The sequence below is a fragment of the Streptomyces amritsarensis genome, from assembly GCF_001953875.1.
GTDB lineage: Bacteria > Actinomycetota > Actinomycetes > Streptomycetales > Streptomycetaceae > Streptomyces > Streptomyces amritsarensis.
The window spans coordinates 1-55,552 of sequence record NZ_MQUR01000035.1 but is presented as its reverse complement, the minus strand read 5'-3'; the positions used below and the strand labels follow the sequence as shown (position 1 = coordinate 55,552).

Below are 55,552 nucleotides of genomic sequence, written 5' to 3'. Positions count from 1 at the left end.
CTCAAAAGCAACTGCATTGGTCTTCGTTGGCCCCCGGACCACTGGGCAGGGCCCGGCGCGGTCAGGTCGTGGGTGCTGCCTGCCGTTCACCCGAGTGCCCTGGCTAGTTACCGGTCAGAATGTGTTGTTCTGTGTGGTGTTATTGCCGATCTGTACACCCTTTGTGCCACGTAGGTGTATCTCGTAGCCGGATGGAGTTGTGGAGCTGCTATCGGCCTCAGGTTGCGGTGGCGCGGGGGTGGGAGGTGGACTGTCAGGAGCGATCCCCGGCGGGTACGCGGGCGGCTTCGGGGTTGCCGGGCGTGTGAGGGCACGGGCCCGGGTGTAGTCGAGGCAGCGGCGTTCGAAGAGGTCACCGGTGCCCAGGGCCTGGTCGGCTCGGCGGGCGAACTCTTCGGTGGGGGCGAGGCGGCCGGCCTCGATGTGGCTGATGTAGGACGGGTCGAAGGCCATGGTCTTGGCAAGCGCCCGGATCGACAGCCCGCGGTCCGCACGCTGGTAGGTCAGCTCGGCGGCGAACGCCGCCGCAGCTACCCCAAGCAGATCTCTTCCCTCGGCGGGCACCCTGCTCAGGTCGCCGACCGATGTCTCTTGCCCTCTGTCCGGCCCGTAGTCGAGGGCGATGTCCGGCTCACGACACCAGGGGGCACCAGGACTCTCGTTGCCCTGCTTACGACCTCTGCTGCTGTGCTCGTCCACGCAAGTTCCCCCCTGCCCGGCCTGAAGCTGAGTCATGAGTGAACCATGAGTGAGGAAAGATCACCCTGTTGTCACGGGATTGCTCAGCGATGCGCTTACCCGGCGGTCGCGAAAACAGCGCGGCCAACGTCGGGAGGACAACCGGTATGACGATCACTCAGGCCTTCCCCCAGGATGGTGGGGGCTGGTTCAAGAGCAGCTTCTGCAACCAGAGCCAGACGTGCGTGGAGGTGCGGTTCGCGGAGAGCATCGCGCTGCTGCGCCATAGCCGCAAGACAGATGGCCCGGTGCTGGCCTTCACCCGTGCCGAGTGGGAGGCGTTCGAGCTGGGCGTGTTCAACGGCGAGTTCTCGATGCCCCAGTAGGCAGCAGGCCGCCGTGTTGCGATTGCATGGCCCGCCTCTCGGACCTGGGAGGCGGGCCATGCCGTGCCCGGCACGAGCACGGGGACGGTCAGGGAGGTGGGGGGTGGAGGCTCGTACGCAGGGCGTCGGCTCGGGGGTCTGCGTAGGGGGTCAGGAGCGTTTCGGCCTCGGCGCGGGCGGCATCGGCTGGTTCGCTCTGTCCGGTGCGGTCGAGGGCGGGGGCCAGGTGGGTCAGGGTGGTGGCGAGGGTGAAGGCGTTGGCATGGCGGCGGGCGAGGCTGACTGCGGTCCGGTGAAAGTCGGCGGCCTCATCCGCCCGGTCGAGGTGTTGGAGGGCCTGTCCGATGCCGTCGTAGATCATGGCTTCGAACCGTTTGTCGCCCATGGCCTGGGTGAGGCTGATGCACTGCTGGTAGGTGTCCAGCGCCTGCTCGCTATGGCCGCTGGCCAGGGCCAGGGCCGCCTGTTCGAGGAGGAAGCCGAGTTCCACCGGGCGGAAGGCGACGCCGCCCGCGAGGATGCCGGCTGCTGTGTTCAGATGTTCCTCGGCCCGTGTGAGGTGGCCGGTCTCCCGGGAGGCTCTGGCGAGGCTGAGGAGGGGGTTGACGAGCTGTTGCGAGTCGATTCCGGCGCTGCGGCACAGTTCCAGAGACTGCTGGGCGAGCTCGGTGGCCTGTTCGGGGCGGCCCATCTCGTTGTAGGCGTAGGCCAGGTTGTCCAGGGCGGTAGCCGACCAGCCAGGGTGTCCTTCGTCTTGGGCGAGGGCGAGGGTCTGGCTGAAGTAGTCGATGGCCCGGTCCAATTGCCGCTGCCCCACATACGCCTGGCCCAGGCCGTTGGTGGCCTCCAGCATGCCGAGTCGTCCGCCGACCTCGCGTTGAAGGTCGAAGGCGGCTCGGAAGGACTCGGCGGCGGGCTGCAGCCGACCCCCCTTGCGGTGGGCGTACCCCATGATCTGCTGCATCGCCGCCTCGGCCCGCCGATCGCCCAGACGCCTGGCTGCCGCGAGCCCGAGCCGCGCGGTCTCCAGTTCGTCGTCCAGGGCGCTGTGCGCATCGTGCAGCGGGTCCAGAGTGGCGGGCAGCTGCCAGGTCACCTCGTCCAGCCCGGCCACAGCTGTGGCCCGCACGAGGGCCAGCAGGTTCGCCCGCTCGGCCGTGTACCAAGCCGACGCCTCACCGTACGCACAAAAGGCGAGCGGTTCGATCCCGGGAGCCGGCTGCCCGGCCAGGTGCGAGGGCCTGAGCGCTTGGGCGCTACGGGTTGCGGCGTCCGCTGTGTACAGGTACCAGTCGGCGACACGCGCCAGCGCAGCCCGCTGCTCCTCCAAGCTGTCCTCACAGTGGGCCTGGTCGGCGGCGTAGGCGCGCAGCAGGTCGTGGAACTGGTAGCGGGCGGGACCGGTCTGCTCCAGGAGGTGAGCGCCGGCCAGCAGGTCCAGGAATCCCCGCACCTGCTGGACGCTGTACCCGGTAAGTGCTGCGGCCGCCCCGGCACCGAACTCTGGCCCGGGATGCAGGCCCAGGAGACGGAAGACCCGAGCAGCCGGCCCGGGCAACGCGCGGTAGGACCAGGCGAACACGGTGCGTACCGCGTCGGCCTCGACGTCGTCGTCCGTGGACAGCGCGTCCCACAGCGACGACTCTCCACGCAGGTCTGCGATCAGGTCGGTCAACGGCATGTGGGGTCGAGCGGCCGCGCGTTCGGCGGCGATCCGCAACGCCAACGGCAACCTGGCGCACAACTGGGCCAGCTCGGCAAGGTCCGTCGGCTCGTCCCGGTCTCGGTAGCCGGCCGTGACCGCGGTAAGCAGACTGATCGCTTCGGCCTTGGTGAGCAGCCCCAGTGTCAGACGGTGGGCACCGTCGCGGACCGCGAGACCGGAGAGCCGCCCGCGGCTGGTCGCGACCACCAGGCAGCCCGCGTCACCGGGCAGCAGGGGGCGGACCTGTCCCACGGTGGCGGCGTTGTCCAACACCACCAGCACCCTGCGCTCGGCCAGCAGCGACCGGTAGAGCTCGGCACGCTCCTCACCGTCCGCGGGGATCGCGTTAGCAGCCACGCCCAGGGCGCGCAGGAAGCGCTCCAGCGCGGCCTCGGGGGCGAGGGGACGGCCCGGGTCGTAGCCGCGTAGGTTCACGAACAGCTGCCCGTCGGGGAACCGGGCGCGTATCAGGTGGGCGAATCGCACCGCCAGCGAGGTTTTTCCGGCCCCAGCCGTCCCCGCGACCACCACCAGGCGGACACCCCCGCCCGACGTAGCTCCCTCCAACGCCTGAAGGCGATCAAGCTCGTCCGCACGGCCCACGAAACCCGGCACGTCACCGGGTAGCTGCCGCGGCACCAGAACCTCAGACCCCTGACCCGCTAAGGACCCCGGAGTGAGAGGTGCTGCGTGGTAGTGGACGATCTGCTGGGCATGGCCGACGGCGAACCCGCCGTGGTCGGCGGAGACAGCCGAGCTCCGGGTGGTAAGTCTGGCTGGTGGAGCTGGTGCGGGCGGTGTGGCGCCGGGTGCGCTCAGCCCTGGGGCGGACCCGGCAGCGGAGGGTTTCCGAGCGTCACGTCCCCCACCCGCAGCGCAGCCACCGATCCGTGATCGGCCCGCACCTCCACACGCCCCCTGACCACCACACCATGATCGCCAGCCGTCAGCGTGCCAGCTCCGGCCTGCTCCTGGACCAGGGCCCGCAGCTCGGCCGCGACCTGCTCACGATCCACACCGTCCAGGTCCTCCAGCAGGTCCTCGAACCGGGTCTGCCACGATGCCTCCTGACGCAGCCGGACCTGCTCCACCTCGGAGGAATCTGCGACCTGCAGCGTGCTGGCCGTACGGTCCAGCCGCTCCAACTCCGCACGCTCCCGCACACCGTCACCGCGCCCCAGCAACCGGGCCACCCGCGTTCGGAACCCGTCCCACGCCTGCGTCCCAGCGGCCTGCACCACAGCCGTACCACCCGCTGTGGCCAGCACTACTAGTGCTTCTTCCAACATCCCCGCCCCTTTCCTCCGGACGTCTTCCCTCGCGACCGACATTTCGACTCAACAGGCCGTAGAGCTCGGAGGAAGTCCGGCGTGTTTAGAATTGACGCTAGTGGTTTTCCTGTTTCGATCCAGTCATTACCGGATCGAGAGGACTTCGCCGGGGCCCGTCAATCTCATGTCGGCAAAATGGACTACCGCCACATAGTGACCCTTTCCGGCAACGCCTCGCGCGGGGCCGCACACTCCCTTTCCTCCACTCGACCCATCCCATTCGAGTGTGTGTTCGATGTAGCCGTCTGCCGGGATGAATTTAATGACAGGCTGCGGGTGGTCGAGGCACTGATCCGATCGGAACGTGTCGGCGACTGACGGTATGGGACTAACGCTCAGGTATGTCGCGGTCGGCCCGAAATCGAAGCCGCACGCTTGGCGGGATGTATTCGCCACTCGAATCGTTATCCTGGGTTTTTCTCCTATGGAGTATGTTTGCTTTGTGAAAGTTCCGCTTGCTCTCAGCACCTCTCCCATGCAGATGGAGGAGGGACCCACCCCGCCAGGAGTCTTCCCGGAGCCCATTGGGGGAGCTCCCGACAATCCGGCGCTATCGGTGACTTCCGGTTCCGGCGATGGCTTAAGGAGGGAAGAGGGTGACCTGGTGCCCCCCGAGTTGGCAAGCGGCGACCGGTCACTACCCGAACCGCCGCTTCCATTGGTCACGGAGCTGTAGATCCCAATACCTGACACGAGGGCTAATATGGCCAATGTGACGATCAGGGGAGTGTATCCGGGAGCGCCATTCTGGTCCCCCTCGTTGAACGTGACGGATGGCGAATCTGCGCCAAGCAGAGTTACTTTAGATTCAATCTTGCGAATTTTCGATGTCTTGTTGTTCTGGGAATTCTGATCCCCGACTTGAATTCCGCTTGACTCCTCGAATTCCATTCATGCCCCCGATGGTTTTTGATGAAGTCAGATCAATCCAGCCTGGTGTCACGCCTCGCGAAAAATCGACCAGACCTTACGGCATTACTCCCATCTGGTCCTGGTGAGGCTCGCGTGTGCGGCAAGCGGCGCCCATCTGTTCGGTTGTCGAAAATTCCACCCTGGCGGAATTTCCCAAAGAAAGAAGTGACGTCTCCATAAGGGCTCCGTTGGGTCCCCTGGTGTACCGCGAGGCGCACGTTACTCCCATAATCAGCCCGGTGCCAGGTACTTGACACCTTTGGCGAGTGCGGCCACCGGATCAATTCTGAGCAGGCTGTGGAGGCGAGATGGGATAGTGCGGATTCGGTGTCCCAATCGATGCCGAGTTCGTTCATGGCGCCCAACTTCACGTACAACCTGCGCATGGATCAGGCCTACTGGACCGCGCAGTCAGGTGACCGCAAGACGGCGGACCTCACCAAGTCCGGGGCCTCAGAACGGGACTTTGGAGAACCGCTGATGGGCGGCTTGCCGGGTGGTGCCGGTGGTCATGGCCCTCGGCGCGGAGCTGGGCGACGGCGGCGTTCAGGTAGCGGGTGTTCCACAGGACGACGGCGTTGAGGACCAGGCCGAGGGCGGCGAGCTGGTCTTATCCGAACTAGCCCAGCTCGGCGGCAGGTCCGCCGGTGAGCCGTCGTTCACCACGGAAAGTAGTCGTGAAGAAGTTGGGTGGACGGGTTCCGTCGGGCGTGTCGTGGATGTCGTCCGCGCGCGCTTTGCGGTCCTACTGGGAGAAAGCGTAGGTCCGGACGGGGTCGAGGTGCAGTTCGAAGGGCCCGAAACAGTCGGCCGCGAGGGTCGCGACCGGAGCGCCGCAGGGGCAGGCTCGGTTGAGTCCCTCGTCGCCTGTCGGTCCGCAGCACCCACTGCTGTTCTCCCAGTTGGGCAGGGGCTGAAGCCCGGCGGCGTCATCAGGGTGCACCAGCACTGTATGTCGGCTGCCGGCCGAGATGACGAAGCCTTCTTCACGGCAGACCACAGGTCCGCGCGACTGAGCTGGCTTCCGGTCCTCGTGATCGTCCTGCACGACGTAGGGAGGTCCCCAGGGCTCGGGATCGATCGCGTAGTGGCCCTGCGGAACAGTGGAAGGTGCCCGGCGTGTCTCCTTGTCCCGGTCGCGCTCGTCGTCTGAGACGTCAGGGATTGCGGCAAGCTCGGCCAGCTCCGGCGTGATCGCGGTGCCGCACTTGGAACAGAGGAAGACGGTCATCCCCTCGTTGTAGTGCTCAGGGCTGCTGCTTCGCATCTTCGTTTCGCTGCTCGGAGTCGATGCGCGCGACGACGCTGCGGAGATCGGGCATGCCCAGGTGGACGGTGGTGTTCCGGGTGGCGAGGTCGCGCATGGCGGCGAGCTTCTGCTCGGCGGCGGCGAGGCTGGCCTCGATCGCGGCGACCTCGCCGAGCCATCCCTGTTCCTTGGCCTCCTGGAACCGGTCGAGCAGGTTCGCGTGGATCTCCTCCAGGCGGGGCATCTGCTCGGGATCGGGCCGCAGGACAGGGCAGCGGATGCAGGCGTGTTCATGGACGCAGGGGGTTGCCGAAGTCACGTGCGCAGACGCCGAGGGCGACCTTCCGCAGCTCGAAGTGGGCGAGGAAGTCCTGCCACTCCTGGGCGGTGGGCTCGCGGTACTCCTCCCCGGGTCGCAGCGCCCGGCGGCGGGCGATGAAGGACCGGTGGTGGTTGATGACGTCCTCGGGATAGATCGCGGCATAGCCGAGGGTCGTGTCGACCGTCCGGTGGCCGCAGATGCGGGCGGCGATGTGCGGGGGCAGGCCGGAGCGGAGGGCGTCGGTCACGAAGATTCTTCGGAAGTCGTGGGGCCTGTATCGCAGCTCCTCGTTGGCGGGCCCGGTCAGCCCGCTGGCGGTGAGGGCGTCGTTGAGGCAGGTGTATATGTAGTTGCGCGGGATGGCCCGGTCCTCCGGGCCGCAGGAGAAGGGGCCGGTCATTGCGCCTCTGCGCATTCATCGATGAACGCGCAGAGCCGACGAATGAGGCTCAAGAAGGAGGGTGTGGGGTCCGAGTCGCCCTGCATGTGCGGTGCATCCTGGAGCCACTGCTGCCACAGGCCCCCCGGTTGACGGAAGCGGTCGGCTTGATCCCCTCCGAGGTTCAGGTCGATGAACTGGAGAGCGCCCATGACGACAGTCTGGTCGTATCCGAGGTCAGGACGACGGAGGTAGCGATCCAGGTAGGCGGCGAGCAGATCGGCGTCGTGCGCCGTTCCGAAACTGGCCAGGGCCACGCTGTAGGCGAGCCCAGCGCAGCAGACCTCGCTGGCCAGCAGGAGTTCCCCGAGGCGCTCACGGAACTGGGTCCGGCGGGAGACAGCTATGAGCCAAGCCGCAGTTCTCCGCTCTCGCCAGCCGCCTTCAAGCAGCTTGGCGATCTCATCGGCGGTGATGAGTCCTGCGTCCTCACGGAGATCTCGCATGAATCGGTCGCACTCAGGACTTTGCATGCGCAGCAAGCCGCCGCCGAGCTTCAGGTAGCGCCGCTCGGGCGTGACATAGCGGCGAACCAAGGTCAGCAACTCGGCATCGTCGTGCGGATTGCGTATCACACAGTCGATCTTGCCTTTTCGCCGCGGAACAGAGCCAGCCTCCTCCCTTGCCCTGCTGTTACCTGAGCAGAGGCAGACCCAGTTCCAAGGCCCGCGGGTCAGCCGCCATGGAGGCGCCACTCGTCGAGACCCCCGTAGATGTGGGCTTCGAGGCATTGCGGGGCGCCAAGGCCCACGGCCTCACCCCGGTACACGGCGATGAGGGAGTCCTTGCCCCGCCACCAAGAGTCCGTCACACCCTGTACTTCGGGGACCGGCTCGAATTCGCCGAGATCCAGTGCGTCGACGGCATTGCGCGTGACCCTTGTGACGGTCGTGGCCCAGCGGCGGGCATGAGCGGCGAGCGCCAGGGATTCCACCCATCCGTCAGTGCTGGCATGCAGGGGCGTCCAGCGGTTGGCGTCGATGCCGAACGCACCGTCGGGGCCGATCATGAAGCTGTAGGCCATGGACACCCGGCAGTCTCCTGCCGGGAATGACCAGCCTTCTGCGGGCGTCTCTTCGGGGCAGTCAGCGTCCAGGATGCGCGGACCACCCTCGTAGAAAGGGGCCGGCGGCAGGGCGAGGCCGCCCCAGCGGTCCTGGAAAGCAGTGGCACGTTCGATCTCTGCCGCGGGGATCCCGTGCTCGATCCACGCGTCGTGGTATCGCCGGATGTCCTGTTGGCGAACGCGGATGCCCTCAGTCTCGATGAACCGCTGGGCCCTGCGACTTAGGCCGGCAGGCGCGACCGGGACGGGCGATATGGGCTGGTCGGCCATTACCGCTGCTCGCCCTCACCGGCGTGGAGCACGGCCGACGCAATCTCCCGCACGCGCTCCAGGCTGATCCCTGTGCGCTGCTCGACGGCGAGGGGGTGGTCAGTGGGCTCCAGCTCGACGAAGGGGCGCTCGCCGACCGGGCGGGTATGGACGCGCGTTTTCAAATTGAGCGTCGTCGCCGGATACACCGGAAGATCGGTGGTGAGCCAGCCGAAGTAGGGCTTCTCCGTTTCGCGGCCGGGTCTGTCCCACAGGTCTGAGGCCCGGGAGAAGCTTTCTCGGCTGAGCGAGACCCAGACGCCCCAGGAGAACGCCTCGTCGCTGCCTATGACCGGTATCTCGATCAGGCCTTTGACGAAGTAGTGCTGAGCGCGGACCACGCACTGGTCCGTGGAGAGCAAGCAGTCGTCGGCGTCGGCGAAGGCCGGATCCCACACGGCGGGGGCCTCGGCCGTGTAGTTCATCGGCAGCTCAGGGTGGTGGGCCCCGCAGCGCGCGCAGGTGAACCCCAAATCACTGGTCATGGGCCCGGAGCCTAGCGACGGACTCCAGCCGTACCCGAAGGGGGCTGCTCGGCACAACTCCGCGCGGCCAACTACCCCGCTCAGTCACAGTCTGGCTACCCCGAGGACAAGCGATGGCAAGCGGCTTCCGTGGCGCCTTGGCACTGGAATACCGCAGCTACGGAACAAGTGCACTCCGCCAACATCCAAGAAGCTCGGCTGCTGCCTGGAGTGCCACGACGGCACCCCCGTGGACCCGAGCAGCTGCATGACCGGCCCGGCGCCCCCCGTGCACCGACTGGCCGCATGATCCAAACCTCGTCCCGCCACACCGGCCGGGACGGGGCCGAACCATCCGGGCGGTCGCAGCACCGGCAAAAGCCAGCCGCCCGCTCCCTCACCCTTCGAGATCAGGAGAACCCCAGCATGACGCGATTTTTGGGTGTAGTCCGACTTCTGCGCCCGCGTGAAGGGCGCCTCCGACGAGCACCCGGTCTTCACGGACCCCGTCACCAAGGAGGAGAGCACCCACGGCACGGCCAGCGGCAGGGTCGCGTGCCTGCACCACTGCCTCACGTAGTGCCACACAGGCGATCGTGGCCGGGCTCGGCGCCCGCGCGCTCGGGATCCGGGTCCACCCCTCCGCGGCCGCCGCCGCGCTCGCGGTCTCGTCCGGCACCCACTACGCAACCGACCGCCGCATGCCCGGCAAGGGCGACCCCGGGGAATTGCGTCTGATGCAGGCTCTGCTGTTGGCCGCCGACCCTGAACTGCGGGAAGTGTACCGGCTGGCGGCCTGACCTCCAGAGAACCTCACCGCGCCCTTGACCTGCCGGTTTTACGGGAGTCATGCATTAGATGCATGATTCCATCCTCTGGCGAGAGAGGGTGGGGCGTGTCCGACGGTACGAGGGAAGTGCAAGGGGCCGCGGTGCTGGAGCTGGTCTCGGGTGTGCACCTGCTGCACCCCGAGGACGCCGTACTCGACGCGATGCTGTCGGGATGGGCACGGCAGCAGCTGGGTGGCCGGGGCCTTCAGCCGGGGACCATCGACGGCCGTCGCCGGGTCATCGAGACATTCCAGGAGTTCACGAACGAGTACCCCTGGCACTGGACGGCCGCGCACATCGACGAGTGGATGGCGGACCTGGTGATGCGGCACAACCGCGCCAAGTCGACTCTCCGCAATTATAGGGTGCCATCAGCTTGTTCATGGACTACCTCCTCAACCCGGTCTACGGGTGGGTGGAGGTCTGCCTGGAGCGGTTTGGTACGCACCCGACGCCTATCCTCCACGACGGCAATCGACGCGAACACCTCGCGGACTATGAGGGCGGCGAAGAGCGCCGGCCGATGACGCGGGAGGAGTGCCAGCTCCTCTTCGACCACATCGACGACCGGGTGGACCGGATGATCAAGCGAGGCCGCAAGGGTGCCCTGACCGCCTACCGGGACTCCACCTTGTTCAAGACGATCTACGGCTGGGGCCTGCGGGCCTCGGAGGCGTCCGGCCTGGACCTGGTGGACCTCTACCGGAACGCGAAGGCTCCGCAGTTCGGGCGGTACGGCATGGTGCACGTGCGCAAGGCCAAGGGCACAAAGGGGTCGGGGCCGCGTCGGCGGAACGTCGCCAGCATCATGCCCTGGGCCGTGGAGGCCCTGGAGGACTACGTCGTCAACGTCCGTCCCCGCTACGGTTTCCCGTCCCACCCTGCCTTGTGGTTGACGGAACGCGGCGGCCGGCTCCGGACGCGCGAGATCGAGGACCGGTTCGCTCTCTACCGCGAGGAACTGGGACTCCCGGAGGAACTCGTGCCGCACTGCCTGCGCCATTCGTACGTCACGCACAGCATCGAGGACGGCATCGATGCGAAGTTCATCCAGGAACAGGTCGGCCACCTCTACGCGTCCACGACCGCCCTCTACACCGCGGTCAGTGACGACTTCGCCAACACGATGATGCTCAAGGCCATCGACCTGGCCTTCGACAACGACCCCGGACAGCGAGTCCTGGAACGGAGCGGACGACGATGACGGCGAAGCTCGACTACAAGTGGCACCTTCGCGAGGTCATGGCCACGAAGGGGATGTTCTCCACCACCGACCTGCGGCCCCTGCTGGCTGAGCGGGGCATCGACCTGTCCGCCAGCCAGGTTTACCGGCTCGTGGTGGAGGTTCCGGAACGGCTCAACCTCAAGGTCCTGATGGCCCTGCTGGACATCCTCGACTGCTCGATGGACGACTTGATCGAGCCGGTCGCCGCAGGCCGGCCGCGGGCGAGGAAGGCGTCGGACGGCACTGAGACCACTGGCGTCGGCGACTTCCGGCCCAAGCGGGCCCGGATCACCCGGTCGTGACCGCGGCTTCCCGGATCGCCGTCGACCCGCACGTAGTGATCTGCGAGCTGGTCGCCGCGGCCGAACCGGATCTGCCCTCGGAGACTGTCCAGAAGGCGATTGGCCAGGCGGTTCGGTCCAAGTCGGCCGCGGTCCGTCTGGCCCATGCCATCGAAGGCGATCCCCAGCTGCTGACGTCCGGCCGGGCCGAAGGCCCGGCCTCGGTCGAACGCTTCATCCGCGCCCTCACTGAGCTCGGCGCTGTCCGCGTCGTCCGGCCGCCCTGCTCGCGCTGTGGCAGGCTACGACCCCTCGGAAACACGGACGGCTCCGGCCACAGAATCTGTTCCTCATGCAGCGGCTTCAACACTCGGAAGGGTGCGGGTTCGGGCTGGTCCTGCACGACCTGCGGCAACGGCGAGACCCCGCGTTACGGCCTCGACCGCACCGGACGGGATGTCTGCCGCATTTGCTACAAGGCCCAGTGCACCGAAGACCCGGCCGCTGACCTGCTCGGCCACCTCTGCGGCCTGGCCCTGGGACTCGACGAGGCCGCGTTGCGGACAGCGATCGACGAGGTCACCGGAGGGAACTCGTCGGTCACCCGCCGCCTGCTCTGGGACCTCCAGGAGCAGCCCGGCCTTCTGGCCGGTCAGGCTCACCACCATGGGCCCAAGACCGTCCTCCTGGCCACCCGGCTCCACGAGGCCGGCGCCGACGGCGTTCCTGCCCCGAGGTGTCCGCACTGCGACCGCGCCGTCCGGCTCAGCCACTCGATCAAACTGCTGCGGGTCTGCGGAACCTGCTACAACCACGCCAAAGCCGAGCCCTGCAAGTGGTGCGGACGCAGCCGCCCCGTCGCAGGACGCGACAACACCGGAGCCCCGATCTGCAACACCTGCCGCAACAAGGAACCCTCCTACCAGGAGAAATGCGTTGTCTGTGGTCGAGTCGAGAGCGTCGCCGCCCGCACAACGGACGGGCCGATATGCGCCCTCTGCCGCAAACCGCCGGTCGTCCGGTGCGGTTCCTGCGGCAAGATCCGGGCCTGCCTCTTCGCCGGGACCGAATCACCCCGGTGCCGGACGTGCTCGCACAAGCGGGAACCCTGCACCGACTGCGGACGTACTTTGCGCGTCGTCGCCCGGACAGCACGCGGACCCATCTGCGAGAACTGCTGGGAGAAGGCCCCGGAGGCACACAAGCCCTGCAAGCAGTGTGGCACCGTGGAGCGCCTGTTCCACTTCGGTCTCTGCCGGCGATGCGCCGCCGACCGCCAACTTCGGAGGCTGCTGACTCCGCCCGACGGCGAGCGCCGTCCCGAGCTCGACCAGGTCGCTGACGCCCTGCTGAACCTCAACCCCCGCAGGGCCCTGCTCTACCTGCGGGAATCGCCGACGGCCAACCGTCTGGTCACCGATCTTGCCGCCGGGACCTGCGAGCTCACCCACGAAGCCCTCGACGCCCGCATGGCCAGCCAGAAGGACATGGCCGTCGACTACTTTCGGGCTGTCCTGGTCTCGGCCGGTGTGCTGCCGGTCCGCGATGAGTACATGGCCCGGTTGGAACGATGGATTGAGCACAAGACCGCGGCCATCGAAGATCTCGAAGACCGCCGCCTGATCACCGCCTACGCCCGCTGGGACCGCATCGCACGCATCCGGCGGCGAGCCCGCGGAAATCCGATCTCCGCCTACGCCAGCGACATCGCCCAGGCCCAGATCGCCAAGGCCGTCGCCTTCCTGACCTGGCTCAAGGAGCAAGGGGAGACCCTGGCGACCTGCCGACAGCCCCTCGTCGACCTCTGGCTCACTTCGGAGAACCACCAAGGCCCTTACGATGCGAGGCCGTTCGTACGCTGGGCAGTCCGCGGCAAGTTCGCCTCCGGGATCAGTATCCCGGCCCGGCCGCGGCGGATCTTTCACGGGCCGCTGGACGCCGACGAACGCTGGGCGACCGCCCGGCGACTCTTGAACGACGACTCCATCGAGACCAGGGATCGCGTCGCCGGACTGATGGTTCTCCTCTATGGCCAGTACCCGGCGAGGACCTGTCGACTGACCACGGCACACGTCATTCACGACGAGAACGGCGTCGCCCTCCGCCTCAACAGGACCCCGCTGAGGCTGCCACCACCCCTCGACGGCCTGGTCCTCCGGCTCGTCGACATCGCCAACGATCACCAGCACGCCGTGATGTCGAACGACCTCAATGCCCCCTGGCTCTTCCCAACCCAGAGGCCCGGCAAGCCACTGGGCAGCAAACAACTGGGCCGGCGCCTGCGCAAGATCGGACTCCCTACCGAAGCCGGACGATGCGCGGCCTTGCTTGACCTCTGCACCCAGATGCCGCCAGCGGTCCTTCAGCGTCTGCTCGGCATCAGCCCCGCAGCTGCCGAGCGCTGGGCCGCCGGGGCCGTCAGGACCGCATACGCTGCCGAGGTTGCCCGTCGATCATGACCCTATCTCCCAGTGACGGCAGCAGCCTGCATGCGACAACGTTCCAGCCCCGCCTTCACCTCTGCCTGGTCCTGGCCGTCCTTGCTCGCCAGTAGTTCGCCGGCCGTAGTCATGGCGGCCCAGAAATCGGGCGGTGAGCCCCGCCCGTCACGGAACCGGGTTTTGGCGAAGTACAGGAAGATCTTCGTGAGCTCGCCAGTACGAAACCACCCGAGCAGGCCACCGGGATAGCCTCCGCGGGCGCCGGCGGCGGTTCCCAGCAGGTCGCGGATGTGCTCCTCGTGCTCGTCAAGTACCCGGTCCACGATGAACACGTGCCCGAAGGAGAGAAGGGTGGCGACGAGTTCCTCCTCACCCGCCGCGAACTCCGCGAACAGTGGCTCGACCTCTCGCAGCCGGGCCTCGGCTTCCGTCCGGGGCACCCCCAGGGCCACGCACACGGCTAGCACACAGGCGGCCCACTCACCTGTCCTCGCGGCTAGCTCGGCGAAGACTTCCTCATCGCTCTGCCCTGCCGCAAGCATCTCCCGCGCATCCAGAACCAGCGCGTCCGCGCCCTCCCCGTGATTCATGGCGAGAGGCTACCGCGGCGTGGGGCGGCCAAGGGGTGCCGCGGATGGCTCGGGCACTGAGGTCTGCTTGGCGGGCTGCCATCATGCTCTGATGGCCCACCACATAGTGTTCTTCCTCGCCCCCGACGACGCAGCCGCCGCTGCCACGCGCCTGCGGGGACCTGGTGCGGCGTTTGAGTCTGTGACCTGCCGTTTTATCGAGCCGGACAGTGCCATCGCCGAGTGGGACATGTTCTTCGAGGAGCCTTCCGCCGAGGCCCCGCCGCTTGAGCAACTCCTTCGGTGGGCGTGGCCGGAGTGGGTCACCGCCCCCTTGAACGATGGCGTTGAGGTGTTTGCTCTGCCGAAACGGCTGACCCGAGCACTGGCCAACGCGACCTCCGCCGAACTCGAAGAGCTCGCAGGCCGCTGGACCACCCGGCTCTGGTCCGAGGACGGGGACGATATGACCGACGATGATCTACTGGCCGTCCTGCAAGGAGTGGCCCGGCTCGCGGCGTCTGCGGTGAACACAGGCGGCGGCCTCTACAGCTGGAGCCTCTGACCGCCCATCTTCGAGGGCGGCTCACGTTTGACGCCGCTGCACGCCAAGAGCTCGGTCCCAGTGGCGTCGAAGTACAGCGTGAAGTGCCAAGACCGGTCTGCTGCATCGATGATGCCGGTGCGCAGGTGCTTGTCACGATGCTGGGCCAGGATCTCAACGGTCTCGTCGAGGCCGAGGGTCGTCAGGCCGATCTTCAACGACCGCCTCAGCCGCGTCGCAGCGATGCCAGCGACCATCCAATGGGGCACCTCGCTGTCCCAGACCATCACCCGGCCACCGGCGGCGATGGCGTCACGTGCTGCCTTGCAGGCGCGGGTCTGGTCGGTGAGCATCGCGGCGATGTCGGGCTGTCTGGGGTTCTCGTCCTCGGCGGCCATGCGGTGACTGTAAGGGGCGAACGCGGGCGTTGCTACAGGATTCGGCGTGGCCTCCCCGCGGTGCTCGGCCACTCCGCGCCTGGGGTGCAGTCGAACTGAGCTGGCTGCCCCGCCGCCTATTCCGCGGGACCGAATATCCGGACCTACCGACACTGCTGGAGAAGCTCGCCGACAAGACCGGCAAGGGCGCCTTCTACCGCCTCGCCTCGCACCGGCTTTGTACGCGAGTAGCGGTTCTGGTTCAACTTCCGTGCTGAGTGACGCTCCGTTACGGCTGAACATCGAAGAGAGCGATGGAAGGGGGTGGCGGGGCAAGTACTGCGCGAAGGCGCGTGAGTATGGCTCGCCACTGCTTCCAGTCCTCCGGGTTGACCCAGTTTGAGGCCGGCCCATCCTCGTCGCCGAGGATGCGGGCGAGGGCTTCGTCGGCGAGTGCGCGCAGGTCGGAGGGGAGCAGGGGCATGGGTGTCTCCGGACCGTAGGACGTGTCGACGGGGTCGCCTTCCGGGCATTGCGCCGCGATCAAGGCGGCGGCGGCCACCGCCCTCTTCCGCTTCCGTCAGATAGCCGCTTGCGTCGATCGTCCGGACGAGGACGCCTCGGATCAGGGCTTCACGCGCCTCGGGCTCGGCCTCGTCGAGTGCCTTGGCGAAATCTGCGGCTGTGTCGTTGTCGAAAGGGCCGGTATCCCAGGTGCCCATGCTGATCTCCCTGCGTATGGTGGCCCGGATCCTCGCACCAGGCACTGACAACAGGACTACGGGGCGAGCAGGACCCGTTTGCGAAGAAGGTCGAAGCCTGCGCGGCCGAACATCTGGCGCTTGAGCATCTTGATCCGGTTGACATGGCCTTCGACGACTCCGGAGTTCCAGGGCAGGGTGAGGCTGGCGATGACGGCATCGCGGTCTCAGTCGATGCCGGCGGCGAGGGTGTGGAGGCTGGGGAGGTCGTCCTGCCGGACGGCGTCGAGCCAGTCCGGAAGTCGTTCGCCTTGGCGCTCTGTGAGCATGGTCGCGAAAGACCGGACGTGGCGGGTCAGAGCGTCGAGTTCGGGGCAGTGCGTCCGGACGGACTTGAGTTGGATCTGCTCGGACTCGGTGAGGGTGTCCGGGCGGCGAAGGATCCATCCGGCGACCCTTCGGGGCGAGGGCGGCCGTGCGGTCACCGGCCGTGGTGAGGTGCGTTTGTCGTGCAGGTAGGCGCAGACGCGCTGGTAGCTGCCTTTGTAGCCGAGAGGCAGGATCTCCTCCCAGAGTTTCCAGGCGTTGGTGCAGCCCTCGTTCCAGCGGTCGTCCAGGTAGGGCTTGTAGTCGTCGAGAACGGAGGGCCGGTTCTGCCATTGGCCGGTGAACAGGTCCTCCGGCTTCGCGACGTCGGCGAACTGTTTGACGGTCCGCCAGGTCATCCCGAGTTGTCGCTGGATCGAGGGTTGGCTGTGCCCAGCCTTCAGCAGGGCGTGCACGGCTGCGTGCCGGGACCGGGTCCGGTCGGCGAACCGGTGTCCGCGTGGCCATGGCGACCCGGTCTGGCCCGCGGCCGGGCCTGTCACAGGCTGGGACTCAGGTGACGCGGGTGTCAGAACGTGCAGGCAGCGGCGATGCTGGGCAACACTCCGCTCGGCGGCTTCGCTCAGGTTGTGCCATAGGTGCCACCTGTCCGCGACCTGGACCGCCTGCGGCGCTCCGGCGGCGGCGCCCTCGGCGAAGAACGGTGCCCGGTCCCGGCAGACCACCTCGACGCCTGGCCGCTGGGCGAGCCACGCCGCCAGACTGGATGCCTCCCGGTCTGGGAGAAGATCGATTGGACGGCGGGTTTCGACGTCCACGAGGCCAGGACGTCGTTGATCTGGACCTCCTCGAGGGAGCCGGCACGGCGGCCACCGTCCTGGAAGTACACCTCTTTGAGGGCCTCGGCGGTGAGCCGGCGCAGGGTGTTCTCGTTGACTCCCTGCTGCTGGGCGTCGAAGAGGCGAGCGGCGTGCTGCGGGAGCGGGGCGGCGGTGAGGTGCCGGAGGCGGGCCTCGTCCGTGCTGTCCATAGGGGCCCCGGTGTAGCCGAGGCGGCGTGGACGTCGATGACGATGCCGCCGGTGGTCGCCGCCTTCTCGCGGGCCTTGACCCTGATCTGCGGCCAGCGCTTCTTCACCTCGCGCTCCAGGCGCGTGGCGAGGTCGGCCCGCGGCTTTTTGGCCTGGCCGGCGACGTACCGCTCCACCTGCCGCTGCGAGCTGCCGAGCGCCTCGGCGACCGACTTTGTCTTCTTGAGCTGCTTGACCAGGTACCGCATCTGCGTGCCCGCACCCTTGGGTGCCGGGCGGGTGAACGCCTTCTGCACCGCCTGGTCCAGGCCGTCCCCGAACTCCGTGGTCATCGCCTGCCTGTTCTCTTGCTCGACGTTGTCGGCGTCGGTGATGTTGCCGTCCTTGATGCCGGGCGAGGTTGAACTCCGGGACGTTGGACTTCTCCCGGACCTCTTCGCCCCACAGGACGCTCTGGACCCTCGTGCTTGACCAGGCCGGGGTTGCTGCCGAGCTTGAAGCCGCCGGGCAGCGGCTTGCCCTCCCGGTAGGGCAGGAATTCCAGGGGGCGCGGTCCGCCGGCGGCGTAGACGACGCAGTCGGACAGGATCGCGATCGGGTACTGGCCGGTGAACGCCGCGTGCTTGACGATCTTGCGGCGCAGGTTGATCCGGGTGCGGGAGATGACCGCCGCGCGGATGTCCGGGCGCCAGGTCGGGCACCCCTGAGCCCACGCGACGGCCCGCACCAGGCCGCCGCACCGACCCGCGGCAGCACCGGTCTGCACCCCCAGCGGTACACCCCGTCGCGCGCGCGACGCCCTGATGCGACCTGGTACCGACGCCTGCCACGACTGCGCCGCCGCCGAAATCCTGGCCCAGGCACTGGGGCTGGGATCCGGCTACACCTGGGCAGTTCCTTACGGATCACCCCACTGCCCTGAGCTGTCGGGTGCTGTGATGGCTTCATGCGACCTGAGCATTGTGTGACCAGGAACCACATCGAGGTGTGGCATGAACGTGCGCTGCCGTCGGGGCCGGAACGGATCAGGTTCTGGGCGCTGCTGCGCGGCTCGATCCTGCCGATCCTCGTCTGGACCGGCGTCGCGTGCTTCGCGTACTTCGTCTACAACCCGCTCGTAGTAATGGTCCTCGGTGGGCTCTTCGGGTTGTCGTTCATCGTGGGGTTCGGGCTCCGCCGCATGGCAAGGCACTCGGTTCGCTGCAGCGTCTACGGTGCGCTGGGGGGCGTGCTCGACAAGTCCATGGCCGGGTTCTGAAGCGTTGCGGCGGAGGGGGTGCGTCGTTGTCTTGAGCGTGCTGGCCGATGCCCAGTGGGCCGGGATCGAGAGTTCTGGTCCTCAGGCACCGGCGACACCACCGTGGCGGCCGCGGTCAGCACGGCGGCGCGCGGGGCGACTTCCTCGGCTTGCTGCGGCCGCGCCCGGGTTCCGTGAGGCGTGCTTGTCGCCTTTTGGCGCGGGTAGGGCTGGCGTGCCGGGCGTTCGACCCGGCACCCACCCTGGAAGGGGCTCGGATGGGCAAGCACAGGAAGAACATCGAGAGAGGGGGCGGAAGGCCCTCGGGTACGTCGTCACCGGCGACGAGGCGGCCAGCGAGCTGACCTTGTTCTTTATGGTCTGGCCTGGTCGCGTTCGAGGATGGTCTCGGGGCGTCTGACGGTTTTGCCCATGTCGTAGCGGGTGGCGGGCTGCCGGCTCTTCGAGCCGAGGGGCCGGCCGGGGCCTGGCCGGTTCGGTTTCGGTGCACGTGCCGGGCAGGGTAGGTGCGCGCGGGGGTTCCCAAACCCGGCGGACTCGGGGCGGGGTGAGTCGGCCGGGCTCGGCGGGCTTCTCAAGGGGCGGCGGAGGTCCTCGGCCAGCGGACGGGCCGGACGGAGCTGGGGGTGGGCGGTGATGATCAGCCACGCCCGGTCCGGAAGGAGGTCGGTTACTCGACTGACAGAACGAATACGACGAAGGCCAGACATCCCAGGACCGCGGCCACCACAGCACCCACAGCGACCGTCGCCGCACCGTAGACCAGCACCTTGAACCAGAACTCCCGCAGCCTGCCAACGGCCGTGTCGGTGCGCCAGCCTGACGGGACGTCGATGCGACCTTCGGCGAACTCCAGTGTGGCCCTGCCCACGTCCTCGGCATGAAAGTAGTAGGAGGTCGGGCCTGACCCCCACGTGCCCAGGCTCTGCCCGCTCGACGTGCGGACGCGGACATCCGCCCGACGAGCAGCGTCCGGCAGCCACGCTTCACGCACCGGCCACAGCTTGGCGACCTTCCTGCTACTCAGCCACTCCTGCTCCTCGCGCTCCGACTCGGGTGCACCAGGATCCGGCGTACTCGGCACGCTTTCCCCCCTCGACGCGGCAGACCTCCAGTACACACCCGTCCTCCAGCCCACCGACAGACCACGGCATGCCGCTTCCGGGTTGTCGGGCAGGGCGATGTCGTCCGGGCGCCCGCCCAGCAGCCGGGCCCGGGGGCCCGTACACGGAGTCGGTCCGCTCCCGGTCGGCCGCCTCATGGCCGCCGATCGCGGCCTGCGGCGTCTGGCGCGGCATCAGGCCCGTGCCCGCGTCGTCGGGGCGGATCCGGTTCGCCGTGCCGGGGGTGTCCCGGCGGATCGCCTTGATGTCCAGCGGGGAGGGCGAGGGGAGAGGGAGGGGCGGGCGGGTGCGCCGGCCGGTGTTCGGGGTGTCCGTGACCGGTGTCTACCCCGCCGTGCCCCGGTCCGCCGCCGCGTGTGCGTCCCGTGAAGCGTTTGGTGGGGTTTTGGGGAAACGATGGCGGTCCTCGCCAGGATGGACACGTCCGCATCACCCACTGATGTGAAGGAGATTCCCATGAAGAAGATCCAGGTCCGCAAGGCCGGTCCGGTCCGTCTGACCTCCTCGGCGTGCCAGGTCTACACCAACCCCAACTGATCCTGGCCCAGTTGAGCACCGGCACCTGATCGGCCGGGGCCCGGCGCCGTCGTGCCCCGGACCGCCCGAGGCGACTCGGGCCGTCCGCCGGCACGACGGTGCCTGACGGGCGGCGTGCCCCGCCCGCAGCCGGTCCGGACCGCAAGCCGAGGGAGGCCCCATGCCGGAGCACGGCATCCGCAGTGCGCCAGACACGCCCCTGCCGTTCCACCCGCTGGTCTACCTGGAGGACGGCGAAGAGGTCACCATCGGGCGGCCCGACACGGACTCCTACGGGATCTTCCCGGTCGACGGCGCCCACCTCGTGCGCCGCCTCGAGGCCGGCGCCACCCCGTCGCAGGCCGCCCACTGGTACTGCGCCGAGTACGGCGAACAGGTCGACATCGACGACATCATCGGCGCCCTGCGCGAACTCGGCTTCGTCCGCGAGGAGGGCGAGGAGCCCGCGCAGACGGGCCCGGTGCGCTGGCAGCGGCTCGGCCGCGCCCTGTTCTCCCCGCCCGCCTGGATCTGCTACGGGCTGATCACCGCCTGGGCGCTCTGGCGCGTGATCCGCTCCCCGGACCTCGTACCGGCCGCGGAGGACATGCTGTTCAGCGAGTACTACGCCGTCATCAGCCTGGTCATGCTGGTCGCCGCGGTTCCCCTGATCGCCGTCCACGAGGCCTTCCACGCCTTGGCCGCCCGGCGTCTGGGCCTCGGCTCCAAGACCAGGCTGTCGCACCGCTTCTACTTCCTCGTGGTCGAAACGGCCCTGGACGGGCTCGTCGCCGTGGAACGCCGCAAGCGCTACCTGCCGATCGTCGCCGGGATGGTCGCCGACGTCGTCCTCGTCTGCCTCCTCATCACCGTCGCCGACGCCGCCCGCGGCCCCGGCGGCGGCGAAACCACCGCCAGCCGCGTCTGCCTCGCGGTGGCCTTCGCCGCCGTGCTGCGGGTGCTGTGGCAGTTCTTCCTCTACCTGCGCACCGACGTGTACGTGCTGATCACCACCATGCTCGGCTGCGTGGACCTGCACACCACGTCCGTACGCCTGCTGCGCAACCGCTTCCTGCGGCTGCGCGGGCGCACCGAGGGGCTGGCGGACGAATCCCTGTGGCACCCCGTCGACCGCCGGGCCGCCCGCTGGTACTCCTGGCTGATCGTGGCCGGCTACACCTTCAGCCTCAGCACCTTCCTGCTGGCCCTCGCCCCCGTCTTCGTGGAGATGGTCTCCGGTGCCGTCAGCCGCTTCGGCGGCGAGGGCTCCAGCTGGGTCGAGCTGCTGGACTCCTCGGCCTTCCTCATCATGGCCTTCTGGCAGACCGCCCTCACGATCTGGATCGCCGCCCGGGAGCGCCTGCGCGGCCGCGCCTCCCGCACCCGCCACGTCATCGGCTGACGGGCGCCTGCCGGCGGCTCGGCCCCCCGCCTCGACGGGCCGCGCCCGCCCGGGTGTTCGCTTCGCGTCGGTGACCACCCGCTTGGCCAGGGCTCCGGCCGCGATCCTCGACCGGTCCGCCTGCCACGCCGCCTCGCCCAGCAGGCGAACCGGCTCCCCCCTGTCCCGCAACGCGGGAGCTGCGTATCCTCCCCGGCCCGAAGGCCGCGGTATCCACGAAGGAGTCCTGATGACCGGCCACTACTGGATCGCGGCGCCCCTGCGCCGCGAACGCGACCGTCTGCGGGCCGGACTCGGCCTGCCCGCCCCCCTGGCCGTGGTCGACGCGCACCGTCGGCTGCGCGGCCCCTACTCCGCGGCGGGCGCCCTGCTGCGCCAGGTCGCCCCCGAGGCGCTGCGCCGCATGCCCGAACTGGCCGGCCGCCACTACATCGAGCTCCAGGAGAGCACCCCGGAACTGGCGCCCCTCGTACCGCAGATGATCCGCGCCCTGGAGAAGCTGGCCAATGCCCCCGGCGAGGCCAGCCGCTACCCGGCCCGGCTGCACTCGCTGCGCGTCTCGCACGGGATCGTGGACTTCCTGCTCGCGGCCCTGCCCGGATCCGGGGACGGCCCGCGCACCCTCGTCGTGGAGAACGTGCAGCACGCCGACGTCACCGACCACGAGTTCCTCGCCGCCGCCCTGCGCCGGATCCCCGCCGAGCTTTTGACCCTGGTCGTCGCCACCGACACCGCGGAGCTCGAAGATCCGCCGGGCATGGTCTCCGTGTCCCTGCCCGCGGAACTCGCCGTGCGCACCACCCGCGTCCACCGCCCCGGGGCCCCCGCGGGCGCCGAGCCCGACGGGCCGGCCCCCGACGGCGCCGGGTCCGGCAGCCTGGCCGAGGCCGCCGCCCGGTACGTGGACGGCGACTGCATCAGTGACGAGCCCGCACTGCGCGCCGCGTACGAGGCCCTCACCGGCCCCGAGCGCGCTGCCCTGCACGACCGCCGGGCCGAGGAGGTCGCCGCCCGCGCCGAGGAGGAGCCCTCGCTCCGGCTGGGCACCCTTCCCTACCACCTGCTGCGCGGCAGCGACGGCGACGGCGCCGGACTCGACGCCCTGCGCTGGGCCCAGCTCCGCTGCAAGTACCTGGGCCTCTATCACGCGGCGGCCGAGATGGGCGAGGAGGGCCGCCACCGTACGGGCCCCGACGTCCGGCCGGACCTGTGGTGGCCTTTCACCCGCGAGACGGGCGTGTGCCTGGCGGCTGCCGGACGGCCGGAGGAGTCCGCCGCCGTCCAGGAGGAGGCGCGCTCGCAGACCACCCTGCCCAAGCACCACATGAGCCTCGCCTACGAGACGGGCATGCTGTACGCCCGCCACTTCCCGCCGGAGCTGCGCGACGAGCGCAGGGCCCGCGCGTACGTCAACCAGGCCATCGCGATCTCGGACCTGCTGCCGGACCTGAAGGAACGCGCCTTCTTCTCCGTGTTCAACCGCAACGGCCTGGCGCTGGTCGAGGTCCGCGCCGGCCGCCCCGACGAGGCCCTGCGGCTGCTGGACGAGGGCATCGAGCGGCTCGACCGGGAGCTCGGCATCGGAGAGCGGACCTGGCACCGCGTCGGGCTGCGCTACAACCGCGCCCAGGTCAACGGCATGAGCGGCCGGCTGGAGGACGCTCTGGAGGACTACGCCTCCATCATGGAACTGGACCACGACTTCGCCGACCACTACTTCAACCGCGGAAGCATGCTGCGCCGGCTCGGCCGCATCGAGGAGGCCATCGCCGACTACGAGCGGGCCATCACCTTGGAAGCGCCCTTCCCCGAGGTGCACTACAACCGCGGTGAGGCCCGGCTCGAACTCGGCGACCTCGACGGCGCGCTGGCCGACTTCGACCGGGCCCTCGAACTGGAGCCGGGCAACCTGGAGGCCCTCCTCGCCCGCGCGGGCCTGCTGGCCGACCAGGGCGAGGCCAAGGCGGCCCTGGCCGATGTCGAGGCCGGGCTGCTGGTCGACGCCGAGCACCCCCATCTGCTGTGCCTCCAGGGCCGGTTGTGGGGGGAGGAAGGGCGTACGGCCGAGGCCCGCGACTCCCTCGACGCGGCCCTGCGCCACGATCCGGAGCTGGCCGAGGCCTGGGCGATCAAAGGCGAACTCGCCTATGTGGAAGGCGACCTGACCGCCGCACTGGCCGATTTCAACCGGGCGGTGGAGCTGGAGGCCCGGCCCGAGTTCCGGTTCAACCGGGGGATGGTCCACGAGGCGGCGGGCAGCCTGGTCCAGGCGGTGGCCGACTTCGACGCGGTCCTCGCCGTCACCGACGACGAAGAGGCCCGCAGCCGCCGTGAGACCTGCCTGCGCGCGGCCGAGCGGGCGCAGCCGTAGGGGCCGGGGTGGACCTCCGTCAGCAGGAGAAGCAGCAGGAGCGCCAGGAGATGCAGCGGGAGCGCGGGGCCGGCGGGGCCGCGTCCGGGGCCGCGTCTGGGGCCGTGTCCGGGGCCGCGTTCACCGAGGCCATGTCGCGGCTGGTCTCGGGGGTGGCGGTGGTCTGCGCCCGGCGGGGCGACGGCCGGCCCTCGGGGCTGCTCGTCTCCTCCGTCTGCTCGTACAGTGCGGACCCGCCGTCGGTGCTCGTCGCGCTGGCGCGCACCTCCCGCACCTGCCGGGAGATCACGGCCGAGCCGGACGCGTACTTCGGTGTCCACCTGCTGGCCCGCAGCCACGCGGCGCTGGCGAGGACCTTCGCGGGCAGCTCCCGGGACAAGTTCGCCGACGTGCTCTGGGACTGGGACGGGACGGTGCCGCGGCTGGCGGGCGTCCCGGTGTACGCGAAGTGCCGTGCGGGGGCGGTGATCCCGCACGGCGACCACGTGATCGTGGTGGGCGAGGTGGTCGGCTGCGCGGTGGCGGAGGACGATCCCCTGGTGTACTTCCGGCGGCGGCTCGACTGGAGCCTCGGGGGCTGAGCGGGGCGGGCGGGCAGCAGGGTGGGTACGCCGGTACGCGGAGCGCGCGTACCGGCGTACTGCTGTCTGCGGGGGCTGGTGTACGGCTGCGTGCGAGTGACGGTCGTGCGAAGCCGCAGCTGTACGTACCCGCAGCCGTACGTACCCGTGGCCCTGTGGATGCGCGGTCGTGCGGCCCTCAGCGGCCGAGCGCCGCGGGGTGGAGTGCGCGCGCCGGGCGGCAGCCGTCGTGCCGGGTGTTGTCGGGCCGGGCCCCGCTGAGCAGGGCCTGCTGGGCCGCGCGCAGGCCCGGTCCCGGTTCGATTCCGGTGTCCTCCACCATGGCGCGCCGGGCCCGGGTGTAGGCGTGCAGGGCCTCGGCGCGGCGGCCCGCGGCGGCCAGGGCGAGCATGAGCTGCTCGTGGAAGTCCTCGCGCAGCGGGTGGCGCGCGCACAGCTCCTCCAGCTCGCCGACGACCTCGCGGGCCCAGCCGCTGCAGATGTCGGCGCCGATCCGGTCGTGGACGAGGGCGAGCCGCTCCTCTTCGAGCCGGACGGTGTAGTGCGCGGGCAGGCAGGCCGGTCCGAGGTCCTCGAAGGGGGTGCCCCGCCAGAGGGCCAGGGCCCGGTGAAACGATTCTGCCGCGGTGGTGCAGTGGCCCGCGGCCCGCAGTTCCCGGCCGCGCGCGGCCAGCGTGCGGAACCGGTCGAGGTCCAGCTCCCCCGGCTGTACGCGCAGCAGGTAGCCGTTGCCGGAGGTGAGCAGCAGCGGGTGCCTGCGGGGGTCGCCGCCCCCGCGGCTGTGCTCGGGGGCGAGCACACGCCGCAGCCCGGACACGTACATCTGCACGGTCGCCACGGCCGAGCGCGGCGGCCGGCCGTCCCACAACTCGCCGATCAGGGAGCGGATCGGGAAGCGGCGGTTGGCGTGCAGCAGCAGCAGCGTGAGCAGGGCGCGCCGCTTCAGGGAGCTGGGCGTGCACGGCACCCCGCCCCGGCGGACCTCCAGGGGCCCCAGGATCCGGTACGTCGGCCCGTCGGCCGGCCCGCCCCCGCCGGTCGGGTCTGGGACGGGCCGGGGACAACCGGGTAAGTCGGGGTCCGCCGGAGGGCCGTGGACGGGATCTGACGAGGATCTTTCGGTTCTGGCCAGCATTGGTCTGCCACCCCCGCGCTACCGGCGCCCTCGGGCGCACTGTCCTGTCGGCACGCGGTGGGGCTCACCGGCGCTCACGACAATGGATACGGGATCCCGCGAGAGGGTGTCAGGGGCACGAACCAGCCAACTTCCAATAAAAATAGATGAATTGCGAACCGGCAGCCGTCCTCGGTCGTATGCCCGCCGCATATCGGCCAATCATCGGGGCGCCCGGCCCCGGCTCGGGTCTTCTCCTTGGCAGGGGCCCGCCGCAGGGTTAGCGTGCCTCGATCTCCTCCCGACACGCACGCACTTCCCGATCGTCGACCGCCGACCACGGCCCTGCCGACCGGTCCGTTCGACCTGCCGTGAGAGGGCACCCAGCCATGTCCGCACGTCGTACCGCCGCGGCGACCGCCACCCTGGCCGCCGCCGCACTGGCCTTCCCGCTGCTCCTCGCCGGCCCCGCCGCCGCGGGCGCCGAAGACCCGGGCCGGGCCGCCGCCCGCGGCGCGGCCCTGGCGGCGCAACTCGTCCGGGAGTCCACGGCCGAGGACGCCCTGCGGCACCTGCGGGTGTTCCAGTCGGCCGCGGACTACAACGGCGGCAGCAGGGTCGCGAGTTCGAAGGGCCACGAGGCCTCGGCCGCGTACGTGGAGGGGGTGCTGCGCAACGCCGGCTACCGGACCTCCCGCCAGGAGTTCGGCTTCGTCTACACCGAGGACCTCGCCGAATCCCTCACTGTCGACTCGCCCACCCCGCGCGAGGTCACCGTCCAGCTCATGGCGTTCACCGCCCGCAGCCCCGAGGGCGGGGTCACCGGGGAGCTGGCCGTGGTCCCCGTCGACGCCGACAACACCCACGGCTGCGAGCCGGGCGACTTCGCGGCGGGCGCGTTCACCGGCAGGATCGCCCTGGTCAAGCGTGGCGGCTGCTCCTTCGCCGTCAAGCAGGGCAATGCCCACGCGGCGGGCGCGCTCGGCGCGATCGTCTACAACAACACGTCCGGCAAGATCAACGGGACCATCGGGGACTCCTCCCTCGCCCGCATCCCCACCGGCGGGATCAGCCAGGAGGACGGTGCGGCGCTGACCGCGGAGGCCGCCGCCGGGCCGGTGACGGTCACCCTCGACATCCACGAACTGCGCGAGAACCGCCGGAGCTTCAACGTGGTGGCGGAGACCCGCGGCGGGGACGCCGCCGACACGGTCCTCCTCGGCTCCTACCTCGACTCGCCGCACGGCACCCCCGGCATCAACGGCAACGGCTCCGGCTCGGCCGGGCTCCTCCAGGTCGCGCTGAAACTCGCCAAGTCGCAGGACAAGGTGGGCAACAAGGTGCGGTTCGCCTGGTGGTCGGCGCAGGAGTTCGGCGTGGCGGGCTCGCATGCGTACCTCTCCGCGCTGACGCCGGAGCAGCGCGCGCAGATCCGGCTCTACCTGAACTTCGAGACGATCGCCTCGCCGAACGGCGCGTTCTTCGTCAGCGACGGGGACGACTCCGACCGCGTCGGCGCGGGCCCCGGCCCGGAGGGCTCCGCCCAGCTCGAGAAGGGCATCACCGACTTCCTCGATGCGAAGGGCGTCCCGCACGAGGGCACCGACTTCGTCGGCCTGTCGGACTATGCGCCCTTCCTCGCGGCAGGCATCCCCTCGGGAGGCACCTTCACCGGCTCCGACGGCCTCAAGACCGAGGCCCAGGCAGCCAGATTCGGCGGCCGGGCGGGCACCGCGTACGACGTGAACCACCACACGCCCGGCGACGACCTCGCCAACATCGACATGCGTTCCTTCGACGTCAACATCGACGTCATCGCCGACGCGGCCGGCCGCTACGCGCATGACCTCGGGGCCCTGGGCGGCAACTGACCCGCCCGATCGCGGAGTGCACCGCCCCCGCGGCGCCGCCCGCGGCGTCCCGTGGGCCCTGCCGTGCCGCACGGCGGGGCTCAGGAGGCGTGCCATCCGGTGAGGAGGAGGGCGGTGGCGTCGCCGCTCAGCCGGTGGTCCCGGTGGTGCCGGTGGTGCCGGTGGGTGAGCACGTCATGGACCAGGCGGCGCAGGGCCTCGGGGATACACCACCGCCGTCGCCGGTGTTCCAGTGCCAAAGACTCGTGCGCTGGTGGCCGGTTGGGTCCTCCACCGATCGGCAGCACCTGCGGCACCGCGGCCGCGGCCGGCGCCGGTGCGGCGGAGGGAACGGCCGCGTGCGCGGCCGTGGGCAGGGAAAAGGCAAGGGCGGGGACAGCGGCCGTGACGACGGACCGCTTGGTGATCACCATGGGCCGGTGTGCCGACACCGCACCGTCACCAACAGGCCGCCCCGGCCCGTTCACCCATCCGAGCACCCCGGTTCACCGGCGAGACGCCACTGCACCCGCTGCCTGGCCGGACGTGCGCCGGAGACGTCGTCCTTGCGCGGGCCTCCGCTGCGGGTGGAGCTTCAGGCCGGCCTGCCGGTTGTCGGCGGCACCCCGGCTCTCCAGCGCGCCCCAGTTGAGCAAGAATGCGGGGCCGGCAAGAGCCCGCAGCCGGTCGCAGGCGCGCCGTGCCGGGCTACGAGTACACCTGCCACCAGGGGTCCGCCTCAGCGCGAGCCACTTCGGCGTCGTACTGACTCGCATCGAAGTGGAGCTCCGGTGGCGGGTAGGGCATGGCGCTGCGGCCCACCTCCCAAGGCACCTCCCAGTCCGACCACTGCACGATCTCCCCAAACCGCTGCACGACGACGGCCGCGAAGCCGCAGCAGCCGCCGGTGCACTCCGGTTCCCCCAGCTCCAGGCGGCGCGCCTCACCAGTCGCCCGGAGAGGGCTGGGGCGGTCGGCCGGCAGCGCATCAGCCGCGTACGGTCCGCGGCCGCCGTCGCCGACCGCCGCTTCGACCACGTCCTCACTGTTGACCCAGAACCGCACCTGGGCACGGAACCGGGGTCCCGGCGGCAACACCTTGATCTCCAAGCGATCGAACATCAGACCACCCTACGGGGCGCGCCGGCGACGGCGCCCGCCCCGGCCGACGCCGACCGTCGCTCGGAGACGGGAGGGTCCACGGGCGCCTCCCCTTCTCGGTTCTGGCACAGACCCTGACACTTCAATGGCACTCCGCAAAGTGCTCGACCAGCGCCGAGCGGGTCATTGGCGGCTCACCGTCCGGGTCACGCCCGCGACGATCGTCGTCGCCAGGATCCAGCCGGTGATGATCAAGGTGTACGACAACCACTGGTGCCAGCCGACAGGGGCGAATGCCGACTCCTGGCCGAAGCTGATGATCGGCAGGAGCAGGTCGAGGGTGTAGAAGACGGGGTTGAAGGCAGGTCCCTCGCCTGCTTTGACGGGTTTGGGGTGGTCCAGGCCGTACGCGATCGACCCGATGGCCATGAGCGACAGCAGACAGACGGCCGCGCGCAACGGGCGGAAGCCGTAGCCGACGATGCCGTCCTGGAGGTACCCCCACAGGCGTCCGTACCAGGTGAGCGTGGTGCGCCGGCGGCGCTGCTTGGCAAGTTGGACGAGTCGGGCCGCGTCGTCGTCACCGACGTGGCGGTAGGCCGCCGTCAACTGCTCGTAGCCGTACGGCTCATAACGGTCGCCGTCCCGCTCCAGCATCGGAAGGCGCCTCTCGGCGGGCTCGTGCGGGGTGAGTACGGTGTAGGTGAGATTGCTGATGAACACCTGGTCCGGCAGGATCTCCGGTTCGACGTTCATGATCTCAATTCGAGAACGCCGCAGGTTCAGGGCACCCTCGATGCGATCGCCACCGAGCAGCCAGAGTTCACCGATGACACAGCTGCTGGCCCGCAGTGCCGTGCCGCCCCGGTGCGACAGGTGGGCGTGGAGCAGGTCGAGGCGGCCTGCTATGCGCGAGCCCCGGAGCTCGACCCCGCCCTGCGCACGCACGCGCCGCGCCCGTACGTGGGCTCCCACGTTGAGGTTCTGTGCGTCCAGTGCGGTGCCACCGGGCTGGTTGAGTTCGGCGTCCTGCACGTTGATCCGCCCGGCGACGGAGGCGCCGGTGAGTCGTACCTGTCCGTTCGCGCGCATCTCCGGCGCCCACAGGTCGGCACCGATCACGGCCTGGTTGAGCTGCAGCACCGGCTCGGAGTCGTCCGGCGCCGTGAACTCCGTTTCCTCCATGAACAACGCCCCGGAGACCTGCACCCCGCCGAGCCGCACCGGCCCCCGCATACGGCAGCCTGTCATCCGCAGCACCCCGTCGACCCTCAAGGTCTCCGCGGTCAGGCCCGGCAGAACCGACTTGCTCAGATTGAGCTCGCGCAGCTGGGCACCGTACAGGTCGGGAACGCCGTCGAATCGGCAGTGGCTCAGCCGGATGGCGGCATCGATCGTGGCGTGTTTCAGGTCCAGTACACCGGTGATCCGCGCTCCCGTGATCTTGAGCGCGGCGATCTCTCGCTCCTCCTGCGGGGCCTTGATGAGCAGGGCCCGCAGCACGCTCGCCCGCACGGTCCGCTCGGCGCCCCAGGCGTTGGCGAGCGCCGGATCCTCCTCCTCGGCGGCGCGAAAGTCCACGGACTCCCCTCGCGGGAAGGCCCGCCATATACGCGCTTCCGCCGACGTCAGATCATTGGTCTCGCTCACACCGGGACTCTGACGTGCCGCGTTCGAGCTGCCACTTGTCGCACAGAGAACGCCATTCTGCCCAAATCCCCCGTCCCGCCCGGCCATTACCGAGCCCGGCCCACCAATTTATCAACTGCGGGTCCATCATGATCTTCACCGCCTCTCGAGCAGTGCCGAGGACCTCGCCGCGCCGTCCTCAAGGCGTTGGTCCCCGACGCGGTCTCGTCTCACGCGAACAGTCCCTCGCGATCGAACATCGAGGTAACACTCGGCACCGACTCCCCAGGATCCCTCGCGGGGGCCCAGGCGACCCGCTCGCGGGCGCGGGTGCGGTAGCGCCGTCGTGTCCCCGTACCGGCGATCGGTACGGGGACACGTGGTGGGCGGGTGTCAGCGGCCGGCTGCGATCTGGGCGGCGGCGCCGCCGATGCCGTTCCAGCCGGAGCCTGTCCAAACGGTGACCGCGGAGCGGGTCGGGGTGAGGCCGTAGATGTGGGTGCCGCTCAGGGCGAAGTGCGCACCGGCGCCGCCGATCTGCGTCCAGGAGCCCGGGGTTCCGTTGAAGCGGAAGACGTCGCCGTCGTGCGGGTCGGTCGCGACCATCGACGTCCCTCCGGCGTACAGGGCGGCTGCGGGGCCGCCGACCTGTTCCCAGCGGTCGCCGCTCCCCGTCCAGCGCATGACGGCCGGCCGGTCGGGGGTCAGCCCGTACAGGGCGTTGTTGTTGACGGCGAAGGCGGCGCCGGCGTTGCCGATGCGGGTCCAGGAGTTCGGGGTGCCGTTGTAGCGGTGGATGCTGCCGTCGGCGGGGTTGGTGGCGAACAGGCCTGCGGCTGCGGCGTGGATGGTGGTGGCGGCGCCGCCGATCTGGGTCCAGCCAATGCCGCTGCGGATCCGCCCCGGAGGGCGGCCCGCGGATGCGAGCGGGGAAGCGGGGCGGGGCGCGGGCGCGGGCCGCCGGCCCAGAAGGGTCCTGGGGGCCCGAAGGGTCCGGGGGCTCAGCGGCTGTCGGCGAGTGCGGTGCGCAGCCGGTCCAGGCGGGAGGCGGCGCGGGTCGCCCAGTCGTCACGCAACTGCAGCGGTACGCTCACCGTCACCCCGCTCTGCACCGGGTCACGTATCTCCACGACGAACGGGTCGGCGACGCGTAGCCGCAGGTATGCGCTGCGGCCTGCTGCGGGCCAGTCGGTGACCGATCCGTCCGGCGGCGCGCCGTCCTCCTCGGCGACGGCGCGGGCAGCGAGGAAGGTGGTGAGGTCCGCAAGGTCGGCGTCGGTGAAGTGGACCGGCAGGCGTGCGCCGACGAAGCCGGTCTCGATCACGATCTCGGCCTCGTGCCAACCGTCGTAGCGCCCACCGCCGGCCGCGTTCTCCAGCTCCACCGACACGCTCCGCCCGCGGTCTGCGAACCGGATCACCTCGAGATCTCCCACCCGTTGCCGCCCCTCCTGCGAATCCACTCCGGCGTGCCGGCCGCCCCTGTCGCCGACCACCGACCACCGACCACCGATCCGCAGCATCCTGGCATGGATCTCCTACGCAGCAGCCGTCCGTGCCGCCTCGTTCCTCGCCGTCGGCTGGGTCTGGAGCCGGGCGTGGCATCCTGCCGGTGAATTCTGCGCGAAAGGCACCGCAGGCCCAGCCAGAAACGCCCCGCGCGCGCCTGCGGCGGGGCCCTTGCGCTGCTCCGCCGCCGGGAGCGGCCCTCCAGAACGGCGGCCTCGGCAAAGCCGGGGACGCGACCACCTGAGACCTCAACATATAGGGTCTGACCTGCGCTTTTACCGTCAGATACCTAGGATGGGCATGCACCGGTGACAGCGTCCGGGCTGCTTGGGCGGCTGCCGTCACCAACACGCTCAGGAGCCCAGGGAGGGTGCTTCATGACCGAGACCGGCAACCCCAGTCAGCCCGCGAACGTGCACGAATACACCAGCAGTCACATCCAGATACTCGAAGCCCACGAGGCGATACGCAGGCGCCCCGGCATGTACATCGGCTCGACCGGAGAACGCGGCCTGCACCACATGGTGTTCGAGGTCGTCACGTACGCCGTGAACGAGCACCTGGCCGGCCACGCCGACACCATCGACGTCACGATCACCGCGGACGGCGGCGTTCGCGTCACGGACAACGGGCGGGGCCTGCCCGTCGAGGTGGAGGGGCCCACCGGCAAGTCGGCCATCGAGCGCGAACTGACCGAGCTGGCCTTCGGCTCCAAGCCCAACACCGGCTACCAGGTCTGCGGCGGCCTCAACGGCGTGGGCCTGTGCGTGGTCAACGCGCTGTCGAGCTCTCTCACGGTCGAGGTGCACCGAGACGGTCACCGCTGGACCCAGACATACGAGAAGGGCACGCCGATCACGCCCTTGACGAGGAACGAGGAGACGGACGAACAGGGAACCTCGATCGCGTTCTCACCCGACGCGGGCATCTTCGAGACCACTTGCCACTCGTTCGCCACGCTGTCGGAACGCCTCCGGGAGCTGGCCTTCCTCAACGGGGGCCTGGCCATCTCCCTCACCGACGAGCGGCCGGAGCGGCCGGTCCGCCACCAGGACGCGGACGGCCTTCGGGCCTACGTCACCCACCTCAACCCCAGCCCACCGAATCTGGTCCACTCCCCCGCCATCGCCTTCGAGTCGGAGAACGAGGATGCGACGATCTTCGTGCAGACCGCCATGCAGTGGAACACCTGGTCCACGGGAGGGTTCCACTCCTTCGCGAACAGCACCCGCACCCATGAGGGCGGCACACACGAAGAGGGCTTCCGTACCGCACTGACGGACGTCGTCAACGACTTCGCGCGCCGTCAATGTCACCTGCGCGCAGAGGACGAGGACATCACCACCGAAGCCATCCACGAGGGCCTGACCGCGGTCGTATCCGTAAAACTCGCCCACCCCGTCTTCGACGGCGCCACGAGGACCAAGCTCGGCAATCTCGAAGCCAAGGCATACGTCCAAGAGGTCGTTCGCACACACCTCCCCGACTGGTTCGACCACAACCCGAACGAAGCCGCAGCCATCATCCGCCACATCCTCAACGCCTCTACCTGAGGAGGAAGGGCCCGACGAGGGACCCTCCGCAGGTGAGCGGCACCCGGGTCAGCGAGCTTCAGCAGGCCGTGAGCTCTGCGCAGTTGTGACGGGGCGCTTGGGTTGGCGAGTTGAGCACGCTACTCGGCAGCCATGGCCGGGAGTGGCCGCCAGCCGGCGGGGACGTCGCGCATAAGCAGAGCGCAGTCCAGGGTCGCGCTCCCCGGTGGGAAGCAGTCCGGGTCGTCGAAGAAGGACGACGCGGCGGAGCGGACCCGGCCGGCTTCGACGTGCCAGGCGTTGGTCCGCAGTTCCATGCCATCCAGGTGGCGGCCGGCGGCGGTGGCCGAGAAGCCCTTTGCCCCGTCTCGGAAGAAGCGGGAAGCCTCGGCAAGATCGGCGAAGAGCTCGCTGCCTCGCAGCTCGTCGGAGAGTTCGACGGTGACATCCACTCGGGTGTCACCGTCCCGGGTTTCCAGTGCGACGCGCATCCGACCGGGCGTCTCGTGCACCTCGAAGTCGGCTCGGCCGTGTTCGCCGGGGAAGAGGCGGCCTCCGGCCCAGGCGTTGAGCCGCGAGGCGGTGTCGCGTCGGGGAATGTAGACGCCGGTCTCGACGCCGTCCGGTCCGTCCCACTCGACGGCGATTCGATGTGCCGCGTTCTCGCTCCGCAGACCGAACGCCTTGGGTGCCCAGGCCGGCCGGACACTTCCCAGGCGCAGCAGGCAGATGCCCGCAACCGCGTAGCCGTGCACCAGTTGGGGGCGCAGTGGCCCGGGGAGCAGGCGTGCTGCGGCATCGGGGGCGACTCGGTAGTTCACCAGTAGCCGTCGTTCAATGACGCTGGACAGTCGCGGCTGCCTCATGATCCCTCGTTCTGCGCCCCGGCGCGCCATTTGGTGTGGCGAAGCACGATCTGCTCGGGGCAGACGGCGCTGAGGAACCGACCGATGCTGGTGGCCAGGCGGTCCTCGGCCAGCGTGTAGAGAATCCGGTTGCCCTCCCGTCGCTCGGTGACCAGTCCGGCTCCCTTGAGCACGCCGAGATGTCGCGAGATGGAGGGCGCGCTGATCGCGAACCTGGCCGCGATCTCGCCGGCGGCGAGTTCGCCGCCTCTGAGGTCCTCGAGGATCTGTCGCCTCGTCGGATCGGCGAGGGCCCGGAAGGCTCCCGCCTCATCCTGAGCTTCTGTCATGCTCGATATTTAGCATATTAGCTAAGTATCTAACAAGGGGTTCGCGACCTCCGCCAGGAGTGTGGCCGGCCGCTGCGGCTCAGCCCGCCAACTGGGCCGTTTCCCGGCGCGCCCCTCGGTGAGTCCTGCGATCGGAGCAACGCGGCAGGCGTGCACTGGTCCATGCGGGTGGCCTCCGGCGGCCGGACCCGTCTGATGCGGACTCGGTGGCGAACCCCCGCAAGACATCGGCCTGCCCGGGCCGACGCATCCGATCTGGGAGAACGCATGCGATACCGCACCGTTACCGCCGCCACCGCCGTCGTCCTGGCCGCTCTCTGCGCGGCTCCCGCGCTCGCCGCGGCCGGCACCGAGCCACAGACCCTGCCCGCGGTGGAGCGCAAGGGCGGCCTGAGCGCGATCGGTCTGACCGGGGACCAGCGCCTGGTCGAGTTCGACGTGGACAGGCCGTCCAGGACCTGGTCGCTGGGCAAGGTCTCCGGGCTGCGGGGTGACACCAAGCTCGTCGGGATCGACTTCCGCGTGCAGAACGAGATGCTGTACGGCGTCGGCGACAGGGGCGGGATCTACACCCTGAACACCACGAACGCCAGGGCCGTGAAGGTGTCCCAGCTGACCGTCGCCCTGGCCGGCACCGTGTTCGGGGTCGACTTCAACCCGGCCGCGAACCGGCTGCGGGTCATCTCCGACACCGGCCAGAACCTGCGCCACAACATCGACGACGCGGCCGCGCCGCTGACCACGACCGTCGACGGGACCCTGACGAACCCCACCACGCCGCCGTCCACCGCGAGGGGCGTCACCGGCGCCGCCTACACCAACAACGACCTGAACGCCGCCACCGCGACCTCGCTGTTCGACCTGGACACGATGGCCGACCGGATCTCCCTGCAGTCCCCGGCGAACGCCGGCGCCCTGGCTCCCACCGGCAGCCTCGGCGTCAACGCCGGCCTGGACTCCGGCTTCGACATCCACTACGACGCCGCTGCCGGCACCAACCACGGCTTCGCCGCCCTCGGCACCGGCGGCGGCTACCGGCTCTACGGCATCGACGTGCTGACGGGCAGGGCCACCGACAAGGGCGCCTTCCCGAGGAACCAGCAGGTCACCGACCTGGCCCTGCCCATCGACCAGAAGTAGCCGACCCCGCTCGTGCCGGTGGCCCGGCACCTCCGAACTCGGAGGTGCCGGGCCACCGGGCGTTGCGCTCGCTCCCACTCGAGTTCCGCGCCGTTCGGCGCCTGATGGGCTACTTGGGCATCAGGACGGTGTCGACGATGTAGACGTTGGCGTTGGCCGTCTTCACATTGCCGCAGACCACGTTCGAGGTGTCGTTGACCATGTAGGACTCCCCGGAGCCGGAGGTGTTGACCATGCCCTTCTGCAGGGTCTCGAAGCTGCCGTTCTCCAGCTGCTTCGGCGTGAGCTTCTGGCCGACGACGTGGTAGGTGAGGATCTTGNNGGTGATGTCCTTGGCGTTGTTGAGGGTGTCGACGAGGCCGGCCTGCTTGACGGCGGCGACCAGCGTGGACAGCGCCGGGTTGTTGGAGGCGGCGGTGGCGACCGGGTCCTTGGCCATGCCGTCGAACGAGCCCGCGCCCTCCTTCGGGACACCGGCACAGGCCGTGCCGAAGGGCTCGTCGCCGGTCGCAGAGTCGCCCTTCGGGCTGCTTGCCCCGGTCTTGGCCTCATCACCGGCAGCTGCGGGAGGTGCTGCCTTGGTGTCGCTGCCGGAGTCGGAGCAGGCGGCGAGGGAGAGGGGCAGCACGGCGGCTGCGGCGACGGCGATCGCGGTACGGCGGATCTTCAGGCTGTTCATGATCAGTTGCTCCCCTTGAGCTTCTGTCGGTCTGTCAGGGTGGGTCAGGTGGGTCAGGTGGGTCGGGGTGGTGCTACCGGGCCGGGCCCTGGGTGGGCCGGCCGGGGTTCTGGGGGACGGTGACGAAGACGCTGTGCCAGCCGCTCGCCCCGTCGGGGATCGTCCGCGCCCGCTGCTCGGTCTGGACCTGGCCGGTGCCGTCGGTGGCGCGGACGGTGATCGTGTGCCCGCCGGGAGTGGCCTGCCAGGGGTAGGACCACTGGCGCCAGGTGTCGACGCCTGCTTGGACAGCCAGGTCGGCGTCCTGCCAGGGGCCGTCGTCGATGCGGACCTCGACGCGGGTGATGCCGCGGCCCTGGGCCCAGGCGACCCCGGCGACCGTGACCGGGCCGGCGGCGGGGCGCGCGAAGGGCTTGGGGGTGTCGATGCGGGACTGGGTCTTGACCGGTGCACGGCGGGCCCACTTCCGCTTCACCCAGTACGGGTCGTAGGCGTCGAAGGTGGTCAGCTCGATGTCGGTGATCCACTTGCACGCCGACACGTACCCGTACAGGCCCGGGACGAGCATGCGGACGGGGAAGCCGTGGTCGAACGGCAGCGGTTCGCCGTTCATCCCGACCGCGAGCATCGCGTCGCGGCCGTCCATGACGTCCTCGACGGGCGCGCCGAGCGTCATCGCGTCCACGGAGCGGGCGACCAGCTGGTCGGCGTCGCCGCCCTTCGACGGCGGTTTCACCCCGCATTCGGCGAGCAGGTCGGCCAGGGGTACGCCGAGCCAGCGGGCGTTGCCCAGGTAGGGGCCGCCGACCTCGTTCGAGACGCAGGTCAGGGTGATGTCCCGTTCGATCAGCGGGCGTTGCAGGAGTTCGTCGAGGGTGTAGGTGCGGGGGCGGGGGACGCCCTTGCCGTGGAGGCGCAGCCGCCAGGTGCCGGCGTCGACCATGGGGACGGACAGTGCGGTGTCGACGCGGTAGAAGTCCCGTACGGGCGTGGTGAACGGGCTGATGCCGTCCACCTTCAGCTGGGTGCCGGCCGGGACCGCGGGAGCGGGGGATGCGGGGGCGGGCAGGCGGAGGGCGTTGCGCGAGGTGACGGCTCCCTGCCCCCGCTGCCCGGACAGCACCTGGCCCAGCGCTCCGGCGGTGGCTGCCGCGGCCGCGGTGGCGGCAGCGGCGTTGAGGAACCCCCGCCGGCTCGGGCCGGACCCGCTGCGGTCGGCGCTGTGCGGCGTGCCGGTCGGGTCGGCTCTGCCGGCGAGGATGTGGAGCACGGCGGCGCCTGCGACCGCGCCGGCCACGGAGGGCAGGGCGTCCGCCGCCCCGGCGCTGTCGGGGCGGCTCAGGGCGGCGGCCGCACCGATGATCCCGAACAGCAGCACCCCGGCCGCCCCCGCCCGCCGGTGGCGGAGGGCGAGGATGCCCAGGGCGATCGCGAACAGGCCCAGCAGGACGAGGATGCCGAGCTGGAGGACGAGCTTGTCGTGCTCTTTGAAGGTGCGGATCGCGAAGTCCTTCACCGCGGCCGGAGTGCGGTCGATGACCGCGCCCCCGACCACGGTCACCGGTCCGGCCGCGGGCCGCACCAGGGCGGCCGTCAGCACGGCCACCGCCAGCGCGGTGCACCCGGCCAGCAGGCCGGACAGGGCCTTGAGGCCGGCCCGGGTGACGGTGGTACGGAAGCTGCTCACATGCGCCATTCGGCGGCACCCGTCAGGCGGATTGGCCTGTCACCCGAACGAATGAGTCCCCGCGTGGGAAGGGGTCGGCGTCGCGGTCCGGAACCGCGTGGGCAGCCTCCCGGGGGCGCTGGTTCACCGCGGCCGAGGGGCGGGCGGGGGCCCGGGCGGCGTCCCGAGGCCGCCAGGTGCGGTGCCCGAACCGGCGAGGAGGACTGGGCGCGGAACGGGCCGTGGGAGGTGTCGGCCGGGTATGGACGCCGGTGAGCGACAGAGGAAGCGGCTCCGGTGGCGGCCTTGGCCGGCTCGCGCGATGTGGTGGCTGCGGTGGCTGCGGTGAGGGCGCCGTGGTGTCCGCGTGGAGGGGGTGGCGGGCGGAGCGGTGAGGCGGGCCCGGGTGGGGTGCTGCGAGCCTGGGTGGGGTGCTGCGGGTGGCGGTTGCCGGCCTCCACCCGCAGCGGGGCCGTTCCGGCGCGCGGTGTGTGTGCGGCGGGAGGTGTCAGTGTGCCTCCCGCCCGCGCGGCGGAACGGGCCGCCGGTCCCCCGCACCCCGTCTTCTCGGCGGCGGACCGGGGTCTTCAGCGGTGCCGGGTCAGGCGTTGATGCAGGTGTTGCCGAACGAGGGGTTCAGCAGGCCGATGATGCTGACCGTGTTGCCGCAGGCGTTGACCGGGATGTGGATCGGGACCTGGATCAGATTGCCCGAGCCCACCCCGGGCGAGTACGCGGCCACGCCCTGCGCGCCCGCGTCGGCCGCCGCCAGCGAAGCACCGCCGATCACCACGGCACCGGTCGCAGCGGCCACCGCCAGGCTCTTGAGGACACGAATCGTCATCTTCTGCCTCCATCAGGAGAGGATTCCCGGTCGTGCGGAGGTCCCCCACGGCCGGTGAGGGTCCGTGTGAATGCGGGGCCCTCACCCCGTCCTTCGCACTCCCCCGGCCTGCGGCTGGGCCCAGGCCCGCGGGTTCACCCGGGCGGGCGAACGGCACGCCGTGCCGGCCTGGATCGGCTGACGGCTGACGGCTCACGGCCCGCGCTCCGGCGTCTCCGTGAGCTCCTGGACCAACCTCCGCTTCGGGGCCTTCTGGTGGGCGGGAACAAGCCGCCCGCGCCCGGGCCGGGCCCCCACCCACCGGCCGGATCCGCGTTTTTCCCGTGGGAGGGGGCCTGCGCCCCGACCGCGACCGCGCCCGGCCGCACCTGAGGGTGTGGCCGGGCGCGGTGCGGTACGCGTCCGTACCCGTGCAGTACCGCTCCCCCGCGCTCGATGCGCCGAGAGCCGGCCGCGCGGGCCCGGCGTGGCGAAGCGGGGTCAGTGGCTGTGGGAGTGGCCGTCCTGTGCCGGCTCGGCGGGGGCCTTGGACGGGGGGGCCGACTCGGCGGGAGCCTGGTCCGGCTTCGCGGGCGTCCCCGTCGTGGAGCCGTGGTCGTGGCCGCCGCCGGAACCGATGGCGCCGGCGAGGGTGATCATGCCCAGCCAGGTGAGGGCCGAGATGACGACGACGACCGCTGCGAACGGGCTGACGAGGTGCCGCCAGCGGCCTTTGGAGTCCTTGGCGACGAACGCAACGTACGACATGAGCAGGCCGATGGGGGTCATCCAGGCGCTGCGCTCGGGGAACTGCTCGAAGTGCTGGATGCCGCCGCCGACCATGCCGACACCGAAGGACAGCAGCAGGGAGAACGCGACCAGAGAGAACGCCTGGCCCACGGCGGGACGCTCATCAGCCAGAACGAACTCGTTGACGATGGTGCCCAGGAGGAACACGACGGCGCCGACGCCGCAGATGATCGCGTACAGCGAGGGGTCGATCGGGTAGTGGACGACCGCGCCGGCGATGAGGGCGGCGCCCATGAAGTAGAGCATCTGGCCCGTGTAGCGGGCCGGGAGCGACTTCTTGTCGAAGGCGGGGCGGCGATGCCTCGTGGGGGGATTCTGGCGGCGCTCGGGTTCGATAACGGTGGTCACTCGGGTCGTGCCTTTCGGATCTTGACGGTGAGGGCATGCAGAAGTGCGCCGGCACCGGTGGTGCGGCGTCACGCGGGTGCAGCTCTCAGCAGCGCAGGATCGAAAGTCGGTGAAGGCAGGGCGGGTCGCCGGTGCGGCTGGTCCAGGAGTACGTGCGTGCTGCCCAGGGGCGCAGGACTCCGTTGGTGCCGACGCGCCTGAGGGCGAATGTGAAGAGGGCGGCGACGATGTACAGCAGCGCCAGGCAGCTCTCTTCGACTCCGCCGTGGTCGCATTCGCCGTCCGGGCCGGGCGGGCCGTGCAATGGTGCGGCGGCGTCGGCGGGAGCGGCGTGGGAGTGCGTGTGCGCGGTCGTCGCAGGTGCGTCCACGCGCGGGATCGCGGTGGCGTGGCCGCTGTGGACGGGCTGGTGGGAGGCCAGGACGTGCATCGCGAAGAGGGCAAGTACCACCGCGAGGAGGGTCGCGCGCAGCAACGCTCCCTTGGGCCGGCCGCGACGGACGTTGCCTGAGATCACGCCTCACGACCGTAGGAGGGCTTGGCGGTGGGGGGCCAGCAGGGCTTCCCCACCCGGACTGGAAGGAAGATAGCACCGGGCGGGGGTACGTCTGTGCGGTGTCCGTGGACTGGCTGTGCTGCGCTTCGCCGTGGCCTGCGCGCTCTGATGGCCGGCGGCGTTGATGGGGATCCGTCGCCTGTGAGGCGTGGTCAGGGGCGCGGGCGCAGGGCTCCGAGGGTGACGGCGACGAGTCGGTCGACCGCGGCTTGGGAGGGGAGGGCGGAGGCGGCGGTGAGGGCGTGCAGGCAGTAGGCGGCGAGTTCGGCGGGCGGTACGTCGTCGCGCAGGTCCGCGCTGTGGGCGCCTTCGGTGATGAGGGCTGTCAGCAGGCCGGTCAGGTGCTGTTCGGCGTGGCTGACGTGTTCGCTCTGGTGGAGGAGGGCGGCCAGTTCTCCGCCGTGGCGCTGCCGGGCGAGGTCGGCGTAGGCGGTCGCGACGGCCGTGGGGCACGCGCCGTGACGGTGTTCGGGCCGCGGCTGCGCAAGGCGGCGCTGACCGCGCACGTGACCGCCTCGTTGGGCTGGTTCGGCTCCGTGGCGGCCTTCCTCGCCCTGGCCCTGGCCGGGCTGACGAGTTCCTCCCCGGAAACGGTGCGGGCGGCGTACGTGGCGATGGAGGTGGTGGGGTGGTTCGTGATCGTGCCGCTGAGCATCGCCACGCTGGTGACGGGCGTGGTGCAGTCGCTCGGCACGGTGTGGGGGTTGATGCGTCACTACTGGGTGATCGCGAAGCTGCTGATCACCGTCGTGGCCACCGTGCTGCTGCTGGTGCACATGCAGCCCGTCGGACATCTGGCCGACGCCGCCCGGGCCGCCCTGGTCGGTGGGGAGCTTGAAGGCATGCGGATCCAGCTGGTGGCCGATGCCGGGGCCGCGATCGTGGTCCTGCTGACGGCGGCCGGGCTGTCGGTGTTCAAGCCCCGCGGGATGACCCGCTATGGGATCCGGCGCCGCCGGCGCGAGCAGGGCCCGGGGATGCCGGCGTCGGTCTGAAGCCGCGCACGAGGAAGTCCGCCGGGCATCGGCGGCCCTTCCTCGTGGGCTGGGGTCAGCTGCTGACCCGCCCGGTGCCGGCGGCGGGCTCCCGGGCTGCGGCGGAGGCCGGGGACCCCGCTTTCCCTTCAATCGGCGGGGCGCCGGCGGCGGCTGCGACGGGGCCTGGCTGCTGGTCGTCAGCCGAGGGCTCCGAGGAGGTCGTCGCACGCCTGCCGGCAGGAGCGGCAGGCCTGCGCGCAGATGCGGCAGTGCTCGTGCATGTCGGCGTGGCGGGAGCACTCCTCCGCGCAGGCCTTGCAGGCGGCGGCACAGGCGGTGAGGATCACGGCCGCGATGTGGGCGTTGTAGCCGGTGTGGCGGGAGAGGACCGCGGCGGTGGCGGTGCAGATGTCGGCGCAGTCCATGTCGGTGCGGATGCACTTGGCGAGGTCGCCGACCATGCCCTCGGAGAGGCAGGCGTCCGCGCACGCGGTACACGCCTGCGCGCAGGCGATGCACTCCTCGATGCAGCGGGTCAGCTTGGCCTGGTCGATGTCCCCGAGGTCGGCGGGGTAGGTGGCGAGCATGTCCTTGACGGTGCTGGACATCGCGGCAGCCCCCTTCGCGCCGCGCGGGCCGGCGCGGCCGGGATGGCCTCGCCTGGGGCAGCCCGGCGTGTGCGGCTCACCACCAGCGTGGCGCGCGAAGCCGTCCGGGGCACCCCGGGAGGAGGGAGCCCCGGACGGCGGGCGGCGGGTGCGGGGAGGTTCGGTAGTGGGCGCGGACCACCGTGTGGCCCTGGTCGCGGCCGATCAGACCGGTGGCGGCGCGCCGTGGGGGCCGCTACTCGGCGGCCTTGGGGCAGGTCACCTTCGCGAACTTGGAGGTGACGGTGTAGGTGTCGTTGGGGATGCCGGTGAACTCGAAGAACCCGTCCTGGATGGTTCGGGTGGTGTCCACGACGGTGCCGGAGGAGTTCTTCAACGTGACCGTCTCCGCCACCGGGAATCCCCTGCCGGACACTCCGTAGGTCGCTCCCGGGCCCTTGGTCACGGTGCACTTGATCGCGGCCTCCTCGTCCGACACCCACTTCGGGCAGATCGCCCGGACCCGACGTCCCGCGGCGCTGTAGGTGTCGTTCGGCAGCCCGGTGACTTCGAAGAAGCCTCCTGTGATGGCTGTGGTCGTGCGCACCGTGGTGCCTTGGGAGTTCTTCACGGTGACGCGTTCGCCGGGCCTGAACCCTTCGCCCGACACGCCGAACGTGTTGTTGGGGCCTTCCGAGAGGAAGCAGGTGGCGCCGGGTGCGGCCCGTTCGGCTGCGTCGGCCGCGTGCACGGTGACGGTGGTCCATCCGCTGAACGCCACAGCAGCCACGACCGCGGTGGACAGGGTCTTTCGCATGAGATGTCCCTTCCCTCGGCTGAAGGCAGCCGCTTCGCCCGACGAGGGCCCCGCCCGCGCACGTCTGTCGTGCCTCGCGCAGGGGTGTCGGCGGTGGGGTGGAGGTGTCTTCTCGGCGGCAGGCCTCAGCGCCGGCGGGAATGCCCGGTCCCGGTTCCGGCCGGTTGCGGTTGCGGTGTCGGCGTCTTCGGCCCGGCCCCGGCGTCGGCCTCGGTGAAAGGAGGCGGAGTCGGCGGCGGCCTGTGGGGGTCTGTGGTCGTCCACACCCCCGGGGGCCTGCCCGTTCCCCACTATTCCACCGGGCGGAGCGGGCCGCATGTGGGCGTGGTCGGCGGCGCCGGGGCGGGCAGGCCGGCCCGCTGGGCGGCCTGTCGGGGGTCTGTTGGCGGGGGCGCCTTCAGGGGCGCGCCGCCTGTCCTGCGTACTGGCGGCACTCGCCGGTGAAGACGGCGGCGATCTCGTCGTCGAGCAGGGGGGCCACGAGCCGGGCCATCGCCGCTCCCGCGGCGCCCTCGGGCTCGCGGTAGACCTGGAGGGCGAGTCCCTCCATGACGGCGGCGAGGCGTACGGCAGCGGGTAGCGGGTCGAGGTCCTCCTCGACCTCGCCGCACTCCTTGCCGTTGTGGACGGCGCGGGCGATGTCCTCGCGCAGTTTCCGTGCGGTCTCGGTGTCGACCTCGGCGAGGGCGGGGGCGTCCAGGGCGCGGCCGGCGAACGCGCGGGCCACGCGGTACTCGGTGCGGCGGGCCTGGTCCAGGGGGATGTACTCGGTCATCACCTCTGCCATGACCCGTGCGATGGGCCGGCGGTGCGCGACGCCGTCCCTGATGCGCGCCTCGACGCGGGCGCGGATGTGGGCGGAGATCTCACGGAAGGCGTGGAGCAGCATCTCGTCCTTGGTGCGGAAGTAGTGCTGCACCAGGCCGACGGACATGCCCGCTGTGGCGGCCGTGCGCGCGACGGTGACGGCGTCGAGCCCGTCCTCGGAGATCAACTGGCTGACGGCGGCGGCGATCTGACGGCGGCGCTGTTCGTGGTCGGCGGTTCTCGGCACTTGATAACCGTACCAGCGTACGGTTATAACCGTATCCCCATACGGTTATCCGGCCGTGTCCTACGGAAGGACGAGCTCCCCATGCCCAGCCTGCTCCGACGCGCCACCGCGGCGGCAACCTCCCTCCTGCTCGCCCTGCTTCCCTCGGGCGAGGCGCCGGCAGCGACGCACCCGCCCGTCCCGGCGGACCGCTTCGCGGCGATGGACGCCTACGTGCGCGAGCGCATGGAGGCCACCGGCACACCCGGACTCGCCTACGCCGTGGTGGCAGCGCAGGGGCCGATCCACGTCCGCGCCTGGGGAGTGGACGGGCACGGCGAACGCGTCACGGCCCACACCCCCTTCCTGTGGGGCTCGGTCGCCAAACCGATCGCCGCGAGCGCCGTGATGACCCTCGTGCAGGACGGGCGGCTGCGACTCGAGGACCCGGTCGTCGACCGCCTGCCGGCCTTTCGCTTCGGCGGCGAGGGCCACGCCTCGCGGGTCACCGTCCGCCACCTGCTCCAGCAGACCGCCGGCCTTCCCGAATCGGCCACCTTCAAGGTGGCCGACTGCGTCGAGGCCGACTGCCCGGGCGCGGGGGAGCGCCTCGCCGCACTGGACGGCGTACGGCCCCTCGGGCCGCCCGGCACCACGTACGCGTACAGCAGCGCCAACTACCTCGTCCTGGCCGCCGTGGTCGAGTCCGTGACCGGCCGGCCCTTCGCCGACCAGCTCAGGGACGGCGTCCTGCGCCCGGCCGGCATGCACAGGGCGATCGCCGACCGGGCGTCCGCCCGCGAGCGCAACCTCCCGCCCGGGCACCAGCTCCTGTGGGGCGTACCGTCCGCGATCGCGGACGGTGTGGACGACGACGGCGCCGCCTACGGCTACACCGGCGGGGACCTGAACGACCTCGCGGCTTTCGCCTCCCTGCAGCTGCGGTCCGGGAGGGCCGGCAACGGCACGACCGTCCTGGCCCCGGAGTCCGTCCGCCTCATGCGCGAACCGGGCCGTCTCCAGCCGTCCGGCGCCGAGACCGGATACGGACTCGGCTGGCGCGTCGGCGGTCTTCCAGCCCCTCTCGACACCGCGATCTGGCACACCGGCGCCACCCCCGGCTACTCGGCGATGCTCTTCCTCCTGCCGGAGCGGAACCTCGCCCTCGTCCTCCAGCAGAATCTCCACGGCCTCCTCCACGACGGGGCGGTCATGCAGGTCGGCCTGGGCGCCGCCCGCATCCTCGCCGGAGGCACCGCCCCCGCCGACGCCCCCTCGGCCGCGCCCTACCACGCCACCGTCTGGAGCCTCACCGCCCTGGCGCTGGTCCTCCTCGCCGCGGCCTTGCACTCGGCCCGCCTGCTCCGCCGACGGCCCGTCCCCCGCCGCATCGCCCCTACCGTCCTGTGGTGTCTGGCCGGCGGCCTGCCCTGGGCCGCCATGGCGGCCGCCCTCGCTCTCGTCGGCCCCCGGGCCCTGTGGACCTGGACACCCGACGCGTTCATCGCCCTGTGCGCGGCAGTTGCCGCCGGGACCGCCACGGTCGCCCTGCAGCTCGCCGCCGCGTACACCGGCAGGCGCACCGCAGTGGCGCGTTAGCCGGCCCCCGCTGTTCGGCGGCCGCCGCCCGGGGGGCGAAACCGGCGGCATGCTTCGCATCGGCCGGCTCCCGGTCCCGCCTGCCGCCACCGCGTTCGCGCGGCACCCGCTAGCCGCGCCGCCGTCTGCCGTCTGCCGTCTTGCGGAGGTCCCCTGCCGTGCACGGCATGCCTCGTCCGGCTGGGGGGCGTCTTCGCCGTCGCCTCCTCGCGGCGCCGGCGGCCGGTCTTCCGGCAGGGCCGCACGGGTAGCTTTCGACCCCGTTGGGCCGATGCGGCTCGGCGCGGCGGGCACACCGCCGCGCGGACCGGCCGAGTATGGCCACCACCCGTACCTCGCTGCAGTACGCCACAGTCCGGAGTGAAGTCATATGATCCGTTTCTTCTTCGTCCTGCCGGCCGCCGTCGCCATGACCGGGGCACTCGCCGCCCCCGCGAACGCCGTGGCAGCCGACCCGAGGCCGATCACCTCCCCCTACGTCCAGGCCGCGGCCGACGTCTCCGGCTCCGGGGCGTTGCTGCGGGCGAAGAACATCGACTGGGTACGGCACGTCAACACCGGCCGGTACTGCGTGAACGTCAGCGAGCAGGTGAATCTCGCGTTCAGCGTGGTCCACGTGGAACTGCCCAACTCCAACCGCCGCAGCTTCAGCACCACGCCCAACGCCGTCTGCGGCCCGGACTCGGTCACCGTCTACACCTACGACCTCAACGGCAACTACGTGGACAACCCGTTCACCGTCACCGTCTTCTGACCCCGCGCCCGCCGGACCGGTCCCGCCGCGCCTCCGCTCAGGACAGCCGGACCGGCTGCCGCGCGGCCCTCGACGTGCTCCGCCGCGTACCTGCCCGGACCGGTCCGGGACACCCGAGTCCCCCGGCGATACTCGTGTCGTCGGCGTCTGCGCCGAATCGTGGGGCTCAATGGTGCAGGTGAACGAGTCACCGGACGATGCCCACCAGGTACCCGATGGGGTCAGTGAGAAGACCGTCGCCGCGCTGGGCGCCCTGTCCAAGGCCCTGGAGACGACCGAACGGGCCCGAGGGCACCTGTACGGGTTCCACCAGCTGACGGGCACCGCCGATTTCCAGCTGGACGACGCCGTCCGGCTGCTGCGGGAAGCGGGACACGAGTCGCAGGCGCGCCTGGTGGAGCAGGAGATCCTCGGGCGGAACGTCATCCCGGGGCACTGGACCTTCCAGATCGTCGAGGCGTACAACGACACCTACTACCGGCCTTTCGCCGCGATCGAGCAGGCGATCGTCGCCGAGCTGGGCCGAGGCCGCGACCACTTGCACGAGGCTCGCCTGAAGGAGCGCCGGCGCACGCCCGGCCACCCCGATCACAGCCCTTGACGTCCGCTCCCGGCCCCAAGGGGGCGGGGATGCGGCGCTCGCGCGCACCCCGTCTCCCGGCGGACGGCGGCACGTCGTACTCCGGGGTCATCGGCGTGGTGTGAGGCTCTGTTCGGTCCAGATGGTTTTGCCGTGATCGTCGTAGCGCACGCCCCAGTCGTCGGCGAGCTCGCCGACGATGAAGAGGCCGCGGCCGCCCTCGTCGGCCGGACCGGCGTGGCGCAGGTGGGGGGCGGCGACGCCGGCGTCGCGGAGTTCGCAGGCGAGTGTGCGGTCGTGGAGGAGTCGCAGCTCCAGAGGGGGTTTGCCGTAGCGGACGGCGTTGGTGACCAACTCGCTGACGATGAGTTCGGTGTTGAGGGCGGTCTGCTCGGGCACGTTCCACGCGGTGAGCTGCCGGCGTACGTGGTGCCGGGCGGTCGCCGCGGCCGTGGGTGCGGCCTGGAGCTGCCAGGTGGCGACGTTCTCGGCGGGGAAGGCACGGGTCCGGGCGAGCAGGATCGCGGCGGGCGTGGTGCGGCTCTCGGGAGGAAGCGCGTAGAGGACGTCGTCGCGCAGGTCGGCCAGCGGCCGGCCGTCGGTGTTCGGGGAGCGGCCGAGCACGTCCAGGGCGGGGACGGGGAGGGTGGACAGGACGACGAGGCTCTCGTCGGGGACGTCGAAGGTGGAGGCGGCGAAGGGGGTGCGCTCGGGGCCGCCCAGCGGGGAGCCGGAGGTGGGTTGCAGTGCGCGGGCGCGGCCGTCCGGCGGGATCAGGGTGAGGGCCGGGGAGCCGGCGCCGACGACGGTGAGGGTCCTGTTCAGCGGGTCGTGCACGGCGTACGCGCAGGTGGCTGTGAGTACCTGCTGGTGGAGGGGGTCGGAGGGGGGAAGGCCGGCGCGCTCGGCGGCCAGGGAGGCGACGGTGCCGTGCAGCCGCGCCAGGAGTTCGTCGGGTGGCAGGTCGAAGGCGGTCAGGGAGCGGATGGCGGTGCGCAGCTGTCCCATGGCGGTGGCGGTGTGGATGCCGCTGCCGGCGACGGTGCCCACGACCAGTGCGGTGCGGGCTCCGGACAGGGCGATGGTGTCGTACCACTGGCCGACCCCTTCGGCGGGTACGAGGAGGTGCTCCGTCTCCAGTGCCGTGCGTGAGAGGGGGCGGCGGGGCAGCAGGTGGCGTTGGACCGTCGCGGCGATGGCGTGTTCCCGGGTGTAGCGGCGGGCGTTGTCGATGCACAGGGCGGTGTGGTCGGCGAGTTGGAGGACGAGGTCGGCGTCGGGTGCGTCGTAGCGGACCGGCTGTCGCGTGCGGTAGAGGCTGATCAGGCCCAGTACGGTGCCCCGGACGGCCAGCGGGGCGGTGATGAGGGTGTGTGCTCCCGACCGGCGGATCGCCTCGGTCCGGTCCGGGTCGGCTCCGACCCATGGCAGGTCGCCGTCCAGCGCCACCACCCGGGGGCGCAGGTCGGCGAGCGCCTGGGTGTACGGGGTGGGGGCGGGGAGGCTGCGTACGTCGCCCAGCAGGTGGGCCTGCGGCTCGTGGGCTCCGGCGTCGCCGCTGCTGCGGAACGCGGCCCGGCGCAGGGGGACGCCCGGCGCGAGGGGGGACGGGCGGGGCTCCTCTCCCCGCACGACGGCGTCCACCACTTCGACGACCGCGACATCGGCGAAAGCCGGGACGAGGGTGTCCACCAGTTCCTGGCAGGTGGCGACCACGTCGAGGGACCGTCCGACCTCCCGGCGTACGGCGTCCAGGACCGCCGTGCGGGCCCGCCCCCTCTCCCGCTCGCTGACGTCCACCGCGATCAGCGCGACGCCCAGGACCTGTCCGAGGGGTGCCTGGAGGCGGAAGGCGGAGATCTCGTAGAAGTTGCGGCGCCCGGGGTCGGTCGCGGGGTGGGCCTGCACGACGTGCCCGACCACGGGGTGGCCGCTGTCCAGCACCCCCCGGACGAGGGACGCGGCGGCGGCCGCGTCCTGGAGAAGGGGAAGGTAGACCTCCTCGAAGCGGCGTCCGACCACGTCCTGCATCCGCACGTGCCGCATGGCAGGGGTGGCAGCGTTGATCCGTACGATCCGCAGGTCGGTGTCCAACACGTGCAGACCCACGGGGGACTGGCCGAAGAGGGCCTCCAGCAACGCCGCCTCCGGGCCGTCCACAGCACTGGTCGAGTCACCCCGGCCCATCGCCACCACCCTCTGTCGCCGCGGGTCCGCCGCCGGTGGCGCCGTCCCGGGCACCCGACCGTTCACGCTCGTCCCCACATGTAGACCAGCCCGTCAGCACGGGCCGCCGCGCCACGCCGAGGGCCCCTCTGCCCCGGGTGCTGTTTCCTGCGACGCCACGGTGGTGACGGGGCCGCCGGGGTCCGGCACCGACTCGTGGTCCGTGGTGCTCTCCGTGGCCGGCACGGAGGCGGCCGGTGCCCCGGCCGGGGCAATCTGTGGTCACGGCGATCGGCCCGGCAGCAGACCGGGCCGGTCGTGACCGACGATCGAGGGAGTGGACCATGGCCGGCACCGCCAGCAGCACGTACGAGGGGTTCAGCGTCGAGGAGCGGGCCGCGATGAAGGCGCACGCCCTGGAGCAGAAGAAGGCCGCGCGCCGCGGCTCGGCCGCGCAGAAGGCGGCCGAGGCGGAGCGGGACGTGCTGGCGAAGATCGCCGAGATGCAGGAGTCGGACCGGGTCATGGCCGAGCGCGTCCATGCCGTCGTCACCGCCAACGCCCCGGTCCTCGCGCCGAAGCTCTGGTACGGGATGCCCGCCTACGCGCTGGACGGCAAGGTCGTCTGCTTCTTCCAGAGCGCGGAGAAGTTCAAGGCGCGCTACGCGACGCTCGGCTTCAGCGATGTGGCGGCGCTGGACGACGGTCCGATGTGGGCGGCCGGTTTCGCGCTGGCCGAGGTGACGGACGAGGTGGAGGCGCGGATCGCCGAGCTCGTGAAGCGGGCGGTGTGAGACGCGCCGGTCCGGCCGGATGCCGGTCGCCGGTCCGGCCAGGGGTCGGACCGGTATCCGCGGCCGCCGCCGCGCTCGTTCGCCGGTGCCGGCCGTGCCTGGGCGCGGCTACCGGACGGCCATCGGGGCGAGACCGAGGCCGGTGAGGGCACGGGCGCCGCGGGCGGTGTGCTCGCCGCCCGCGAGGACCAGCGTCCGTGCCGACTGGTAGCGGCAGCCGGCGGCGTCGAACGCGGCGGCGGTGGCGAGGAGTTGCGGGGTGTCGGCGTCCAGCAGTGCCGTCGCGCGTGCCACGAGGGCGGTGGCGACAGGGTTGCCGGCCACGGCGGTCCGGGCTTCGGCCAGGCGGGCGGCGGCGTCGGGGGCCCCGGCGAGCACGGAGGCCTCGGCGCGTAGTGCCACGTACCAGTGGAGCCAGATCCAGGTGGTCCACTGCCGTACCTGTGCGGGTTCGGGGGCCGTCCGTTCCAGGGCTGCCTGGGGCCGCCCCTGGTGGAGCATGAGGATGGCGTCGAAGACCGCCCCGTATCCGAGGGTGTTCCACGGGGAGGGGTCGACGTGTGTGAGCAGCGTGTTCCAGTCCCGGCGGGCTTCGGGGTCCTCGCGCAGTCCGTGGATCGTCGCCATCGCCGCCGCGGGCGGGCCGAGGACGGCGCGGGCGGGGCGGCCGGCCCGCTGCCAGGCGTCGCGGAACCGCAGGCCGGTGGTGAGGGCCTGCTCGGCGTCGCCCGCCAGGGTCTCGGCGACGAGGAGCCGGCCCGTGGCGCGGTGGCCGACCTCGGCCAGCTGCGGATGGTCCGCGAGTCGCCGTGCCCAGTGGCGGGCGCCGGGCAGGTCCCCCACCCCGAGGGCGGCTTCGGTGGCCTCGCCGAGCGCCTCGATCAGCTCGTGGGTGGCGGCCGGGCCGCCCGAGGCGTACGGGGCGTACGGGCCGGCCGGGACGTACAGGCCGGACGGGCCGGCCGGGGCGGATGAGAGCAGCTCGACCCGGCGCCGCGCCGTCGCCGCTGCCGCGAACGCGTCCCCGGCCCAGCTCAGCGCGCCGGCGAGGGTGTCGAGCGCGGCGGACTGTGCGAGCGGGTCGCCGTCGAGGCGGGCGAGTTCGACGGCTCGTTCGGCGGACGCGACGGCTTCCCGGGCGGTCGGGCCGGTGGGGCCGCTCGCCGCGTGTGGCGTTGGGGAGGCAGGGGTGTCGCAGGGGGGCGTTTCGCGGGGGGCGTCGGCCGCCGCGGTGTGGGCGGTTGCGATCGCGCGGGTGAGGGCTCGTCCGGCTTCGGCCAGGGCGAGCGCGGCCCGGGCGGAGGGGTCGGCGCCGGCCAGTTCCCGCGCCTGGGCGATGAGCGCGTCGGCCTCCTGCGGCGGGAGGTCGCGGACGAACTTGCTGGAGAACCGGTAGGCGTTGCTGGCGGCGGCCGCCAGGTCGCGGGCGGCCGCGGCGGTGTCGCCCGCCCGGCGGGCGGCGTCCGCGGCCGCCCGGCCCAGGCGGTGCATGTCGTCGCCGTGCAGGCGGCAGGCGGCCACGGCTGCGGCGTGCCGGAGCATCGCCGCCGTGTCGGCGGGGGTGTCCGCGAGTGCGGCGGCCTGTTCGTACCGCTGCTGGGACTCTGCGATCAGGTGACGGGTGAAGGCCAGTTCGGCCAGGGCGCGGGCGAGGCGGTGGGCGTCCGCGCGCTGCTCCGGCCGGTGCTCCGCCCATGCCAGGGCGGCGCGCAGTTCGTCGGCCGCCCGGTCGAACCGGGCCCGCCAGTCCGTTGCCGGCAGCGCCAGTTCGGCGCTTCGGGCCAGGCACCAGTTCAGGTGCCGGGCGCGGGTGTCGTGGAGTTCGCCGGCCTCGGTGAGGCGGTCGGCCCCGTATTGGCGCAGCGTTTCCAGCGCCCGGTAGCGGGTGCCGTCCGGGGAGAACGTGACGGCCAGCAGGCTCTGTTCGGCGAGTCGGGCCAGCCCGTCGGCGACGCTCGCCGCGTCGAAGCCGGTGACCTCTGCCGCCGCCGGGGCGGTGAACGGTGTCACGAACACCGACACCTGGCGCAGCAGCGCCCGGTCGGCCGGGTCCAGCAGGTCGTGGCTCCAGTCCAGCGCCGCCCGCACCGAGCGGTGCCGGTCCTGTGCGCGGGAGCCTCCGGTGAGCATGCGCAGCGGGTGGGCCAGGGCGGCGGTGATGCCGTCGAGTCCGAGGGTGGGGTACCGGGCGGCGGCCAGCTCGATCGCCAGTGCCATGCCGTCGAGGCGTTCGCAGATTTCGGCGACCTGGCCGTGCTGGGCGGGATCCAGGGGCCGGCCCATCGACGTGGCCCTGTCGATGAACAACCTGACCGCGTCCGAGCCGCCGTCGCCGCTGCCGCTGGCGTCGCCGCCGGCGTCGCCGGCCGGTGGCAGGGACAGCGCGGGGACCGGGTACACCCGCTCGAAGGGCACCATCAGGCGGGACCGGCTGGTCACCAGCACCCGTATGCGGGGGCAGGCGGCCAACAGGTGTTCGAGGAACAGTGCCGCCCCGTCCACGACGTGTTCGCAGTTGTCCAGCACCAGCAGGGCGTGGCGGTCGGCGAGGGCGGCGGCCACCGACTCGGCCATGTCGTGGCCCAGTTGCTCGCCGAGGCCGAGCGCCTCGGCGACCGCGGTGGCGACCATGGCGGGATCGGTGACCGGGACGAGGTCGACGAACCACACCCCGTCGGTGAACGCGTCGGCGGCGTCGGAGGCCACGGCCAGCGCGAGCCGGGTCTTGCCGACCCCGCCGGGGCCGAGGGCGGTCACCTGCCGGTGCTCCTCGAGCATCGCGGTCAGCGCGGCCCGCTCGCCCGCCCGGCCGATGAACGGGGTCAGACGAATCGGCAGTGCCGGTGCCGGGCGCCGCCGGTCGGTGCGCGTCCGGTCGGACGCGCGCCGGGCCAGCGCCCGCCGGTCGGGGACCTCCAACTTGCGCAGCAGGGAGGAGACATGGGTCTCCACCGTGCGCACCGAGATGTACAGCCGTGCCCCGATCTCCGCGTTGCTGAGGTGGTCTCCGACCAGCTCCAGCACCTCGGCCTCGCGGGGCGAGATGTTCGCTGCTTCTCCCATGGCCTCATTGTGTCGCACACCCGTCCGCGCTCCGGCTCCGTGCTCGTCTCCGTGGTCGCCACGGATGCCGGCCGCCCGTGCCGGGCGGGACGCTGTGACGGCACACGCAACGGGTCGGCTGCGGCCCATGACCTCAAGGGAGTGCCATGTCCGGCTCGTCCACGTCGGGAATCAGGACCGTGCTCCACCCGGTGTCCGATCTGGGGAGGGCGAAGGGGGTGTTCGCGGCCCTGCTCGGTGTGCCGCCGAGCAACGACTCGCCCTACTACGTCGGTTTCGAGGCCGGGGGGCAGCATGTCGGGCTGGTGCCGGGCGGCGGACCGCAGGCGATGACGTCGCCGGTGGCCTACTGGCAGGTGGCGGACATCCGGGCGGCGCTGGCCGCGGCGGCCGCGGCGGGCGCGCGCGTGACCGAGTCCGCGCACGACGTCGGCGGCGGTCGGCTGGTGGCCACGGTGGCCGACCCCGACGGCAACGTCGTCGGCCTGCTCCAGGACGGGGCGGGCGCCACCCCCCGCTCCCGCGCCCGGCGCCGTCTGGACACCGAGCACCGGCTCGCCCACGACGTCGACGTCTGGGTGGCGACCGCGTCCGCCGACGGCGCACCGTACCTGGTGCCGCTGTCCTTCGACTGGGACGGCCGGGTCCTGCGGGTGGCCACCCCTGCGGACAGCCCCACCGGCAGGAACCTGGCCGCTGCCGGGACCGTCCGCCTCGCGCTCGGTCCCACCCGGGACGTCACCATGATCGACGGCACCGTGGAGGTCCTCGACATCGACGCCCTCCCGCAGGAACGCGGTGACCGCTTCGCCGCACGCACCGGCTTCGACCCGCGTGCGCTCACCACGCTCTACCGCTGGTTCCACATCACCCCGCACCGCATCCAGGCCTGGCGCGAGGAGGACGAGCTGGCCGACCGCGAACTGATGCGGGAGGGCCGCTGGCTCGTCTGACGGACGCCCGGCTCGTCCGACGGACGCCCGCCGCTTCCTGCCCGGTCCGCGGCGCGGTCCCACCGGCCGCCCGGCGGTCCGTGGGCCGGGCGGTCCGTGGGCCGGGCTCAGGGCAAGGTGAAGAGGACCTTGTCCTCGTCCGCGGCGGGGTTCGCCCGCTTGAGCGTGACCCTGACGCTGGATCCGAGCTGGAGGTCCAGGCCGTTGTCCGAGACGACCTTGGCCAGCACGGCGGGGTCGGCCAGGAACACCTTGCCCTCGTGCGGCCTGCCCCGCTCCGCGTCGGTGTCGATGACCGCGGCGTCGAACACCTGGCCCACGCGGTCCTTGAGCATCGCGGCCTCGGCCAGGTCCACGGTCTGCCGGTCCGCCAGGGCGCTCTTGCCCCGTGCCATGTCGCAGGGGATGCAGGACAGGGCGTCGAGCACCCAGTTCGGCGGGGCCTTGTCCGCGCACGCTGCCACGCACAGCTCACCGGTGTACCGGTCGACCAGGCGTCGCAGCGGCGCCGTGCAATGGGCGTAGGGGGCCGCGATCGCCGCGTGCATGGTGTGCTCCGGCGTCCGGTGGTCGCGGAAGACGGTGTACTGCGCCTTGAGCATCGTGCCGGTGGCCTCGCTGAGGAAGGCCATGTGCCGCTGGTTGCGGGGGTCGAGCTTGCGGACCAGCGTGGCGTAGGAGATGCCGGGCCGCCAGACGATGCCCAGGGCCTCCGCGAGGCCGTGCAGGCGCTTGACCACGTTCTGATCGGCCTGCTCCCTCTGGGTCCGCAGGATGCCGGTACCGGTGTCGAGCATGATCTGGGCCGCGGACATGCCGGTCATGAGGGAGATCTGCTCGTTCCAGCCCTCGACCGGCGGCGCCGCCGCGTAGTGCAGCCGCAGCGATCCGTTCTCGTCGAGGGTGACCTCCTGGTCCGGCAGGTTCACCGAGATGCCGCCGCGTGCGATCTCGACGGCCTCCCGCAGCTCGCCGATCTCGCGCAGCAGGGTGAGGGGCTCCGCCGCGGTGCCGTTGTCGATGGCCTGCTGGGCGCCGGCGTAGTCGTAGCGGTTCTGGCTGCGGACCATGGCCCGGCTCACGGACGAGTCGGTCAGGTTGCCGTGGGCGTCGAGGTCGTGCTGCCACAGCAGGGCGGGGCGGTCCTGGTGCGGCAGGAGGCTGGCGGCGCCCTCGGAGAGGACGGGCGGGTGCAGGGGCACCTTGAGGTCGGGGAAGTACAGCGTCTCGACGCGGTCGTGGGCCTCGGTGTCCAGAGGGCTGCCCGCTCTGACGAAGGCCGCCACGTCCGCGATGGCGTAGTACACGCGGTAGCCGCCGCCGGGCCGCCGTTCCAGGTGCATGGCCTGGTCGAGGTCCTTCGAGGTCGGCGGGTCGATCGTGAAGAACGGCAGGTGGGTGGCGTCCTTGTGGTTCAGCTGCGGTTGGGTCGCCGCCTTTTCGGCCGCTTTGAGTACGCGCTTGGGGAAGCTCAGGGGGACCTTCAGCTCCGCGCGGAGCTCCACCAGCGCGGAGTGCAGGGCTTCCTGGGCCTCGTCAGACATGTGCATCGGGCGGCGTCGCATGCCCTGAGCGTAGGGCGGTGGCCGCCGGCCGGCGCGCAGGCGGGTCCGGGCGGCGCAGCGGCGCCATCGGATGGCGGGATACATCGCGGTGCGTCGCGGTGTGTGTGTGTGTGTGTGTGGGGGCGTCGGGGGGTGTCGCGGTGCGTGGGGGTGCGTCGGGGTGTCTCGCCGGCGTGGCCGAGCCGCCGTCCGCCGGCGGCGCGGCGGGCACGGCGGCCGGCGGCGTCGGCGCCGGGGGGGGGGGCCTCAGCCCCGGCCGATGAGGGCGAGGCCC

At 71.1% G+C, this 55,552-nt stretch carries 51 protein-coding genes and 7 pseudogenes; 20 read left to right on the top strand and 38 right to left on the bottom strand.

The genetic code is table 11. The features are described from left to right. Positions 1–114: 114 nt before the first annotated feature. Positions 115–699 (bottom strand): helix-turn-helix domain-containing protein, encoded by a 585-nt coding sequence (locus AVW11_RS17010; protein WP_206281908.1) that lies wholly within the window; start codon positions 697–699, stop codon positions 115–117. 146 nt (positions 700–845) lie between these two features. Here AVW11_RS17010 and AVW11_RS17005 point away from each other — a divergent pair, with 146 nt between their 5' ends. Beyond that, positions 846–1,064 carry a DUF397 domain-containing protein gene (locus AVW11_RS17005; RefSeq protein WP_076044512.1) on the top strand — a complete coding sequence of 73 codons (219 nt, stop codon included), beginning with the start codon at positions 846–848 and terminating at the stop codon, positions 1,062–1,064. Positions 1,065–1,152: 88 nt separating this feature from the next. Here AVW11_RS17005 and AVW11_RS17000 read toward each other — a convergent pair whose 3' ends face one another. The 9 genes and pseudogenes from AVW11_RS17000 to AVW11_RS16960 all read right to left on the bottom strand — a co-directional run bounded on the left by AVW11_RS17000 (position 1,153) and on the right by AVW11_RS16960 (position 8,822). Then, a complete protein-coding gene (locus AVW11_RS17000; RefSeq protein WP_143568857.1) occupies positions 1,153–3,255 on the bottom strand; it encodes a tetratricopeptide repeat protein in 2,103 nt (700 codons plus the stop codon). Positions 3,256–3,584: 329 nt separating this feature from the next. Then, entirely contained in the window at positions 3,585–4,058 is a 474-nt protein-coding gene (locus AVW11_RS16995) for a hypothetical protein (protein ID WP_076044508.1), read from the bottom strand. Between the two features lie 1,432 nt (positions 4,059–5,490). Then, positions 5,491–5,622, bottom strand: a pseudogene (locus AVW11_RS38430) (Tn3 family transposase); the annotation flags it as partial. A gap of 135 nt (positions 5,623–5,757) precedes the next feature. After that, complete coding sequence (locus AVW11_RS16985) at positions 5,758–6,243, bottom strand: hypothetical protein (protein WP_076044506.1); 486 nt, start codon at positions 6,241–6,243, stop codon at positions 5,758–5,760. A 16-nt stretch (positions 6,244–6,259) separates the two neighbouring features. Beyond that, complete coding sequence (locus tag AVW11_RS38425; protein ID WP_076044504.1) at positions 6,260–6,505, bottom strand: hypothetical protein; 246 nt, start codon at positions 6,503–6,505, stop codon at positions 6,260–6,262. A 46-nt stretch (positions 6,506–6,551) separates the two neighbouring features. Further along, positions 6,552–6,998 (bottom strand): site-specific integrase, encoded by a 447-nt coding sequence (locus AVW11_RS38420; protein ID WP_240528197.1) that lies wholly within the window; start codon positions 6,996–6,998, stop codon positions 6,552–6,554. Further along, on the bottom strand, positions 6,980–7,597 hold the full coding sequence (locus AVW11_RS16970) for a DUF6000 family protein (RefSeq protein WP_076044500.1): 618 nt from the start codon (positions 7,595–7,597) through the stop codon (positions 6,980–6,982). Before AVW11_RS16970 ends, AVW11_RS38420 begins: the two co-directional genes overlap by 19 nt. 98 nt (positions 7,598–7,695) lie before the next feature. Further along, a complete protein-coding gene (locus AVW11_RS16965; RefSeq protein WP_076044498.1) occupies positions 7,696–8,358 on the bottom strand; it encodes a hypothetical protein in 663 nt (220 codons plus the stop codon). Continuing rightward, positions 8,358–8,822 carry a DUF2199 domain-containing protein gene (locus AVW11_RS16960; RefSeq protein WP_014677498.1) on the bottom strand — a complete coding sequence of 155 codons (465 nt, stop codon included), beginning with the start codon at positions 8,820–8,822 and terminating at the stop codon, positions 8,358–8,360. The genes AVW11_RS16965 and AVW11_RS16960 overlap by 1 nt, the downstream gene beginning before the upstream one ends. Positions 8,823–9,457: 635 nt before the next feature. Between AVW11_RS16960 and AVW11_RS38415 the strand changes: the two genes are divergently transcribed. From AVW11_RS38415 to AVW11_RS38410, 4 genes are all read left to right on the top strand, one after another. Further along, positions 9,458–9,661 carry a hypothetical protein gene (locus AVW11_RS38415; protein WP_240528196.1) on the top strand — a complete coding sequence of 68 codons (204 nt, stop codon included), beginning with the start codon at positions 9,458–9,460 and terminating at the stop codon, positions 9,659–9,661. 412 nt (positions 9,662–10,073) lie between these two features. Next, positions 10,074–10,895: a tyrosine-type recombinase/integrase gene (locus tag AVW11_RS16945; RefSeq protein WP_338058858.1), complete on the top strand. Its 822-nt coding sequence runs from the start codon at positions 10,074–10,076 to the stop codon at positions 10,893–10,895. Then, complete coding sequence (locus AVW11_RS16940; protein WP_076044492.1) at positions 10,892–11,218, top strand: helix-turn-helix domain-containing protein; 327 nt, start codon at positions 10,892–10,894, stop codon at positions 11,216–11,218. Before AVW11_RS16945 ends, AVW11_RS16940 begins: the two co-directional genes overlap by 4 nt. Beyond that, positions 11,215–13,656 (top strand): hypothetical protein, encoded by a 2,442-nt coding sequence (locus AVW11_RS38410; protein WP_240528195.1) that lies wholly within the window; start codon positions 11,215–11,217, stop codon positions 13,654–13,656. The genes AVW11_RS16940 and AVW11_RS38410 overlap by 4 nt, the downstream gene beginning before the upstream one ends. A gap of 2 nt (positions 13,657–13,658) precedes the next feature. Here AVW11_RS38410 and AVW11_RS16930 read toward each other — a convergent pair whose 3' ends face one another. Next, on the bottom strand, positions 13,659–14,228 hold the full coding sequence (locus AVW11_RS16930) for a cytochrome c-type biogenesis protein (RefSeq protein ID WP_076044490.1): 570 nt from the start codon (positions 14,226–14,228) through the stop codon (positions 13,659–13,661). Between the two features lie 91 nt (positions 14,229–14,319). Here AVW11_RS16930 and AVW11_RS16925 point away from each other — a divergent pair, with 91 nt between their 5' ends. Continuing rightward, the gene (locus tag AVW11_RS16925; protein WP_076044488.1) at positions 14,320–14,772 is read left to right on the top strand and encodes a hypothetical protein; all 453 of its coding nucleotides are present in this window, start codon (positions 14,320–14,322) and stop codon (positions 14,770–14,772) included. Here AVW11_RS16925 and AVW11_RS16920 read toward each other — a convergent pair. The 5 genes and pseudogenes from AVW11_RS16920 to AVW11_RS38395 form a co-directional block, all read right to left on the bottom strand. Beyond that, positions 14,754–15,149 carry a hypothetical protein gene (locus AVW11_RS16920; protein WP_076044486.1) on the bottom strand — a complete coding sequence of 132 codons (396 nt, stop codon included), beginning with the start codon at positions 15,147–15,149 and terminating at the stop codon, positions 14,754–14,756. The genes AVW11_RS16925 and AVW11_RS16920 overlap by 19 nt on opposite strands. Positions 15,150–15,417: 268 nt before the next feature. Then, positions 15,418–15,850, bottom strand: a pseudogene (locus AVW11_RS16915) (DUF4259 domain-containing protein). A 56-nt stretch (positions 15,851–15,906) separates the two neighbouring features. Next, a pseudogene (locus AVW11_RS39280) lies at positions 15,907–17,139 on the bottom strand (ISL3 family transposase); the annotation flags it as partial. Positions 17,140–17,266: 127 nt separating this feature from the next. Beyond that, positions 17,267–17,518 (bottom strand): annotated as a pseudogene (gene tpg, locus AVW11_RS39275) (telomere-protecting terminal protein Tpg); the annotation flags it as partial. Between the two features lie 18 nt (positions 17,519–17,536). Continuing rightward, positions 17,537–17,883, bottom strand: a pseudogene (locus AVW11_RS38395) (telomere-associated protein Tap); the annotation flags it as partial. Positions 17,884–18,150: 267 nt separating this feature from the next. Here AVW11_RS38395 and AVW11_RS16895 point away from each other — a divergent pair. Next, on the top strand, positions 18,151–18,444 hold the full coding sequence (locus tag AVW11_RS16895) for a hypothetical protein (RefSeq protein WP_225884471.1): 294 nt from the start codon (positions 18,151–18,153) through the stop codon (positions 18,442–18,444). A 353-nt stretch (positions 18,445–18,797) separates the two neighbouring features. Here AVW11_RS16895 and AVW11_RS39100 read toward each other — a convergent pair. Together AVW11_RS39100 and AVW11_RS16885 are read right to left on the bottom strand one after the other, a co-directional pair. Then, positions 18,798–19,091 (bottom strand): annotated as a pseudogene (locus AVW11_RS39100) (NF041680 family putative transposase); the annotation flags it as partial. 23 nt (positions 19,092–19,114) lie between these two features. Continuing rightward, the gene (locus tag AVW11_RS16885; protein WP_076044534.1) at positions 19,115–19,528 is read right to left on the bottom strand and encodes a hypothetical protein; all 414 of its coding nucleotides are present in this window, start codon (positions 19,526–19,528) and stop codon (positions 19,115–19,117) included. Positions 19,529–20,265: 737 nt separating this feature from the next. Between AVW11_RS16885 and AVW11_RS16880 the strand changes: the two genes are divergently transcribed. From AVW11_RS16880 to AVW11_RS16870, 3 genes are all read left to right on the top strand, one after another. Further along, positions 20,266–21,486 carry a hypothetical protein gene (locus AVW11_RS16880; RefSeq protein WP_060180742.1) on the top strand — a complete coding sequence of 407 codons (1,221 nt, stop codon included), beginning with the start codon at positions 20,266–20,268 and terminating at the stop codon, positions 21,484–21,486. A gap of 229 nt (positions 21,487–21,715) precedes the next feature. Then, positions 21,716–23,857: a tetratricopeptide repeat protein gene (locus tag AVW11_RS16875; RefSeq protein ID WP_076044484.1), complete on the top strand. Its 2,142-nt coding sequence runs from the start codon at positions 21,716–21,718 to the stop codon at positions 23,855–23,857. A gap of 8 nt (positions 23,858–23,865) precedes the next feature. Continuing rightward, positions 23,866–24,438: a flavin reductase family protein gene (locus tag AVW11_RS16870; RefSeq protein WP_079250654.1), complete on the top strand. Its 573-nt coding sequence runs from the start codon at positions 23,866–23,868 to the stop codon at positions 24,436–24,438. Between the two features lie 178 nt (positions 24,439–24,616). On the opposite strand, the gene AVW11_RS16865 is transcribed toward AVW11_RS16870, so the two are convergent. Beyond that, on the bottom strand, positions 24,617–25,405 hold the full coding sequence (locus tag AVW11_RS16865; RefSeq protein ID WP_076044482.1) for an AfsR/SARP family transcriptional regulator: 789 nt from the start codon (positions 25,403–25,405) through the stop codon (positions 24,617–24,619). A gap of 536 nt (positions 25,406–25,941) precedes the next feature. Here AVW11_RS16865 and AVW11_RS16860 point away from each other — a divergent pair. Further along, positions 25,942–27,423 (top strand): M28 family peptidase, encoded by a 1,482-nt coding sequence (locus AVW11_RS16860; protein WP_076044480.1) that lies wholly within the window; start codon positions 25,942–25,944, stop codon positions 27,421–27,423. An 80-nt stretch (positions 27,424–27,503) separates the two neighbouring features. On the opposite strand, the gene AVW11_RS16855 is transcribed toward AVW11_RS16860, so the two are convergent. The 5 genes from AVW11_RS16855 to AVW11_RS16835 form a co-directional block, all read right to left on the bottom strand. Then, the gene (locus AVW11_RS16855) at positions 27,504–27,836 is read right to left on the bottom strand and encodes a hypothetical protein (protein WP_076044478.1); all 333 of its coding nucleotides are present in this window, start codon (positions 27,834–27,836) and stop codon (positions 27,504–27,506) included. A gap of 274 nt (positions 27,837–28,110) precedes the next feature. After that, positions 28,111–28,524, bottom strand: coding sequence for a hypothetical protein (locus tag AVW11_RS16850; RefSeq protein WP_076044476.1), 414 nt, complete (start codon positions 28,522–28,524; stop codon positions 28,111–28,113). A 162-nt stretch (positions 28,525–28,686) separates the two neighbouring features. Then, positions 28,687–30,153 (bottom strand): membrane-associated oxidoreductase, encoded by a 1,467-nt coding sequence (locus tag AVW11_RS16845; protein WP_076044474.1) that lies wholly within the window; start codon positions 30,151–30,153, stop codon positions 28,687–28,689. A 372-nt stretch (positions 30,154–30,525) separates the two neighbouring features. Next, on the bottom strand, positions 30,526–30,816 hold the full coding sequence (locus AVW11_RS16840) for a hypothetical protein (protein ID WP_060180760.1): 291 nt from the start codon (positions 30,814–30,816) through the stop codon (positions 30,526–30,528). Between the two features lie 317 nt (positions 30,817–31,133). Beyond that, complete coding sequence (locus tag AVW11_RS16835) at positions 31,134–31,553, bottom strand: DUF5959 family protein (RefSeq protein ID WP_158076138.1); 420 nt, start codon at positions 31,551–31,553, stop codon at positions 31,134–31,136. 465 nt (positions 31,554–32,018) lie between these two features. Here AVW11_RS16835 and AVW11_RS16830 point away from each other — a divergent pair, with 465 nt between their 5' ends. After that, positions 32,019–33,194: an ATP-binding protein gene (locus AVW11_RS16830; RefSeq protein ID WP_076044470.1), complete on the top strand. Its 1,176-nt coding sequence runs from the start codon at positions 32,019–32,021 to the stop codon at positions 33,192–33,194. A 119-nt stretch (positions 33,195–33,313) separates the two neighbouring features. On the opposite strand, the gene AVW11_RS16825 is transcribed toward AVW11_RS16830, so the two are convergent. Next, the gene (locus AVW11_RS16825) at positions 33,314–34,039 is read right to left on the bottom strand and encodes a DUF2071 domain-containing protein (RefSeq protein WP_060180765.1); all 726 of its coding nucleotides are present in this window, start codon (positions 34,037–34,039) and stop codon (positions 33,314–33,316) included. After that, a complete protein-coding gene (locus AVW11_RS16820; protein ID WP_060180767.1) occupies positions 34,036–34,368 on the bottom strand; it encodes a metalloregulator ArsR/SmtB family transcription factor in 333 nt (110 codons plus the stop codon). Before AVW11_RS16820 ends, AVW11_RS16825 begins: the two co-directional genes overlap by 4 nt. A 267-nt stretch (positions 34,369–34,635) precedes the next feature. Here AVW11_RS16820 and AVW11_RS16815 point away from each other — a divergent pair, with 267 nt between their 5' ends. Next, a complete protein-coding gene (locus tag AVW11_RS16815) occupies positions 34,636–35,508 on the top strand; it encodes a DUF4394 domain-containing protein (protein ID WP_076044468.1) in 873 nt (290 codons plus the stop codon). Positions 35,509–35,617: 109 nt separating this feature from the next. On the opposite strand, the gene AVW11_RS16810 is transcribed toward AVW11_RS16815, so the two are convergent. From AVW11_RS16810 to AVW11_RS16785, 6 genes are all read right to left on the bottom strand, one after another. After that, positions 35,618–36,187 (bottom strand): fasciclin domain-containing protein, encoded by a 570-nt coding sequence (locus AVW11_RS16810; RefSeq protein WP_076044466.1) that lies wholly within the window; start codon positions 36,185–36,187, stop codon positions 35,618–35,620. A 73-nt stretch (positions 36,188–36,260) separates the two neighbouring features. Continuing rightward, positions 36,261–37,883 (bottom strand): sulfite oxidase, encoded by a 1,623-nt coding sequence (locus AVW11_RS16805; protein ID WP_076044464.1) that lies wholly within the window; start codon positions 37,881–37,883, stop codon positions 36,261–36,263. Positions 37,884–38,454: 571 nt separating this feature from the next. Beyond that, positions 38,455–38,697, bottom strand: coding sequence for a chaplin (locus AVW11_RS16800; protein ID WP_030852724.1), 243 nt, complete (start codon positions 38,695–38,697; stop codon positions 38,455–38,457). 480 nt (positions 38,698–39,177) lie between these two features. Further along, entirely contained in the window at positions 39,178–39,834 is a 657-nt protein-coding gene (locus AVW11_RS16795; RefSeq protein WP_076044462.1) for a hypothetical protein, read from the bottom strand. An 85-nt stretch (positions 39,835–39,919) separates the two neighbouring features. Further along, positions 39,920–40,351: a DUF6153 family protein gene (locus tag AVW11_RS16790; RefSeq protein WP_143568856.1), complete on the bottom strand. Its 432-nt coding sequence runs from the start codon at positions 40,349–40,351 to the stop codon at positions 39,920–39,922. 191 nt (positions 40,352–40,542) lie between these two features. Continuing rightward, positions 40,543–40,896, bottom strand: coding sequence for a hypothetical protein (locus AVW11_RS16785; protein ID WP_076044458.1), 354 nt, complete (start codon positions 40,894–40,896; stop codon positions 40,543–40,545). Here AVW11_RS16785 and AVW11_RS16780 point away from each other — a divergent pair, their 5' ends adjacent. Further along, positions 40,897–41,385: a hypothetical protein gene (locus AVW11_RS16780; RefSeq protein ID WP_240528194.1), complete on the top strand. Its 489-nt coding sequence runs from the start codon at positions 40,897–40,899 to the stop codon at positions 41,383–41,385. A gap of 179 nt (positions 41,386–41,564) precedes the next feature. Here the strand turns inward: AVW11_RS16780 and AVW11_RS16775 are convergent, their stop codons facing one another. The 3 genes from AVW11_RS16775 to AVW11_RS16765 all read right to left on the bottom strand — a co-directional run bounded on the left by AVW11_RS16775 (position 41,565) and on the right by AVW11_RS16765 (position 43,825). Continuing rightward, a complete protein-coding gene (locus AVW11_RS16775; RefSeq protein ID WP_030852710.1) occupies positions 41,565–41,975 on the bottom strand; it encodes a four-helix bundle copper-binding protein in 411 nt (136 codons plus the stop codon). A 235-nt stretch (positions 41,976–42,210) separates the two neighbouring features. Next, the gene (locus AVW11_RS16770; RefSeq protein ID WP_030852708.1) at positions 42,211–42,771 is read right to left on the bottom strand and encodes a hypothetical protein; all 561 of its coding nucleotides are present in this window, start codon (positions 42,769–42,771) and stop codon (positions 42,211–42,213) included. 397 nt (positions 42,772–43,168) lie between these two features. Further along, positions 43,169–43,825: a TetR/AcrR family transcriptional regulator gene (locus AVW11_RS16765; protein WP_076044454.1), complete on the bottom strand. Its 657-nt coding sequence runs from the start codon at positions 43,823–43,825 to the stop codon at positions 43,169–43,171. 81 nt (positions 43,826–43,906) lie between these two features. On the opposite strand from AVW11_RS16765, the gene AVW11_RS16760 reads away from it, so the two are divergent. From AVW11_RS16760 to AVW11_RS16750, 3 genes are all read left to right on the top strand, one after another. After that, the gene (locus AVW11_RS16760; protein WP_076044452.1) at positions 43,907–45,403 is read left to right on the top strand and encodes a serine hydrolase domain-containing protein; all 1,497 of its coding nucleotides are present in this window, start codon (positions 43,907–43,909) and stop codon (positions 45,401–45,403) included. 370 nt (positions 45,404–45,773) lie between these two features. After that, positions 45,774–46,157: a hypothetical protein gene (locus AVW11_RS16755; RefSeq protein ID WP_060180782.1), complete on the top strand. Its 384-nt coding sequence runs from the start codon at positions 45,774–45,776 to the stop codon at positions 46,155–46,157. A gap of 169 nt (positions 46,158–46,326) precedes the next feature. Next, positions 46,327–46,758: a hypothetical protein gene (locus AVW11_RS16750; RefSeq protein ID WP_030852702.1), complete on the top strand. Its 432-nt coding sequence runs from the start codon at positions 46,327–46,329 to the stop codon at positions 46,756–46,758. Between the two features lie 87 nt (positions 46,759–46,845). Here the strand turns inward: AVW11_RS16750 and AVW11_RS16745 are convergent, their stop codons facing one another. Further along, complete coding sequence (locus tag AVW11_RS16745) at positions 46,846–48,924, bottom strand: SpoIIE family protein phosphatase (protein WP_076044450.1); 2,079 nt, start codon at positions 48,922–48,924, stop codon at positions 46,846–46,848. 323 nt (positions 48,925–49,247) lie between these two features. Between AVW11_RS16745 and AVW11_RS16740 the strand changes: the two genes are divergently transcribed. Next, positions 49,248–49,697 (top strand): iron chaperone, encoded by a 450-nt coding sequence (locus AVW11_RS16740; RefSeq protein WP_076044448.1) that lies wholly within the window; start codon positions 49,248–49,250, stop codon positions 49,695–49,697. A gap of 108 nt (positions 49,698–49,805) precedes the next feature. Here the strand turns inward: AVW11_RS16740 and AVW11_RS38980 are convergent, their stop codons facing one another. Beyond that, positions 49,806–52,760 (bottom strand): ATP-binding protein, encoded by a 2,955-nt coding sequence (locus tag AVW11_RS38980; RefSeq protein WP_076044446.1) that lies wholly within the window; start codon positions 52,758–52,760, stop codon positions 49,806–49,808. A 146-nt stretch (positions 52,761–52,906) separates the two neighbouring features. On the opposite strand from AVW11_RS38980, the pseudogene AVW11_RS38020 reads away from it, so the two are divergent. Next, a pseudogene (locus AVW11_RS38020) lies at positions 52,907–53,257 on the top strand (VOC family protein); the annotation flags it as partial. Beyond that, positions 53,246–53,713: a pyridoxamine 5'-phosphate oxidase family protein gene (locus AVW11_RS16730; RefSeq protein ID WP_076044530.1), complete on the top strand. Its 468-nt coding sequence runs from the start codon at positions 53,246–53,248 to the stop codon at positions 53,711–53,713. The pseudogene AVW11_RS38020 and the gene AVW11_RS16730, both read left to right, overlap by 12 nt. 107 nt (positions 53,714–53,820) lie before the next feature. On the opposite strand, the gene AVW11_RS16725 is transcribed toward AVW11_RS16730, so the two are convergent. Next, on the bottom strand, positions 53,821–55,278 hold the full coding sequence (locus AVW11_RS16725) for an RNB domain-containing ribonuclease (RefSeq protein WP_030852687.1): 1,458 nt from the start codon (positions 55,276–55,278) through the stop codon (positions 53,821–53,823). Positions 55,279–55,552: the final 274 nt, after the last annotated feature.

What these genes read in the sequence shown, in the direction of transcription:
- AVW11_RS38420 (WP_240528197.1), bottom strand. Translation starts at nt 6,998, where the DNA reads ATGCGCAGAGGCGCAATGACCGGCCCCTTCTCCTGCGGCCCGGAGGAC.
- AVW11_RS16770 (WP_030852708.1), bottom strand. Translation starts at nt 42,771, where the DNA reads ATGCGAAAGACCCTGTCCACCGCGGTCGTGGCTGCTGTGGCGTTCAGC.
- AVW11_RS16995 (WP_076044508.1), bottom strand. Translation starts at nt 4,058, where the DNA reads ATGTTGGAAGAAGCACTAGTAGTGCTGGCCACAGCGGGTGGTACGGCT.
- AVW11_RS16830 (WP_076044470.1), top strand. Translation starts at nt 32,019, where the DNA reads ATGACCGAGACCGGCAACCCCAGTCAGCCCGCGAACGTGCACGAATAC.
- AVW11_RS16930 (WP_076044490.1), bottom strand. Translation starts at nt 14,228, where the DNA reads ATGAATCACGGGGAGGGCGCGGACGCGCTGGTTCTGGATGCGCGGGAG.
- AVW11_RS16985 (WP_076044506.1), bottom strand. Translation starts at nt 6,243, where the DNA reads ATGACCGTCTTCCTCTGTTCCAAGTGCGGCACCGCGATCACGCCGGAG.
- AVW11_RS16745 (WP_076044450.1), bottom strand. Translation starts at nt 48,924, where the DNA reads ATGGGCCGGGGTGACTCGACCAGTGCTGTGGACGGCCCGGAGGCGGCG.
- AVW11_RS16755 (WP_060180782.1), top strand. Translation starts at nt 45,774, where the DNA reads ATGATCCGTTTCTTCTTCGTCCTGCCGGCCGCCGTCGCCATGACCGGG.
- AVW11_RS16880 (WP_060180742.1), top strand. Translation starts at nt 20,266, where the DNA reads ATGCCGGAGCACGGCATCCGCAGTGCGCCAGACACGCCCCTGCCGTTC.
- AVW11_RS16965 (WP_076044498.1), bottom strand. Translation starts at nt 8,358, where the DNA reads ATGGCCGACCAGCCCATATCGCCCGTCCCGGTCGCGCCTGCCGGCCTA.
- AVW11_RS16825 (WP_060180765.1), bottom strand. Translation starts at nt 34,039, where the DNA reads ATGAGGCAGCCGCGACTGTCCAGCGTCATTGAACGACGGCTACTGGTG.
- AVW11_RS16740 (WP_076044448.1), top strand. Translation starts at nt 49,248, where the DNA reads ATGGCCGGCACCGCCAGCAGCACGTACGAGGGGTTCAGCGTCGAGGAG.
- AVW11_RS16725 (WP_030852687.1), bottom strand. Translation starts at nt 55,278, where the DNA reads ATGCGACGCCGCCCGATGCACATGTCTGACGAGGCCCAGGAAGCCCTG.
- AVW11_RS16855 (WP_076044478.1), bottom strand. Translation starts at nt 27,836, where the DNA reads ATGGTGATCACCAAGCGGTCCGTCGTCACGGCCGCTGTCCCCGCCCTT.
- AVW11_RS16920 (WP_076044486.1), bottom strand. Translation starts at nt 15,149, where the DNA reads ATGGCCGCCGAGGACGAGAACCCCAGACAGCCCGACATCGCCGCGATG.
- AVW11_RS16805 (WP_076044464.1), bottom strand. Translation starts at nt 37,883, where the DNA reads ATGGCGCATGTGAGCAGCTTCCGTACCACCGTCACCCGGGCCGGCCTC.
- AVW11_RS16860 (WP_076044480.1), top strand. Translation starts at nt 25,942, where the DNA reads ATGTCCGCACGTCGTACCGCCGCGGCGACCGCCACCCTGGCCGCCGCC.
- AVW11_RS16775 (WP_030852710.1), bottom strand. Translation starts at nt 41,975, where the DNA reads ATGTCCAGCACCGTCAAGGACATGCTCGCCACCTACCCCGCCGACCTC.
- AVW11_RS16945 (WP_338058858.1), top strand. Translation starts at nt 10,074, where the DNA reads ATGGACTACCTCCTCAACCCGGTCTACGGGTGGGTGGAGGTCTGCCTG.
- AVW11_RS16925 (WP_076044488.1), top strand. Translation starts at nt 14,320, where the DNA reads ATGGCCCACCACATAGTGTTCTTCCTCGCCCCCGACGACGCAGCCGCC.
- AVW11_RS38425 (WP_076044504.1), bottom strand. Translation starts at nt 6,505, where the DNA reads ATGCCCCGCCTGGAGGAGATCCACGCGAACCTGCTCGACCGGTTCCAG.
- AVW11_RS16750 (WP_030852702.1), top strand. Translation starts at nt 46,327, where the DNA reads ATGGTGCAGGTGAACGAGTCACCGGACGATGCCCACCAGGTACCCGAT.
- AVW11_RS16850 (WP_076044476.1), bottom strand. Translation starts at nt 28,524, where the DNA reads ATGTTCGATCGCTTGGAGATCAAGGTGTTGCCGCCGGGACCCCGGTTC.
- AVW11_RS38980 (WP_076044446.1), bottom strand. Translation starts at nt 52,760, where the DNA reads ATGGGAGAAGCAGCGAACATCTCGCCCCGCGAGGCCGAGGTGCTGGAG.
- AVW11_RS16840 (WP_060180760.1), bottom strand. Translation starts at nt 30,816, where the DNA reads ATGCGCTGGACGGGGAGCGGCGACCGCTGGGAACAGGTCGGCGGCCCC.
- AVW11_RS16940 (WP_076044492.1), top strand. Translation starts at nt 10,892, where the DNA reads ATGACGGCGAAGCTCGACTACAAGTGGCACCTTCGCGAGGTCATGGCC.
- AVW11_RS16820 (WP_060180767.1), bottom strand. Translation starts at nt 34,368, where the DNA reads ATGACAGAAGCTCAGGATGAGGCGGGAGCCTTCCGGGCCCTCGCCGAT.
- AVW11_RS16800 (WP_030852724.1), bottom strand. Translation starts at nt 38,697, where the DNA reads ATGACGATTCGTGTCCTCAAGAGCCTGGCGGTGGCCGCTGCGACCGGT.
- AVW11_RS16760 (WP_076044452.1), top strand. Translation starts at nt 43,907, where the DNA reads ATGCCCAGCCTGCTCCGACGCGCCACCGCGGCGGCAACCTCCCTCCTG.
- AVW11_RS16815 (WP_076044468.1), top strand. Translation starts at nt 34,636, where the DNA reads ATGCGATACCGCACCGTTACCGCCGCCACCGCCGTCGTCCTGGCCGCT.
- AVW11_RS17005 (WP_076044512.1), top strand. Translation starts at nt 846, where the DNA reads ATGACGATCACTCAGGCCTTCCCCCAGGATGGTGGGGGCTGGTTCAAG.
- AVW11_RS16875 (WP_076044484.1), top strand. Translation starts at nt 21,716, where the DNA reads ATGACCGGCCACTACTGGATCGCGGCGCCCCTGCGCCGCGAACGCGAC.
- AVW11_RS16960 (WP_014677498.1), bottom strand. Translation starts at nt 8,822, where the DNA reads ATGAACTACACGGCCGAGGCCCCCGCCGTGTGGGATCCGGCCTTCGCC.